This is a genomic window from Pseudomonas sp. NPDC078416, from assembly GCF_050268485.1.
Classification (GTDB): Bacteria; Pseudomonadota; Gammaproteobacteria; order Pseudomonadales; family Pseudomonadaceae; genus Aquipseudomonas.
The window spans coordinates 115,344-173,014 of sequence record NZ_JBNNGV010000003.1 but is presented as its reverse complement, the minus strand read 5'-3'; the positions used below and the strand labels follow the sequence as shown (position 1 = coordinate 173,014).

Sequence of the window (57,671 nt, the reverse complement as noted above, 5' to 3'; positions counted from 1 at the left end):
GGACACCCGCGGCGAGCTGAACCTCAACGATGGCCGCTACCGCGCTTACGGCCAGCGCCTGACCATTCGCAAGGCTCGCCTGTTGTTCGCCGGGCCGGTCGATCAGCCGTATCTGGACATCGAAGCCATTCGCCAGACCGACGACGTGATTGCCGGCATTCGCCTGAGCGGCAGCGCCGAGCAACCGACCACCACGGTGTTCTCCGAACCGGCCATGAGCCAGGAGCAAGCGCTGTCCTATCTGGTACTGGGCCGTCCGCTGAGCACCAACGGTGAAGACAGCAACATGGTCGCCCAGGCGGCGCTGGCATTGGGCCTGGCCGGCGGCTCGTCGACGGCGGGCAAGCTGGCGTCCGGGCTGGGGATTCAGGATTTCGATCTGGACACCTCGGGTAGCGGGGACAAGACAGCGGTGGTCGCCAGCGGCAAGATCACCGACAAGCTCAGCCTGCGTTATGGGGTGGGGGTGTTTGAACCGGCCAATACGCTGACCTTGCGCTATCTGTTGAGCAAGAAGGTGTATCTGGAGGTCGCGGGTGGCGTGGCGAGTTCGCTGGATATTTTCTACAAGCGGGATTTTTGATCAGACGAGGTCGACCGGCTTCCGGGAAGCCGGCTTGCTCGCGGCAGAGCGTTACCGCTAGCAAGCCGGTTCCAAGAAGTCACGCAACAGCCCCCATATGAGCGGCTGTCGAGCAACCTGCCTCAGCCGTTGACCAGCTTCATCGCCGCATCGGGGTAGCGGCCGCCCGCGACAGCGTTGACCGGGAACAAGTCTTTCAGCGCCTGCAACTCCGCCGCGTCGAGGGTCACATCCAGGGCGGCGACGTTCTCTTCCAGGTATTTGCGCTGCTTGGTGCCAGGAATCGGGATGACGTCATTGCCTTGGGCGAGTACCCAGGCCAGGGCCAACTGACCGGCGGTGATGCCTTTTTCCGCCGCCAATTGCTCGACCTTCTGCACCAGCAGCAGGTTTTTGGCAAAGTTCTCGCCCTGAAACCTCGGGCTGCTGCGGCGGTAGTCATCGGCGGCGAAGTCGTCCGGGCTTTTCAGGGCGCCCGTCAGAAAGCCTCGTCCCAAGGGGCTGTAAGGAACAAACGCAATGCCCAGACGGCGGCAGGTGTCGAGCACGCCGTTTTCTTCCGGATCGCGACTCCACAGGGAGTATTCGGTCTGCAACGCGGCAATGGGATGAACCTTGTAAGCGCGTTCGAGGGTGCTGGCCGACGCTTCGCTCAGGCCGAGAAAGCGCACCTTGCCGGCCTTGACCAGCTCGGCCATGGCGCCCACCGACTCTTCGATCGCCACGCCCGGATCGATGCGGTGCTGGTAATACAGATCCAGCGTGTCGATCTTCAACCGCTGCAGCGTGCCATCGATCGCGGCGCGGATGTATTCAGGACTGCCATTGACGCCACGCGCACCGGCATCGCCCGGCGTACGCACGATGCCGAACTTGCTGGCGATGAACGCCTGGTCACGCTTGCCGGCCAGCGCCTTGCCCAGCAGTTCTTCGTTGGTGTGGGGCCCGTACATATCAGCGGTGTCGAGCAGGGTGACGCCCAGCTCCAGCGCGCGGTGAAGGGTGGCGATGGCCTCATCGGGATTGCCGCCGGTGGTGTAGAAATCAGTCATGCCCATGCAGCCCAGGCCAAGTGCCGAGACTTGCGGTCCATTTTTGCCAAGTTGACGCGTTTGCATGATGGATGCCTTGTCGATCGAGAGGACCACCATTCTTGCGCCTCGACAGCGTCGGGATAAACCGGCTAAAAGTGCTTTCACTATTGGTAATTTCTAAACAATCCCTCGGCGGACCCGTGACGAACCATGGATAAATTCAATGCGATGCGCGCCTTCACGCGCATCGTCGAACTGGGCGGTTTTGCCAGGGCCGCCGACAGCCTGCACATGCCGCGCGCGTCGGTGACGATCTTGATCAAACACCTGGAGGCGCAACTCGGTGTGCAATTGTTGATGCGCACTACGCGGCAGGTGACGCCGACGGCGGACGGTCAAGCCTATTACCACCGTTGCGTCAACGTGCTGAACGCACTGGAAGCGGCCGAATCGGTGTTCTCTTCGGCGGCCAGGGAGCCGGAAGGGTTGCTGCGCATCGACATGCCGTCCGGCATCGGCCGGCTGATTATCATGCCGCTGTTGCCGGAGTTCACCGAACGTTACCCTCGGCTGGAAATGGAAGTAGGCATGAACGATCGGCCGGTGGACTTGATCCGGGAGGGCTACGACTGCGTGATCCGTGGCGGGCAGCCCCTCGATCATTCGCTGGTGGCGCGACCGCTCGCTCAGATGCGCCAGGTGGTGTGCGCCAGTCCGGGTTATCTGCAACGCAGGGGCACGCCGCAGTGTCTGGCCGATCTGCAGCACCACCGGATCATCGAATACTTTTCCTCGACCACGAATAAGCGCTACGGAATCGAGTTCGTCATCGATGGCCGGACCCAGGCCCCGGACCTGCCCAAGGCCCTGGCGACCAACAGCGCCGATGGCTACCTCGCCGCGTGCAGTGCAGGTTACGGTCTGGTGCAGACGCCGTACTACCACGTTGCCGATTTGTTGCGTCGTGGCGAGCTGATCGAAGTGCTGGGCGACGTCGAGCAACCGCTATTGCCCCTGACTGCGCTGTACCCGGCACACCGGCAGACGTCACGGCGGGTGAGGGTGTTCGTCGACTGGGTGGTGGACGTGTGCTCGCGTCCGGGACTGATGGACAAACCGGTAATGCACCGCGTTTCCCGAGAATAAAATCATTTCCGGCGGTAGGTTGCTGCGCTTTTTCATGGTTAACTTCCGCCTTTGCATGCCACTCAAACAAGGACTCAGCTCATGCCACAAGTGACTCGTAGAGGCTCCCCGGTACAGATCAGCGGCGAACTCCCAACCGTCGGCAGCAAGGCGCCAGCCTTCACGCTGGTGGCGGGCGATCTGTCCGACGCTACCCTTGAAACCTTCGCCGGCAAGCGCAAGGTGCTGAACATCTTCCCGAGCGTCGACACGCCAACCTGCGCCACCTCCGTGCGCAAATTCAACGCCCAGGCCAACGAGCTGAACAACGCCGTTGTGCTGTGCATCTCCGCCGACCTGCCGTTCGCCCAGGCGCGCTTCTGCGGCGCCGAAGGCCTGGAAAACGTGAAGAACTTGTCGACCATGCGCGGCGCGCAGTTCATGCAGGACTACGGCGTCGCCATCTCCGACGGTCCCATGAAGGGCCTGACCACGCGCGCCGTGGTTGTGCTGGACGAAAACGACACGGTCCTGCACAGCGAACTGGTACCGGAGATCGGCCAGGAGCCGAACTACGAAGCGGCTTTGGCCGTATTGAAGTAAGCTCGCAAAGGGCGTATTGCCATCATCGAACGGCAACACCCTGCAACACTAAGGCGGCCTGACTTCTTCAGGCCGTTTTTTATTGGTACGTCAGCACCTTATCCAAAGTAAGCACGAGGTAAATTGCCGGTAAAGGCCCTTTGCTTGGCCGGTATCTATGCTTATTGTTCAGCCTCCCGAAGACGCTCACGCGCACACTGGTTGATTTATTCATGCAATCGTCTGGCCCCCGTAATTCCCGTCGCTGGCTGATAAGCCTGCTGGTTTTGTTGATCGTCGCCGGCCTGTGCTGGCGCTTCTGGCCGGGTTCTGCGTCGCAACCGAACGCCACCGCGCAGAATGGCGATCAGGCCCAGACCAGCGCCAGCCGCAGCGGCGGCAACGGCAAGGCGGTGGCCAAGCGTCCCGGGTTCGGTGGCTCGACCGTTCCGGTGCCGGTGCGGGTGGCAGCCGCGACCACCGGCGACTTTCCCATCTACTACAAAGCCCTCGGCACCGTGACGGCGCTGAACACGATCAACGTGCGCAGCCGTGTGGCGGGCGAATTGATGAAGATCAATTTCCAGGAAGGCCAACAGGTCAAGGCCGGTGATCTGCTGGCGGTGATCGACCCGCGCAGCTATCAGATTGCCCTGCAACAGGCCGAAGGCACGCTGATGCAGAACCAGGCGCTGCTCAAGAATGCTCAACTCGACGTACAGCGTTATCGGGGCCTGTACAAAGAAGACAGCATCGCCAAGCAAACCCTGGACACGGCCGAATCCCTTGTGGGCCAGTATCAGGGCACGATCAAGACCAATCAGGCGGCCGTGGGTGACGCCAAGCTCAACCTGGAGTTCTCGCAGATCCGTGCACCGATATCGGGCCGCATTGGTCTGCGCCAGCTGGACGTCGGCAACCTGGTGGCCGCCAATGACACCAACCCGTTGGTCGTCATCACCCAGACCAAGCCGATCACCGTCAACTTCACGCTCCCGGAAAAAGACCTTGCCGAGGTGCTCAGCCGCTATCGCAGTGGCGGCAAGCTGCCGGTGGAGGCGTGGGATCGCGGAGACCTGAAGCTGCAGGCCACCGGCGTGCTTGCCAGCATCGACAACCAGATCGACATCACCACCGGCACGCTGAAATTCAAGGCGCGTTTCGATAACGACGACGAAGCGCTGTTTCCCAATCAGTTCGTCAACGCACGCCTGCTTGCCAACACCCTGAAAAACGTGGTGCTGGTGCCGTCGGCCTCGGTGCAGTTTGGCGTCAACGGTACCTTCGTGTACGTGATGGACGGCGACAAGACCGTGCGCATTCGCGCGCTCAAGACCGGGCCCAGCGACGAGAACGCCACGGTGATTACCGAAGGTCTGGTGGCCGGTGACCGTGTGGTGCTCGAAGGCACCGACCGCCTGAAAGACGGCAGCGCCGTGGACGTGGTTAACGACAGCAAGGATGTTCCGGCCACGCCTGGGCAGCAGTTGCAGGGCAAACCAGCCAAGGAGCCCGGTGAGTCGGCAGATGCCGAGACGGCGAAGAAAGGCAACGTATGAACCTGTCGCGCCTGTTCATCCTCAGGCCGGTCGCCACGACGCTGAGCATGCTGGCCATCGTGCTGGCCGGTCTGATCGCGTACACACTGCTGCCGGTGTCGGCGCTGCCGCAGGTGGATTACCCGACCATCCGGGTGATGACGCTGTACCCGGGCGCGAGTCCGCAAGTGATGACCAGTGCCGTAACCGCGCCCCTTGAACGCCAGTTCGGCCAGATGCCGGGCCTGACCCAGATGGCCTCGACCAGCTCCGGCGGCGCCTCGGTCATCACCCTGCGTTTCAGCCTCGACATCAACATGGACGTCGCCGAGCAGGAAGTGCAGGCGGCGATCAACGGCGCGACCAACCTGCTGCCGAACGACTTGCCGGCACCCCCGACGTACAACAAGGTCAACCCGGCCGACACGCCGGTGCTGACGCTGGCGATTACCTCGAAAACCATGCTGCTGCCCAAACTCAACGATCTGGTCGATACGCGCATGGCGCAGAAGATCGCGCAGATCAGCGGAGTGGGCATGGTCACCATCGCCGGCGGCCAGCGCCAGGCGGTGCGGATCAAGGTCAACGCCGAGGCACTGGCGGCCAACGGCCTCAATCTGGCGGACGTGCGCACGCTGGTCAGTGCTTCCAACGTCAACACGCCCAAAGGTAATTTCGACGGCCCGACGCGGGTGTCGATGCTCGACGCCAATGACCAGCTCAAGTCCCCCGAGGAGTACGCCAATCTGATTCTGGCGTACAACAATGGCGGCCCGTTGCGGCTCAAGGACGTCGCCGAGATCGTCGACGGTGCCGAAAACGATCGCCTTGCCGCCTGGGCCAACGAAAACCAGGCCGTGCTGCTGAACATCCAGCGTCAGCCGGGCGCCAACGTCATTGACGTGGTCGATCGGATCAAGGCGCTGCTGCCCAGCATCACCGAGAACCTGCCCGCCGGGCTGGATGTCACCGTGCTGACCGACCGCACGCAGACCATCCGCGCCTCGGTCAGCGATGTGCAACACGAGCTGATGATCTCCATCGTGCTGGTGGTGCTGGTGACCTTTCTGTTCCTGCGGCGCTTCAGCGCGACGATCATTCCCTCGGTGGCCGTGCCGCTGTCGCTGATCGGCACCTTCGGCGTGATGTACCTGGCCGGCTTCTCGGTCAACAACCTGACATTGATGGCGATGACCATTGCCACCGGCTTCGTGGTCGATGACGCCATCGTCATGCTGGAGAACATTTCCCGGCACCTGGAGGAGGGCGAGACGCCGTTGCAGGCGGCGCTCAAGGGCGCGCGGCAGATTGGTTTCACGCTGATCTCGCTGACCATCTCGCTGATTGCCGTGCTGATTCCTCTGTTGTTCATGGCCGATGTGGTCGGGCGCCTGTTCCGAGAGTTCGCCATAACCCTCGCGGTGGCGATCCTGATTTCCCTCGTCGTGTCCCTGACGCTGACGCCGATGATGTGCGCGCGCTTGCTCAAGCGTGAGCCGAAGGAAGAAGAGCAGGGCCGTTTTTACCGGGCCAGCGGCGCGTGGATCGACTGGCTGGTGGCCGCCTACGGGCGCAAGTTGCAGTGGGTGCTCAAGCATCAGCCGCTGACCCTGCTGGTCGCCGTCGCTACCCTTGGGATCACCGTGTTGCTGTATCTGGCCGTGCCCAAGGGCTTTTTTCCGGTACAGGACACCGGCGTGATCCAGGGCATTTCCGAAGCGCCGCAATCGGTGTCGTTCGCTTCCATGAGCCAGCGTCAGCAGGCCCTGGCTAAAATCATCCTCAAGGACCCTGCGGTCGCCAGTCTGTCGTCCTACATCGGCGTCGACGGCGACAACGCGACCCTCAACAGCGGCCGCATGCTGATCAATCTCAAGTCCCACGGCGAGCGGGATGTCACCGCGTCTGAAGTGATCCAGCGTCTGCAGCCTGAAGTCGATCAGTTGTCGGACATTCGCCTGTTCATGCAGCCGGTGCAGGACCTGACCATCGAAGACCGCGTCAGTCGCACCCAGTACCAGTTCAGCATGTCCTCGCCGGACGCCGACCTGCTCAACCTGTGGAGCGGCAAACTGGTGGAGGCGCTGGTTCAGCGTCCGGAACTTACCGATGTCGCCAGCGACCTGCAGGACAAGGGTTTGCAGGTGTTCCTCAATATCGACCGCGATGCCGCCAGCCGGCTGGGCGTGACCGTCGCCAACATCACCGACGCGCTGTATGACGCTTTCGGGCAGCGGCAGATTTCCACCATCTACACCCAGGCCAGCCAGTACCGCGTGGTATTGCAGGCGGACTCGCGCAGTGAACTGGGTCCCGAGGCGCTGGAGCAGATTCACGTCAAGACCACCGACGGCGGGCAGGTCAAGCTGTCCAGTCTGGCCCGGGTCGAACAGCGTCAGGCGCAGTTGGCGATTGCCCACATTGGCCAGTTTCCGGCGGTGATGATGTCGTTCAACCTGGCGCCCGGTGTCGCGTTGGGCAAGGCTGTAGAGGTCATCGAGCAGGTGCAGAAAGACATCGGCATGCCGATCGGCGTGCAGACGGAATTCCAGGGCGCGGCCGAAGCCTTCCAGGCCTCGCTGTCCAGCACATTGCTGTTGGTGCTGGCGGCGGTGATCACCATGTACATCGTGCTGGGCGTGCTCTATGAGAGTTACATCCACCCGATCACCATTCTGTCGACCCTGCCGTCGGCGGCCATCGGTGCGCTGCTGGCGCTGATCATCAGCGGCAATGATCTGGGCATGATCGCCATCATCGGCATCATCCTGCTGATCGGCATCGTCAAGAAGAACGCGATCATGATGATCGACTTCGCCCTCGACGCCGAACGCAACCGCGGCATCGATCCGCAGACCGCCATCTACGAGGCGGCACTGCTGCGTTTCCGGCCCATCCTCATGACTACGCTGGCGGCACTGTTCGGCGCGATCCCGCTGATGTTCGCCTCAGGCTCAGGCGCCGAGCTGCGCCAGCCCCTGGGTCTGGTGATGGTCGGTGGGCTGCTGGTCAGCCAGGTCCTGACGCTGTTCACCACGCCGGTCATCTATTTGTACTTTGATCGGTTGGGGCGTCGTTTCCGTCGTACGGACAAGACCGAGGTGGTGGCATGACCGGCAGCGACACGCTTCAAGCCGCAAGCTACAAGAGGGGAGTTCGCCGCTGTTTCGCCTGCAGCTTGAAGCTTGCCGCTTGGAGCTCCCGCCCATGAATCTGTCCGGGCCCTTCATCAAACGCCCCGTGGCGACCATGCTCCTGAGTCTGGCGATCATGCTACTGGGCGGGATGAGCTTCGGTCTGTTGCCGGTGTCGCCGCTGCCGAACATGGATTTTCCGGTGATCGTGGTCAGCGCCTCGTTGCCTGGCGCCAGCCCGGAAATCATGGCATCGAGCGTGGCGACGCCGCTGGAGCGCTCCCTCGGGGTGATCGCCGGGGTCAACACCATGAGCAGCCGTTCGAGTCAGGGCTCGACGCGGATCATTCTGCAGTTCGACATGGACCGCGACATCAACGGTGCTGCGCGGGAAGTGCAGGCGGCCATCAACGCCGCGCGCAACCTGCTGCCCAGCGGGATGCGCAGCATGCCGACCTACAAGAAGGTCAACCCGTCCCAGGCGCCGATCATGGTGCTGTCGCTGACCTCCGACGTGCTGGAGAAGGGCGAACTCTACGACATGGCGTCGACGATTCTGTCCCAGAGCCTGTCCCAGGTGAACGGCGTCGGCGAGGTGCAGATCGGCGGCAGTTCGCTGCCTGCCGTGCGCGTCGAGCTGGAGCCCAAACTGCTGTCGCAGTACGGCGTGTCGCTGGATGAAGTGCGCACCACCATTTCCAATGCCAACGTGCGCCGGCCGAAAGGCTCGGTGGAGAACAGCGAGCACAACTGGCAGGTGCAGGCCAACGACCAGTTGGAAAAGGCCAAGGATTACGAATCGCTGATCATCCACTACGCCAACGGCGCGGCGTTGCGGCTCAAGGATGTGGCCAAGGTCAAGGATTCGGTGGAGGACCGCTACAACAGCGGCTTCTTCAATGACAAGGCCGCGGTGCTGCTGGTGATCAACCGTCAGGCGGGCGCCAACATCATCGAAACCGTGGCGGCGATCAAGGCGCAGTTGCCGGCGTTGCAGGCGGTGCTGCCGGCCAGCGTCAAACTCGACCTGGCCATGGACCGCTCGCCGGTGATCAAGGCCACCCTGCACGAAGCCGAGATGACCCTGCTGATTGCCGTGGTGCTGGTGATTCTGGTGGTGTTCCTGTTTCTGGGGAATTTCCGCGCCTCGCTGATTCCGACCCTGGCGGTGCCGGTGTCGCTGGTGGGCACCTTCGCGATCATGTACCTGTACGGCTTCTCCCTGAACAACCTGTCCCTGATGGCGTTGATTCTCGCCACCGGGCTGGTGGTCGACGATGCCATCGTGGTGCTGGAGAACATTTCCCGGCACATCGACCAAGGCGTGCCGCCCATGGAAGCGGCGTACCTGGGTGCCAGGGAAGTCGGCTTCACCCTGCTGTCGATGAACGTGTCGCTGGTGGCGGTGTTCGTCTCGATCCTGTTCATGGGCGGCCTGGTGGAGAGCCTGTTCCGCGAGTTTTCCATCACCTTGTCGGTGTCCATCGTCGTTTCGCTGGTGGTGTCGCTGACCCTGACGCCGATGCTTTGCGCGCGCTGGCTCAAGCCCCACGTGCCAGGCACGGAAAACCGCCTGCAGCGCTGGAGCCAGCGGGTCAATGATCGCATGGTCGCCGGTTACGACCGCAGCCTGCGCTGGGTGCTTCGCCATCGGCGCCTGACCCTGCTGACGCTGCTGTTGACCATCGTCGGCAACGTCGCGCTGTACGTTGTGGTGCCTAAAACCTTCCTGCCGCAGCAGGACACCGGCCAGTTGATGGGTTTTGTCCGGGGCGATGACGGCCTGTCGTTCTCGGTGATGCAGCCGAAGATGGACACGTTCCGCTCGGCGATCCTCAAGGACCCGGCGGTGGAGAGCGTCGCGGGGTTCATCGGCGGCAACGGCGGCACCGGCAACGCGTTCATCATCGTGCGCCTGAAGCCGATCAAGGAGCGCAACATCGGCGCCATGGAAGTGGTCGAGCGCCTGCGCAAGGAAATGCCCCTGGTGCCGGGCGGACGACTGTTCCTGCAACCCGATCAGGACCTGCAACTGGGCGGCGGCCGCGAGCAGACCACCTCGCAATATCAGTACATCCTGCAAAGCGGCGACCTGGAAACCCTGCGCCTGTGGTATCCGAAGATCGTCGCGGCACTGAAGTCGCTCAAGGAATTAACCGCCATCGATGCCAACGACGGCGGCGGCACCCAACAGGTGACCCTGATCGTCGACCGTGATGCGGCCAAGCGCCTGGGCATCGACATGAACATGGTCACCACCGTGCTGAACAACGCCTACAGCCAGCGCCAGGTGTCGACCATCTATGACCCGCTGAACCAGTATCAGGTGGTCATGGAGGTCAACCCGAAATACGCCCTCGATCCGACCACGCTGGAGCAGGTCCAGGTGATCACGGCCGATGGCGCGCGGGTGCCGCTGTCGACCATCGCCCGTTACGAGCGCAGCCTGGAAGACGACCGGGTCAGCCACGACGGCCAGTTCGCCTCGGAAAACATCTCCTTCGACCTGGCCGATGGCGTCACCCTCGACCAGGCCAACGCGGCCATCGAACGCGCCGTCGCGGCGGTGGGCCTGCCCGAGGACGTGATCGCCAAGATGGCCGGGACCTCCGACGCCTTCGCCGCCACCCAGAAGAGCCAGCCGTGGATGATTCTCGGTGCGCTGGTGGCGGTGTACCTGGTGCTGGGCATTCTCTACGAAAGCTACATTCACCCGCTGACCATCCTCTCGACGCTGCCGTCGGCGGGGGTCGGCGCGCTGTTGAGCATCTACCTCACGGGCGGGCAGTTCAGCCTGATCTCGTTGCTGGGGCTGTTCCTGCTGATCGGCGTGGTGAAGAAGAACGCGATTCTGATGATCGACCTCGCCTTGCAGCTCGAGCGTCAGGGCGGCATGACCCCGGTGGAATCCATTCGCAACGCCTGCCTGCAACGGCTGCGGCCGATTCTGATGACCACGCTGGCGGCGATCCTCGGCGCCGTGCCGTTGCTGCTCAGCAGCGCCGAAGGTGCCGAAATGCGTCGGCCGCTGGGCCTGACCATCATCGGCGGCCTGATCCTCAGTCAGATCCTCACGCTGTACACCACGCCCGTGGTTTACCTTTATCTCGACCGTCTGCGCCATCGTTTCAACAAGTGGCGCGGTGTGCAGACGGATGCTGCCCTGGACACTCCGCTATGAACGACTCGATGAAAGCGCCTGGCCCACAGCGGACGTTGCCGTTTCACAAAAGCTTTGGCGTCGCCTTATGCGCGCTGCTGCTCAGTGCCTGCGCCGTCGGCCCGGATTACAAGACGCCGGACATGCCGACCCCGGCGCACTTCAAGCAGGCCGAAGGCTGGACCCAGGCCAACCCGAGTGACGCGATGGCCCGCGGCGCGTGGTGGGAAATTTATGGCGATGCCCAGCTCAACTCGCTGGTGGAGAAACTCAACACGTCCAACCAGACCGTGGCGCAGTACGAGGCGCAGTACCGCCAGGCCGCCGCGTTGGTGCGCAGTGCGCGGGGCGCGTTCTTCCCGACACTGGACCTGACCACCAGCAAAAACCGTTCGAGCCAGGGCACCGGCAGCAGCAGTTCGAGCCTGAGCAGTTCCAGCAGCGGCATTCGTGATACCTACAACGCGCAATTGGGCGTCAGTTGGGAAGCCGACGTGTGGGGCAAGTTGCGCCGCGGGCTGGAGGCCGACAAGGCCAGCGCCCAGGCCAGCCTCGCCGATCTCGCGTCGATGCGCCTGAGCCTGCAATCGCAGCTGGTACAGAACTACCTGCAACTGCGGGTGATCGACGAGCAGAAGCGCCTGCTCGAAGCGACCGTCGATGCCTATCAGCGCTCGCTGACCATGACCCAGAACCAGTACCGCGCCGGGATTTCCGGTCGCGATGCCACCGCCCAGGCGCAGACCCAACTCAAGAGCACCCAGGCTGACCTGATCGATCTGCAGTGGCAGCGCGCCCAGTTCGAAAACGCGATTGCCGTGCTGATGGGCCAGGCGCCGGCGGATTTCAGCCTCGCGGCGACCACGTCGATTCCGGCGGTGCCGCAGATCCCGGCCCAACTGCCGTCGCAATTGCTCGAACGCCGCCCGGACATCGCCGCCGCCGAGCGATCGGTGATGACCGCCAACGCCAATATCGGCGTGGCCAAGGCCGCCTATTACCCGGACCTGACCCTGAGCATGAGCGGCGGTTACAGCAGCAGCACCGTCAGCAACTGGATTTCGCTGCCCAATCGCTTCTGGTCGGTCGGCCCGCAACTGGCGATGACCCTGTTCGACGGCGGCCAGCGCGCTGCCGAAGTGGACCGCACCGAAGCGGTCTACGACCAGACCGTTGCGCAGTACCGCCAGACCGTGCTCGACGGTTTCAAGGAAGTGGAGGACTACATGGCCCAGTTGCGCGTGTATGAGCAAGAGGCCGGGGTGCGCGACGAAGCGCTGCAATCGGCCCGTGATTCCCTGCGCCTCACCAACAACCAGTACAAAGCCGGCTTGATCGGCTACCTGGACGTGGTCAACGTGCAGACCACGGCATTGAGCAACGAACGCAGTGTGCTGAACGTGCTGGAAAGCCGATTGGTCGCCAGCGCCCAGTTGATTGCGGCATTGGGCGGCGGTTGGGACGCCGCGACCGGACTGACAGCGGGCACCGAAGTCTCCGACCGATAGCGCCCTAACTAGCGATGTGCCATCTTTGCGACGGAGTGACGGGACTTTCACGGGAATTTCGGTACAATCGCCGCCGAATTGATCAGGGCTGAAAGGCCGTAATCCGTTGAGCTTAGAGCCAGCCCATGTTGATCGGCCATTACACCTATTCGCTGGTTTTGATTTCGTTCCTGGTCGCGATACTCGCGTCCTATACAACCCTTGATCTGGCCGGGCGCATTGCCTCGGCCAGCGGGCGGGCGCGTGGCCTGTGGATGGGCGGTGGCGCGTTGTCCATGGGCGTGGGCATCTGGTCCATGCACTTCATCGGCATGCTGGCGTTCAACCTGCCGATCCAGCTGGCGTACGACATCCCGCTGACGGCGCTCTCGCTGGTCATCGCGATCTTTTCCTCAGGCTTCGCCCTGTGGTTGGTCAGTCACGAGCGCGTGCCGCTGCTGCACCTGCTGTTGGGTGCCGTGGTCATGGGGCTCGGCACCAGCGCCATGCACTACACCGGCATGGCGGCAATGCGCATGCAGCCGGGCATCGATTACGACCCCGCGCTGTTCGGCCTCTCGCTGTTGATCGCCGTCAGTGCTTCGGCCGTAGCGCTGGCCATTGCGGTGCGGTTGCGCCGCCAGACGCCTTACGTTCGGCTGGCCCGCGCGGGTGCGGCGGTGATCATGGGGTTCGCCATTCTCGGCATGCATTTCACCGGCATGAGCGCGGCAAACTTCGCTGATGGCAGCTTTTGCGGCGCCACGCTCAACGGCCTGCACACCAACGGCCTGGACAAACTGGTGCTGGTCACCAGTCTCGCCGTGCTCGGCATCACGCTGCTGACCTCCGTGCTCGACGCTCGCCTGGAGTCGCGTACCGCTCAGTTGTCGCTGTCGCTGAAGGAGGCCAATCGCGAGCTGACCCAACTGGCCCTGCACGACAACCTCACAGGGCTGCCAAACCGCATTCTGCTGGCGGATCGCATCGATCAGGCCATGCGCAAGGCCGATGCCCAGGGCAGCGCGTTCGCCCTGATGTTTCTGGATCTGGACGGTTTCAAACCGGTGAACGACGCGTTCGGTCACCACGTCGGTGACCAGCTCCTGCGTGCAGTGGCCGTGCGTATGCGCGAGAACTTCCATCGCCATGACACCCTGGCGCGCATCGGCGGTGACGAGTTCGTCCTGCTGGTCGAGCTGGAGGACGCCGAAGAGGCGGTCAGCGTCGCCTCTCGCCAGGTGTCGCTGGTGAGCCAGCCGTTCAGCGTGCAGGAACATGATCTGCAGGTGACGGTGAGCATTGGCATCAGCCTGTACCCCGGCAACGGCCGCACCCAGCAGGAATTGCTGATGAACGCCGACGCCGCGATGTACCACGCCAAGAACGCCGGCAAGAACGGCTACAGCTTTTTCGATGCCTCGATGAACACCAACGCGCGCAATCAGCTGCAGCTGTTGCAGGACCTGCGCCTTGCGCTGCGCGAAGGGCAGTTCTGTCTGCATTACCAGCCGAAGTTCTCTGCGGGCACCCACCTGCCGGTCGGCGCCGAAGCGCTGGTGCGCTGGAATCACCCGCAGCACGGGCTGCTGATGCCGGACAAATTCATTGCCCTGGCGGAAAAAACCGGCCTGATCATCCCCATCGGTGAGTGGGTGTTGCACGAGGCCTGCCGGCAGATGAAGCGCTGGTACGACAGCGGCTTTACCGATTGGCGCATCGCGGTGAACCTGTCGGCGTTGCAGTTCAGCCATGTCGGGCTGGTCGATACGGTTGCGGACGCGCTGGCGACCCACGGTCTGCCGGCCAACTGCCTGACCCTGGAGATCACCGAAACCACTGCCATGAGCGACGCCGATGCGAGCATGACCGTGCTGCGGAAGCTCTCGGACATGCACGTCGACCTGTCCATCGACGACTTCGGCACCGGCTACTCCAGCCTCATGTACCTCAAACGGCTGCCCGCCAACGAATTGAAAATCGACCGCGGTTTCGTCCGCGACCTTGAGCACGACAGCGATGACGCGGCCATTGTCTCGGCCATCGTGGCGCTGGGCCAGGCGTTGAACCTGCGCATTGTCGCCGAAGGTGTCGAGACCGCCAGCCAGCAGAGTTTCCTGACCCGGCTGGGCTGCGACTCGTTGCAGGGTTACCTGCTGGGTTATCCGCTGCCGGCCGAACGGTTCATGGCAGACATCGAGGCCGCGCGGCATCAAGTCAGTGCAGTTGCCGATTGAGTGTTAATGCCCATCCCACCTCCACGCATTGATCGACTGGGAACATTTATGGATAAAAATCTCCTCATCACGGGCGGCTCCCGGGGTATCGGGGCCGCCACGGCGGTTCTGGCCGCAGCGCAGGGTTATCGCGTGTGCATCAACTACCTGTCCGATCACGCCTCGGCGGAGCGGCTGTGCGGGAAGATTCGCGAATCGGGCGGGCAGGCCATCGCGGTGCAGGCTGATGTCAGCAACGAAGACGAGATCATCCGTCTGTTTGCCCGGGTCGATGCCGAGATGGGGCGGATCACCGCGCTGGTGAACAACGCCGGTACGGTGGGCGAGGCATCGCGGCTGGACACGATGTCCGAGTTTCGTCTGCTGAAGATCATGATGAGCAACGTCGTCGGGCCGATGCTGTGCAGCAAGCACGCGCTGCTGCGGATGTTGCCCCGCCACGGTGGGCGCGGCGGCAGCATCGTCAATGTGTCGTCGGTCGCCGCACGGCTCGGATCCCCCGGCGAGTACGTCGACTATGCGGCGTCCAAGGGCGCACTGGACACCTTCACTGTCGGGCTGGCCAAGGAAGTGGCGGGCGAGGGCGTTCGGGTCAACGCCGTGCGCCCTGGCTACATCTTCACCGAATTCCACGCCCTGAGCGGCGACCCCCAGCGCGTCAGCAAGCTGGAACCGACCATTCCCATGGGCCGTGGCGGACTGGCCGAGGAAGTGGCGGAAGCGATTCTGTGGCTGTTGTCGGACAAGGCGTCGTATTCGACGGGGTCGTTCATTGATCTGGGCGGCGGCCGCTGACAGCCCGGTCTCGCTGACCCGTGCATTTTCCGGATCGAGAAACGATCTGTAGGAGCGTGGCTTGTCCCGCGATCTGGCGCGCAGCGGCAGCGAACCCATTGAACGCGGCCTATCAGGAGGATCTGTTGCGCTCCGCGGGCAACGGCTGCTGCGCAGCCGATCGCGGGACAAGCCACGCTCCTACGGCCTTCGGCCAGAATCAGAAGCCATCAGCGCTGCCTGCCCGAATCAAAAACCATCACCGCGGCGCCATCACGTTTCTGCCCTGACCCCGTTTCGATACTGCCAGGCATGTTTTAGCCAGCCATCATCGACCGAATGATCTTACCCAGCGTCTCCATTGCCCGTTCCGACGTTTCTCCCCATGGGCTGCCGTAGTTCAGGCGGATGAAGGGCTTGAAACGTCGCGTCGGCGAGAACATTGGCCCGGGCGCGATGCTGATGCCCTGGGCGAGGGCAGCCTGAAACACTTTCAGCGAGTCGATCTGGTCCGGCAGTTCAACCCAGAGAAAGTACCCGCCGGTAGGCTGGCTGACGCGGGTCTGCGCGGGGAAATACCGGGCGATGGCGCCGAGCATGGCGCGCTGCTGATCTTCCAGGCTATGGCGCAGCTTGCGCAGGTGCCGGTCATAACCGCCGTGTTGCAGGTAATCGGCGATGGCGGCCTGGGCCGGCATGGAGGCGCACAGCGAAGTCATGATTTTCAGCCGCTCGACCTTCTGCGCATATCGCCCGGCAGCGACCCAGCCCACCCGATAACCCGGCGCGAGGCTCTTGGCGAACGAGCCGCAATGCAGGACCAGGCCTTCGGTGTCGAACGCCTTCGCCGGTTTCGGCGCGTGCTGCCCGTAGTACAGCTCGGCGTATACGTCATCCTCGATCAGCGGCACCTCGTGCTTGCGCAGCAACTCCACCAGTTCCCGTTTGCGCGCCTCAGGCACCGTTGCGCCGGTGGGGTTCTGGAAACTGGTCATGCTCCAGCAGGCCTTGATCGGGTATCGCTCAAGCGCCTGTTCAAGCACCGCCAGGTCAATGCCGTGTTGCGGGTGGACCGGGATTTCCACCGCCTTGAGCTTCAGCCGTTCAAGCACCTGCAGGCAGGCGTAAAACGCCGGCGCCTCGATGGCCACCAGATCGCCGGGCTCGGTCACCGCTTGCAGGCACAGATTCAAGGCTTCAAGGGCGCCGTTGGTGATCAGCAGTTCGTCCATGGGCAACATCTGCCCGGCGACCATGTAGCGCAGCGCGATTTGCCGGCGCAGGGCCGGATTGCCCGGCGACAGGTCGCTGACCACCATGCGCGGGTCCATGTCGCGGGTGGCGCTGGCGAGGGAGCGGGCCAGGCGCTGCAAGGGGAACAGCCCGGCGCTGGGGAAGGCTGAGCCGAATGACACGATGTTGGGGTCCTTGATCGATTCCAGCACCGAGAACACGAGGTCGCTGACGTCCACTTCGGTGGATTCGCTCAGTTGGGGGGCGGGACCCGCATCCCGCGCTGTCGCGTCGTCACTCAGGCCTTGCAGGCGGATGCTGTCGTTGACGAAGTAGCCGGAACGCGGCCGCGCCCGGATCAGGCCTCGACGTTCCAGCAGGTAGTACGCCTGGAATACTGTGGAGGGACTGATGCCGTGGGTCTGGCTGGCGTAGCGCACCGACGGCACACGCTGCCCCGCCGCCAGCACCCCGGTGCGAATCAGTTCGGCAATGTCATCGGCAAACTTTTCATAACGCTTCATGGTGGACTCGCGGTGAGTGGCTCCCGGGGTACAGCAGCCATGGGGTGCCGGCCGGCGGGAAGGGCGGAGGGTCCGGCTGCAGGGTCGGAATATGCCCGCTGCCTGCGGATTAGTACAGATGCAGATGGGCAGCCAACTACCGGATCAGCCGCTGATTCTCGATGCGGGCCTCCCGCACTCTCGGCCCCCGGTGCGGTCCATACCGCACTGACGCACATTGAGGGGAATGCACTGATGAATGCCTGGTGGGAAGAAGTCGTGGACACACTGCAGGCCGAGTTCTCTGATATCACCGATGCCGGGCAGATCACCCGCGTGACCATACGCCTGGTCATCGCGGCGCTTCTGGGCGGCATTCTGGGGTTCGAGCGGGAACACAAGGGCAAGGCCGCCGGGGTTCGAACGCACATGCTGGTGTGCATGGGCGCTGCACTGTTTGTGCTGGTACCGCGCATGGCCGGTGCCGACGACGCTGCACTGAGTCGAGTGGTGCAGGGCATTGTGGCGGGGATCGGCTTTCTCGGCGCCGGGACCATTCTCAAGGGTGACGCGCTCAATGCCACTCAGGTGAAGGGGCTGACCACGGCGGCGGGTTTGTGGATGACCGCGGCCATTGGCATCGCGGCCGGGATGGGCAGGGAGATGACGGCGGTGCTGAGTACGGTGCTGGCGCTGGGCATCTTCAGCCTGATGCCGATGATCGTCAGCCGCGTCGAATCGGCGGAAGAACGTGCACATGACCCGGCCCGCAAGACGGGTGGCGATGCGCAGGAGCCGTAAACCGGCGGTCATTCTGGGGTATTGAGGGTGCCGCTGCTGACGCCTTCCCGGCTGAAGCCGGTCCCACCAAACACCGTTGCGTCATTGGGACGGGTCCCGCTGTCGCTGAACGCACGCGATTAAAGGGTAGGACCGGCTTTAGCCGGGAAGCGGCCACTTGGCGCACCCTCAAAATCGCGCCTAGCCATCTCAAAGCTTCCCGGCTAAAGCCGGTCCCACCGATAACTGCGTTACTCAGGAAACGTGTCATCCAGAATCGCCGGGGGTTCACCGCTCGGCGGATCACCCACCGGCGGTTCGATCACCGGGGGCATGAGCGGGGAAGGTGGCTCCTCGGGCTTGGGCACCGGCAATTCAGGATCGTCTATATTCGGGTCGGGCGTTTCTGCGGGAACGGGAATGCTCATGGTCTTCGCTTCCTTGGGTTCGTCGAGAGGGGCGTGTCAGGTGACGCGGCATCACACCCGCCATCACGCAAACATGTCGACCGCAGCGCCGTGACAATGATTCACTCAATCCGCCTGGACAGAGCGTTACGCCGCGGCACCTGGCCTGCCATTATCCGCGCGGCGACTTGACCAAACGTCATGCAAGCTGTTTGAACTTTTGCCTGAGGCTGGCGTTCGGAACCTATGCTGCCACGTCCGGATGCGTTGATCCCGTGGCTCTCTCTTATGTTATGGACAAAGACGCTGAAGCAATGGGCGCCCCGCAGCGGGCGTCCCTGGGCGTGAGGAGTGATGCTCGATGAATGATACTGCTGATCAGCCGTACGGCCCGGATTCCCTGGCCAACGATGTTCTCCACTCTATCCACCCTATCCCCCTGACCCAAGCCTTGCAGCTGCCGCGGATCGTGATCGAGGACACCCAGCCGGTGATCGATAACGGTCAGCTGGCCGCCAAGGCCGTTGTCGGTCAGCCGGTCACGGTCACCAGCAAAATCTACGCAGACGGCCACGACAAGATGACGGTGCGCATTGTCTACCGCTCCGTTGATGAAGACCAATGGCAATCCGTGCCCATGCGCGAGCTGGGCAACGACAGCTGGGTCGGCGAATTCACCCCGCCGACCTTTACCCGCTACATCTACCGCCTTGAAGCCTGGATCGATCAGTTCGGCAGCTACCGCTACGAGCTGGAAAAGAAATACGCCGCCGGCGTGACCATTGATCTGGAGCTGGAAGAAGGGCGCCTGCACCTGGTGCATGCCGCCGAGCGCAGCACCTTGGAATTGCGCGGCCAGCTCGACAGCCTGATCAAGCGCTTAGGCGAGGCGACTGATAACGAAGCCAAGGTCGCACTGCTATTGAGTAGCGACGCGGCCAGCGTCATGGCCAGGGCCGACAACCACGCATTCCTCAGCCGCAGCCTGGAATTCCCGCTGGACGTCGAACGTGAACTCGCCCAGTTCGCCAGCTGGTACGAGCTGTTCCCACGCTCGATCACCGACGACAAAAAGCGCCACGGCACGTTCAAGGATGTTCACACGCGCCTGCCGATGATCCGCGACATGGGCTTCGACGTGCTGTACTTCCCGCCGATCCACCCGATCGGCCGCGCCCACCGCAAAGGCCCGAACAACTCCCTCACCGCTGGCCCGGATGACGTGGGCAGCCCGTACGCCATCGGCAGCGCAGAAGGCGGGCATGACGCGATTCACCCGCAACTGGGCACCCGCGAGGACTTCCGTGAACTGGTGGCCGCTGCAGCCGAGCACGGCCTGGAAATCGCCCTGGATTTCGCCATTCAGTGCTCCCAGGATCACCTGTGGCTCAAGGAGCACCCGGGCTGGTTCTCGTGGCGTCCGGACGGCACCATCCGTTATGCGGAAAACCCGCCGAAGAAATACCAGGACATCGTCAACGTCGATTTTTATGCGCCGGATGCGGTTCCAGGCCTGTGGATCGAGCTGCGCGACGTGATCCTCGGCTGGGTGAAGGAGGGCGTGAAGATCTTCCGCGTCGACAACCCGCACACCAAACCGCTGCCGTTCTGGCAGTGGATGATTGCGGATGTGCGCAGCCAGCACCCGGAAGTCATGTTCCTGGCCGAGGCCTTCACCAAGCCGGCGATGATGGCGCGTCTGGGCAAGGTCGGTTATTCCCAGAGCTACACCTACTTCACCTGGCGCAACACCAAGGCCGAGCTGAGCGAGTATTTCACCCAGCTCAACGAGTCGCCGTGGCGTGAATGCTACCGGCCGAACTTCTTCGTCAACACGCCGGACATCAACCCGCCGTTCCTGCATGACTCAGGTCGTCCGGGCTTCCTGATCCGGGCCGCGCTGGCGACCATGGGTTCGGGCTTGTGGGGCATGTACTCGGGCTTCGAGCTGTGTGAAGCGGCGCCGGTACCGGGCAAAGAGGAATACCTGGACTCGGAGAAGTACGAGATCCGTCCTCGCGACTTCACGGCGCCCGGCAACATCATCGCCGAGATCGCTCAGCTCAACCGCATCCGTCGTCAGAACCCGGCGCTGCAGACCCACCTGGGCCTGAAGATCTACACCGCGTACAACGACAACATCCTGTACTTCGGCAAGCGTACGGCAGATGGCAGCAACTTCATCCTGGTCGCCGTGAACCTCGATCCGCGCAACGTGCAGGAAGCGACGTTCGAACTGCCGCTGTGGGAAATGGGCCTGCCGGACGACGCCGCCACCCTGGGCGAAGACTTGATGACCGGTCATTCCTGGACCTGGTACGGCAAGTACCAGTTCATGCGTCTGGACCCGGCCTATCAGCCGTTCGGCATCTGGCGCATCAAAGCCACAAACCAATAATTCAAAGGATGTGGTCATGGCAAAGAAACCCCGCAACGCTGCCTTTATCGAAGACCCGCTCTGGTACAAGGATGCGGTGATTTACCAGGTCCACGTGAAGTCGTTTTTCGATTCCAACGACGATGGCATCGGTGACTTTCCCGGTCTGATCGCCAAGCTCGACTACATTGCCGACCTGGGCGTCAACACCATCTGGCTGCTGCCGTTCTACCCGTCGCCGCGTCGCGACGATGGCTATGACATCTCGGAGTACCGTGGCGTGCACAGCGACTACGGCACCATGGCCGATGCGAAGAAGTTCATCGCCGAGGCGCACAAGCGCGGCTTGCGCGTGATTACCGAGCTGGTCATCAACCACACCTCGGACCAGCACGCGTGGTTCCAGCGAGCGCGGCATGCCAAGAAAGGCTCCAAGGCTCGGGATTTCTACGTCTGGTCCGATGACCCGCAGAAATACGACGGCACCCGGATCATCTTTCTCGACACCGAGAAGTCCAACTGGACCTGGGATCCGGTCGCCGAGCAGTACTTCTGGCACCGTTTCTATTCCCACCAGCCGGACCTGAACTTCGACAATCCGCAAGTCATGAAAGCGGTGATCGAGGTGATGCGCTACTGGCTGGACATGGGCATCGACGGCCTGCGTCTGGACGCGATTCCGTACCTGATCGAGCGCGACGGCACCAACAACGAAAACCTGCCGGAGACCCATCAGGTCCTCAAGCAGATCCGTGCCGAAATCGACGCCAACTACCCCGACCGCATGCTGCTGGCCGAAGCCAACCAGTGGCCGGAAGACACCCAGCTGTATTTCGGCGATCGCAAGGGCAAGGACGGCGACGAATGCCACATGGCGTTTCACTTCCCGCTGATGCCGCGCATGTACATGGCGGTGGCCCAGGAAGACCGTTTCCCGATCACCGACATCCTGCGCCAGACCCCGGAAATTCCGGAGAACTGTCAGTGGGCGATCTTCCTGCGCAACCACGATGAACTGACGCTGGAAATGGTCACCGACCGCGAGCGTGATTACCTGTGGAATTACTACGCCTCGGACCGCCGCGCGCGGATCAACCTGGGCATTCGTCGTCGCCTGGCGCCGCTGCTGGAACGTGACCGCCGCCGCGTCGAGCTGCTGAACAGCATGCTGCTGTCCATGCCCGGCACGCCGACCCTGTATTACGGCGACGAAATCGGCATGGGCGACAACATCTACCTCGGCGACCGCGACGGTGTGCGCACGCCGATGCAGTGGTCGATCGACCGCAACGGCGGCTTTTCCCGCGCCAACCCGGCGAGCCTGGTGCTGCCGCCGATCATGGACCCGCTGTACGGGTATCAATCGGTCAACGTCGAAGCGCAGGATCACGACCCGCATTCGCTGCTGAACTGGACCCGGCGCATGCTCGCCGTGCGCAGGCAGCAGAAAGCCTTTGGCCGCGGCACCCTGAAAATGCTCTCGCCGAGCAACCGCCGCATCCTGGCCTATACCCGCGAGTACACCGGCCCGGACGGCAAGACCGAAATCATCCTCTGCGTCGCCAACGTCTCGGCCGCCTCCCAGGCCGCCGAGCTTGAACTGGCGCCGTACGCCGGGACCGTTCCGGTCGAGATGCTCGGTGGCAGCGCCTTTCCACCTATTGGCCAGCTCAATTACCTGCTGACGTTGCCGCCGTATGGCTTCTACTGGTTCTTGCTGGCCGCGGAGAATCAAATGCCCAGCTGGCACGTTGAACCGGCCCAGAGCATGCCGGACTTCCCGACCCTGGTGCTCAAGCAGCGCCTGGAAGAATTGCTCGAAGAACCCCTGCGCCAGACCATGGAGCAGCAGTCGCTGTCGGTCTATCTGCCGAAACGCCGCTGGTTCGCCGGCAAGGGCACGGCCATCGACAGCATTCACATCGCCTACGCCGTGCGCTTCGGCTCCACGGTGCGGCCGGCGTTGCTGAGCGAAATCGAAGTCACCTCCGGTGGCGAAACGGTGCGCTACCAGTTGCCGTTTGGCCTGCTGCCGGAAGACGACATCAGCAGCGCCTTGCCGCAACAACTGGCTCTGTCCCGCGTGCGTCGTGGCCGCCAGGTCGGCTTGATCACCGATGCATTCACCCTCGAGCCGTTCATTCGCAACGTCATCAAAGGCATGCAGGACAACACCGTGCTGGCGACGCCGGACGGCGAGCTGCAGTTCCAGAGCACCTCGCAGCTGGCGCCGTTGGGCTTGAACGAAGACGCCGAGGTGCGTTACCTCTCGGCCGAGCAGTCCAACAGCTCGGTGGTGGTCGGCAAAAAACTCGTGCTGAAGATGATCCGCCGTGTTGCGGCAGGCACCCACCCGGAACTGGAAATGGGTGCGTACCTCACCGAAGCCGGCTATCCGCACATCTCGCCGCTGTTGGGCGCAGTCGTGCGCGTCGACGGGCAGGGCGAGAAAAACCTGCTGATGATCGCCCAGGGTTACCTGAGCAATCAGGGCGATGCGTGGGAATGGACGCAGAACAACCTCGAACGTGCCGTGCGTGATCACATGGCCCATGGTCAGTCGCCGCTGGAGCAGCAAGCCAATGCGCTGATCGAGCTGAAAGACTTCGCCGGCCTGCTCGGCCAGCGTCTGGGCGAGATGCACGTGATCCTCGGCGCGCCGACGGACAACCCGGACTTCAAGACCGAAGTCACCAGCGTTAAGGACAGCGAGGCTTCGGCCAAGAGCGTTTCGGCGCAGATCGAGCGCGCGTTGCAGCTGCTTGAGCAGCACCGCGACTCCCTGGAAGCTCAGGACCAGCAGCTCGTCACTGAACTGCTGGGCAAACGCAAGGCGCTGCTGGCCCAGGTCAAAACCCTAGCCAGACAATCGGTCGGCGGCCTCAGAATGCGCGTTCACGGCGATTTGCACCTTGGCCAAATGCTGGTGGTGAAAGGCGATGCCTACCTGATCGACTTCGAAGGCGAACCGGCGCGTCCGCTGCAGGAACGTCGGGCCAAATACAGCCCGTTCAAGGATGTCAGCGGCGTGCTGCGCTCATTCGACTACGCTGCGGCGATGGCCATGCGCAACGCGCAGAGTGCTGACACCTCGGTGCAGGCCGAAACGGCGCGCAAGCAAGTGGCCGAGACGTATTTGCTGCAGGCGCGGGAAGCCTTCCTCGACAGTTACCGCAAGGCCACCGTCGAAGTGGGTCACGACTGGAAAGATGCCAAAGGTGAGGCGGCCTCGCTGGCGCTGTTCACACTGGAAAAAGCCGCTTATGAAGTGGCCTACGAGGCCGAGAATCGGCCGACATGGTTGTCGGTTCCGCTTCAAGGCTTGCGCGGGCTTCTGGACCTGTCTGATGGAGAATCAAAATGAGTGCCTCTGACCCATTCGGTAACGGCAATCACGCAATAGTGCCCAGCGCCGTCGACCTGGACGCGTTGATCCGTGCGGAGCACCGCGACCCGTTCTCGATGCTCGGCCCCCACAGCGATGGCGCTGAAGGCCAGGTGATCCGCGCCTATCTGCCCAATGCACTGGCGGTGCGCGTGCTCTCTCGCGACGGCGAGCGTGACCTCGGCGAGCTGAGCATGACCGACAAGCCGGGCTTCTTTGCCGGGCAGTTTGCGGTGCGCGAACCCTATCTACTGAAAATCTCCTGGGCCACCGGTGAGCAAATCACCGAGGATCCGTATAGCTTCGGCGAGCAGCTCGGCGAAATGGATCTGTATCTGTTCGCCGAGGGCAACCACCGCGACCTGAGCAGCGCCTTGGGCGCACAGGTCAAGAATGTCGACGGCGTCGACGGCGTGCGTTTCTCGGTGTGGGCACCGAATGCCCGCCGTGTCTCGGTCGTCGGCGACTTCAACAGCTGGGACGGCCGCCGTCACCCGATGCGCCTGCGCCACCCGACCGGGGTGTGGGAAATCTTTATTCCTCGCATCGGCCCGGGCGAGGCGTACAAGTACGAGATCCTCGGCCAGCACGGCGTTCTGCCGCTGAAAGCCGACCCGATGGCCCTGGCGACCCAACTGCCGCCTGCCACGGCGTCGAAAGTCGCGGCGCCGCTTGCCTTTGACTGGCAGGACAATGACTGGATGCAGTCCCGGGGCGACAAGCACGACATCCACCAGCCGCTGTCGATCTACGAACTGCACGCCGGGTCGTGGAAGTGGCATCACGGTGGGGATGACGAGCCCGATCGTCCGTACAACTGGCGCGAGCTGGCCGATCATCTCATTCCTTACATCAAGGAACTGGGCTTCACCCACATCGAATTGATGCCGATCATGGAACACCCGTTCGGCGGGTCGTGGGGGTATCAGGTGCTGTCGCAATTCGCGCCAAGTGCGCGTTACGGCAAACCGGAAGACTTCGCCGCCTTTGTTGATGCCTGCCACCGCAACGACATCGGCGTGATTCTTGACTGGGTGCCTGCGCACTTCCCGACGGATGCACATGGTCTGGCCCAATTCGACGGCACTGCACTGTACGAATACGCCAACCCCCATGAAGGTTTCCATCAAGACTGGAACACGCTGATCTACAACCTGGGTCGCACCGAAGTTCATGGGTTCATGATCGCGTCCGGGTTGCATTGGCTGAAGCACTTCCACGTCGATGCGTTGCGCGTGGACGCGGTGGCTTCCATGCTGTATCGCGACTATTCCCGCAATGCCGGCGAATGGGTGCCGAACCGTTACGGCGGCCGCGAAAACCTGGAAGCCATCGACTTCCTGCGTCACCTCAATGACGTGGTGGCGATCGAAGCGCCTGGCGCGCTGGTCATCGCCGAGGAGTCGACCTCGTGGCCGGGCGTTTCCCAGCCGACCCAACAGGGCGGTCTGGGCTTCTCGTACAAATGGAACATGGGCTGGATGCACGACACGCTCAAGTACGTCGAGCAGGACCCGATCCATCGCCAGCATCACCATTCCCAGCTCAGTTTCGGTCTGGTGTATGCCTGGTCCGAGCGCTTCGTGCTGCCGATTTCCCATGACGAAGTGGTCCACGGCAAGCACTCGCTGATCGACAAGATGCCCGGCGACCGCTGGCAGAAATTTGCCAACCTGCGCGCCTACCTGTCGTTCATGTGGACGCACCCGGGCAAGAAGCTGCTGTTCATGGGCTGCGAGTTCGGCCAGTGGCGGGAATGGAACCACGACACCGAACTGGACTGGCATTTCCTCCAGTACGCCGATCACAAGGGCGTGCACACGCTGGTCAGCGACCTCAACCGGCTGTACCGCACGGAGAAGGCGCTGCACGAGCAGGACTGTCAGCCACAGGGTTTCCAGTGGGTCATCGGTGACGATGCCGGCAACAGCGTTTACGCCTACCTGCGCTGGAGCAAGGAGGGCGAGCCATTGCTGGTGGTCGCCAACCTGACGCCAGTGCCGCGTGAAGCCTATCGTGTCGGCGTGCCGTTCAGTGGCAAGTGGGCCGAGCTGTTCAACAGCGATGCCGACGTGTATGCCGGCTCCAACTTCGGCAACCATGGCGGCGTGCGCACCGAGGAGATCAAGAGTCACGGCCAGGCGTTCTCGCTGCCCTTGAATCTGCCGCCACTGGGTGTGGTGATCTTCAAACCGACCGTGGAGCAGTTGCAGCAGGAGGATTGACGCAGCTTTGCACTCCGTCGGGGTTTGTCTCGACGCTGTGCAAGAGCTGAGTAACCGCTAAGTAGAAAACCTGTGGGAGCGAGCCTGCTCGCGAATAGCGTTCTATCAGTCGACTTGATTGCCTGATGAAGCATTCGCCAGCGAACTCGCTCCCACAGTCGTTTCAGGCCTTCCGACAAGCCCCGTGGGATGTTTCCCGGACGAATGTCATCCTTCGGCACTGAACCTGACATCTTTTGAATGGTCTGTTGACCACTGCGCGCGCAGTACGCCCGGGTCATGATCATGGGCGTCGGCTGAATTCCGCCCGCGCCAGATGCCTGTTCCCGCCGTTACAGCGCGTTGTTCATCGCTGTCCCGATCAGGCGTTATTCCCTTGCATGCGGCCCGTCCATCGGCCTTCTTTTCAATTTGTCGAAGATTATCCATGCCTATTTCTCCCTCCGATGCCTCCCTTTGCTTGACCCCTGTGCCGGGCGTTCGACGCCGTTTGCTCAATGCCGGCCTGCTGACTTCGCTGTTGACCGCTGCCGTTGCCAGCCCGCTGGCCCTTGCCGAGACGACAAGCAAGGACCGCTGGGTCAGTGACACCCTCAGCACCTACGTGCGCAGCGGCCCCACCGACGGGTATCGCATCGTTGGCACCCTGAAGTCCGGGCAGAAAGTCGAGCTGATCAATACCCAGGGTGACTACAGCCAGGTGCGCGGCAGCGCCGGCGACAACGTGTGGATTCCCACCGCTGACCTGCAGGAAGTGCCGGGGCAGGCCGAGCGCTTGCCGCAACTGACGCAAAAAGCTGCTGACCTCAGCGCACAACTGAAGACCATCGACGACGACTGGAAAACCAAGGTTCAGGGCATGCAGGAAACCCTGGAGTCGCGCAAGAAGCTGGTCGACGAGCTCGAAGCCCGAACCAAGGATCTGAACGCGCAGTTGGCCAGCGCCCAGTCGGACCTGCGCACCACCCAGGCGAAACTCGGTGACGAGAACAATCAGGTGTTGATGCGTTACATGGTCTACGGCGGCAGCATCGCCGGCGCCGGTCTGCTGCTGGGCCTGATCCTCCCGTCCCTGACCAAGGGCCGCAAGCGTAACGATCGGTGGTTCTGAACCGAACCGCCCGTGCCACTTGCGGGCTGAACAGGCTTCTACTGTAGGAGCGCGCTTGCCCGCGAAGACGAAGTTACATTCACCATGTTTTCGCCTGACACACCGCGCCCACTGCAGGAGCCGGCTTGCTGGCGAACACAGTGAGTCAGTTGTCCACGCGCCGCCTGACATACCGTATTCGCCAGCAAGCCGGCTCCTACGGATTTCGATAGGGCATACAATTTTTAGCGTGCTTCCGTTCCTGGGAGCCGGCTTGCTGGCGAATGCATTCTTTCAGATCAAGGTGTGCAAAATGGCACACCGCCTTCGCGGGCAAGCGCGCTCCTACGCCCTCTGTGCAGAATCCAAATCTCAACCTGACACCCAACCCATCCCGTATCTCCGCAAAACCTGTAGGAGCGCGCTTGCCCGCGAACGCGATCTTCCAGATGACGCAGCGCAGGATGACCCACCGCATTCGCCGGCAAGCCGATATCTGCACTGCTAAATCTCAGGGAAACGCACCTTGGGCCCGGTGTTCATCTGACCGGGAGTCCCGGCAATCACTGGCAACTTTCCCCGCATGCGCTATTTTAGTGCGGGCACCTTCTGCCCACCGTTTTCCCCATCACAAGAAAAAGAGAATCCCGCCCATGAAGTTCGAACCATTCGCCCAGTCGCTCGTTGCGACGGCGCTTATCCTTGGTCTGTCCTGCGCTCACGCCGCTTCCGTGGCGCCGGCCGCCGCTGAAAACGGCATGGTCGTGACCGCCCAGCACCTGGCCACCCACGTCGGCGTGGACGTGCTCAAGTCCGGCGGTAACGCGGTGGACGCGGCCGTCGCCGTGGGCTACGCCTTGGCGGTTGTCTATCCCGCCGCCGGCAACCTGGGCGGGGGCGGCTTCATGACCATCCAGCTGGCGGACGGGCGCAAGACTTTCCTCGACTTCCGCGAAAAAGCGCCGCTGGCCGCGACTGCCAACATGTACCTGGACAAGGACGGCAACGTCGTGCCGGACCTGAGTTCCAAGGGGCACCTGGCCGTCGGCGTACCCGGCACTGTGTCCGGGATGGAAATGGCGCTCAGCAAATACGGCACCAAAAAACGCGCCGAGGTCATTGCGCCGGCGATCAAGCTCGCTGAAAACGGCTTCGCCCTGGAGCAAGGGGATGTCGACCTGCTCGGCACCGCCACCGATGAGTTCAAGGCCGACGCCAAGGACCTGGGCACGATCTTTCTGAACAAGGGCCAACCGCTGCAAGTCGGCGACACCCTCGTGCAGAAAGACCTCGCCAAAACCCTCAAGGAAATCTCCGCCAAAGGCAGCGACGGCTTCTACAAGGGCTGGGTCGCCAAGGCCATCGTCGATTCCAGCCAGGCAGGGAAGGGCATCATCACCCAGGCGGATCTGGACAAATACGCGACCCGCGAACTGGCGCCGATCGAGTGTGATTACCGCGGCTACCACGTCGTGTCGGCGCCGCCACCGAGCTCCGGTGGCGTGGTCATCTGCGAGATCATGAACATCCTCGAAGGCTATCCGATGCAGGAGCTGGGCTATCACTCCGCCCAGGGGCTGCATTATCAGATCGAGGCCATGCGTCATGCCTACGTCGACCGCAACAGCTACCTGGGTGACCCGGACTTCGTCAAGAATCCGATCAGCCATCTGCTCGACCGCGACTACGCCGCCAAGCTGCGCGCCGCCATCGAACCGCAGAAAGCCGGCATCTCCCAGAACATCAAACCCGGCGTCGCGCCCCACGAAGGCAACAACACCACGCACTATTCCATCGTCGACAAATGGGGCAACGCGGTGTCCGTCACCTACACCCTCAACGACTGGTTCGGCGCAGGGGTGATGGCGAGCAAAACTGGCGTGATCCTCAACGACGAGATGGATGACTTCACCTCCAAGGTCGGTGTGCCGAACATGTACGGCCTGATTCAGGGCGAAGCCAACGCCATCGCGCCGGGCAAGTCGCCGTTGTCATCGATGAGCCCGACCATTGTCACCAAGGACGGCAAGACCGTGATGGTCGTTGGCACGCCGGGCGGCAGCCGCATTATCACCGCCACTCTGCTGACCATGCTCAACGTCATCGACTACGGCATGAACATTCAGGAGGCGGTCGATGCGCCACGCTTCCACCAGCAGTGGATGCCGGAAACCACCAACCTGGAAACCTTCGCTGTCAGCCCTGACACCCAGAAGATCCTCGAAAGCTGGGGCCATAAGTTTGCAGGTCCCCAGGACGCCAACCACCTGGCCGCCATCCTCGTCGGCGCGCCGTCCCTGGGTGGGAAGCCAGTGGGTAACAACCGCTTTTACGGGGCCAACGATCCACGGCGCAGCACCGGTTTGTCGCTGGGCTATTGATCCAGACGGGAAACGCTTCACCGGACGGGGCAGGGTGCTCGCGTCCGGTGAGGTGTGCTGCGGTGCTTCTCAGACAGGACCCTGCGCGCGATGTTGATTGCGCGTAGGCCGCTCCGAAGTGTTATGTTATAACTCGCTTTTGCAGGCCGTCCACAGGCCTGTCGGTTATCGCGCTTCGAGAGTTCACCGCGTATGCAAACCCTGTCTGTCCCCTTGCAATCTCCCGCCACGTCTATCGCCCATCCCGGCCGCCTGCAATCGATCGATGCCCTGCGTGGGCTGATCATCATCTTCATGCTGCTGGATCACGTGCGCGAGACCTTCTTTCTGCACCATCAGGTCAGCGACCCGATGGACGTCGCTCACACCAGCGTCGATCTGTTCATCAGCCGCACCCTCGCGCATTTCTGCGCGCCGCTGTTCGTGTTTCTCACCGGGCTTTCGGCCTGGCTGTATGGCGAGCGGCACGCGGGCAAAGGCGCGGTGGCAGGCTTTCTGTTCAAGCGCGGGCTGGTGTTGATCGCCCTGGAACTGACGCTGGTGAACTTCGCCTGGACGTTCCAGTTTCCGCCGACGGTGATCTACCTGCAGGTCATTTGGGCGATTGGCCTGAGCATGATTGCGCTGTCAGCGATGGTGGTATTGCCGCGCGGTGTGCTGGCGGCGCTTGGGCTGGGGATCATCGCCGGGCATAACCTGCTGGACGACGTGCATTTTGCCGCGGGCTCGGCGATGCACATTCCGTGGGCGATTCTCCATGACCGCGGCTGGATCGAGGTCGGCGACAGCTTGCGCTTGCGCACCTCGTACCCGCTGCTGCCGTGGATCGGCGTGATTGCCGTGGGTTACGCCGCCGGGCCGTGGTTTGGCCGCGACGCAAATGCAGAAAAGCGCGAGATCAACCTGATTGCCTGGGGGTTTGGCGCCCTCACACTGTTTCTTGCATTGCGCGGCATCAATGGCTATGGCGAGAAGCCGTGGGTGGAGGGTGACACCACGGCGCAGACCCTCATGAGCGTACTCAACGTCACCAAATACCCGCCGTCGTTGCTGTTCATCAGCCTGACCCTGGGCGTCGGCTTGCTGGTGCTGGCCTGGCTTGAGCGTCAACAGGGCCGGGCATGGCTGCGACCGCTGGTGACTTTTGGCGCGGCGCCGATGTTTTTCTATCTGCTGCACTTGTATGTGCTGAAGCTGCTGTATGTCGGCGCGGTCGCGATCTGGGGCACCACCCAAGGCCAGTACTTCGGGTTCACCTCGGTACTGGGCCTGTGGGGCTGCGCCGCTGTGCTGACCGTCGTGCTATGGCCGGCGGTGAACTGGTTCGCGGCGCTCAAGGCGCGACGCCGGGACATCGCCTGGCTGAAGTACTTCTGAGCACGGCCATGCAGGACCGGCTTTGGCCGGGAAGGCGTCAGGCGAGGCGCAGGCTGCGTTCCATACGCGCCAGGCCTTCTTCCAGCATCGGCCGCGGGCAGCCGAAGTTCAGGCGCACGAACTGGCCGCAGTCGTCGCCGAATTCCAGGCCGTCGCTGAGCGCGACTTTGGCGTGTTCGAGGAAGAACTGCTGTGGGTTTTCCAGCCCCAGGCCGGAGCAATCCAGCCACGCCAGATAGGTGCTCTGGGGCAGGTGCATCGTGATCCCCGGGAAACGGTTTTTGATGGCCACGGCCAGGTAATCGCGGTTGTCCTGCAGATACGCCACGACCTGTTCCAGCCAGGGAGCGCCTTCGCGATAGGCTACTTCGGTGGCCTCCAGGCCCAGGGCGTTGACGCTGTCCACCAGCCCCAGCCGTCCGGCATTGAACCGCTGGCGCAGTTCGGCGTTCTGCACAACGGCAAACGCGGTTTTCAGACCGGCGATGTTCCAGGCTTTGCTCGCCGACATCAGCGTCACGCTGCGCGCCGCGATCTCCGGGCTCAGGGAAGCAATCGGCGTGTGCTGGCGACCGTCGAACAGCAGGTCGGCGTGGATTTCATCGGAAATGATCAGCGCCTTGCGCCGCACACAGGCCTCCCCGATGGCGAGCAATTCGTCGCGTTCGAACACCTTGCCCAGCGGGTTGTGGGGATTGCTCAGCAACAGCGCGCCATGGTCGGGCAAGGCGCGTTCCAGCGCCGCAATGTCGGTGGGGTATTCACCCTGGGCGTTGGCATGGAAGGGCAGATCGATGCGCGGCAGCTTCCAGTTGGCCGGCGCATGCAGAAGCGGCGAGTAGTTGGGCGTCTGCACCAGCACCGCACTGGACGGCGAGACCAGTGCATGCAGCGCCATGTTCACGCCGGGCTCGACCCCGGGGAGAAACACCAGATCCTGCGCTTCGATCTGCCAGCCGTAGCGCTCGGCCAGATGCTTGACCAGGGTCTCGCGCAGCGCCTGCTGGGGCACGGAATAGCCCAGCAGCGGGTGCTCCAGCCGGTTCTTCAGCGCCTGCACAATGGGCGCGGCCACAGGGAAATCCATGTCCGCCACCCACATCGGCAGCACGTCTTCAGGGTACTGGCTCCACTTTTTGCTGCCCGTGTTCAAGCGCTGAAAAACGTTGTTCAGATCCATGGTCTGGCCTGTCCTGGTCGAAAAAAAGGGGGATTGTGCCAGAGATTGGCGGGTTGAGTTTGATGCCGATTTTGAGCTTGTAGGATTAGTCCGTAAATGCCGCTGGAACCGTCTCCTTCGTGTCTCCCCCTCTGGAGTCACACTTTGAAATGCCTCATCTTCGCCCGCCTCAGCCCTCTCTCATGGACGAGTTGATCCGGTCTTCTGCAGACCGCTCAGGGGCGCTTTCTCCTGCCAGGGACGCTCATTCATGATCACCGCATTGCCGCCTTTCTTCGATCACAGTCGCCACACACTGGTTATTCATCGTCTGCCCTTTGCACACATAACCCATCGACTACTCACAGCCATCGAAACTGATCGGGAGCCGCCACTTGATGCACAGGCCGAGATCAAGCTCTTCGAGGAACAGATGACAAAGCATGGCAGCACCTCGCCGAAAGATGAATATGAGCGGAATGACCTGTTTCTTAAAATGCATAAGCAAATAGATGCGGCATTGGAGGCGACAGTTCAGGCGGAGGGTGGGATTGAAGCGTTGCAGCGGCTTGACATTGTTGTTAGTGCGTCGAGAGTCTAGTATGAGTAGAGAAGGTTTGGGTTTGAAAGTATTGCTGCCTAGTGTTGCTACGGTTCTCCTCCATCAGTGGTTGTGCGAAAGACTATAGCATGGCGCCGTCACCTGGCGGCGAGCAAGTCAAGACTGCTATTAAGGTCTCCCAGGAATTAGAACTAACCCCCCTGAGGGTGATGTATAGATCAGCGATCTGCGAACGTGTCACCCATGACGGAGATGGACGACCCGAGAAGCTCGAAGGTTACAACTCGACTGATGTGAAATTGTCCCCCCAAAACAACGGTAGACTCTATGAGGCAAATTTATTGATAAACGGCGGTGGGCCCTGTGAGTGGCGTTTAAGCAATGTTTTATTTGAGGTGAGCTATCGCGGGCCTAACCGTTTTGGAGAAAACGTGGGCTCAGGAGGGGGCGGTGGAGTAATTGTGATATTTGACCACAACGATGCACAGCGTCGGACATCTGGTTTGGTGAAAGTTAAAGGAACAGACCTTACTATCATCAAGGACTATTACCCTTGGGTGAAAGATAGTTACTCGGGCGGGTATATCAAGCGAGCGGGTCTGGCAGGCGAGGCGAGAAGTCATCTAACCTACGAGGCCCGTGAAGCCCGGAGCGTGTATTTCGAGGCGGTGTTACATTCTGACTATGTGGTGTCATCGACAGCACCAGAAAAACACAAGGTTGGTGAATTTATTACGTTTAAATACCCGGACGGAACAGTAGAGTCAGATCGGAGTTCAGAGCCCAACTTTAAAAAAAATGCAGGAAATTCGTCTGAAGGCGGAAGCAAAGAAATGAAGAGGTTTACTGGAAACAGGCGCCGGGCGGAGTCGTGATCGTGTGGGCGGGAGAAGCGTGTTTGGACTTCCGGGAAATCGGCCGCTTTCAGGGCGACATCGAACCTCGCGGCCCTTATCTGAACGATAAAGGGCTTTACTAAAGAGCTCCCAATCCAGAAGCGCAAACCTGGATAGACCAACACGGCATTCCTTATGGAAGTTGGTAATTCGATTGTCAACGTTCCAAGGGCGCCGCTTGCGAGTTAAATCGTCCACACCGTCAAACGCCGCCACGATCGCGTTGGCTGATACAACGTATTCGCCAGCAAGCCGGCTCCTACAGTCAGGGGCACTTCGAAACAGTTGGCAGTGCCGAGCAGCTTATAACCCATCACTGTAGACAGATAATTACTTAATCAAACTGACCGAGCGTGTTCACAACTATGAAAGACATCATCCGCCTAGGCGACCTCACCACCCACGGCGGCGTCGTGCTTCAGGCCTTCCCGCACACCGACCTCAACGCCAAGCCCATCGCGGGGGTAGGCCACAGCGTGAGCTGCCCCTTATGCAAAGGTATTTTCCCCATCGCCGAGGGCAGCGGCACCTATACCGTGGACGGAATCCCGGTTGCCCTGGACGGTATGAAGACCGCGTGTGGTGCGGCCCTTATCGCCAGCGGGCCGAAGGGCGCCGTCATACGTTGATGACACCTGCGCCGGCCCACTAGCGGCCCGCAGAATCTCGTCGTGACAATCGACGGCGCAATGCCGTCGATGCAAGTCCAGATATGGCTTCATTCAGATAGCTTACGGTCGAGAAATTGAATTCGTCTGGCTGTGGATGAAAACAACAGACCGCCTGTCGGGACACGCGCCGCCATTATTAAACTTCCAGCATTAAACCATTGGTCGGATCCAATCTTGCTTTCCTGAATTACAGCTTCAGGGCTCTCTCTTTAACTCTGTGCGTTCTGCTTAGTTGACCGATCGCCGCACTAAAACGCTGAACTTGTCGTTAACGATCCTGATATCAAATTAGCCTGAGAAGGGAGTAACACTATGTTCCTGCACAACAAACGTCTTCAATACACGGTTCGCGTCGCCGAGCCTAATCCGGGTCTGGCCAATCTGCTTCTGGAGCAGTTTGGTGGCGCCCAGGGCGAGCTGGCTGCGGCCACTCGTTACTTTACCCAGGCACTGGCTGAAGAAGATCCAGGTCGCAAGGACCTGTTGCTGGACATCGCCACCGAGGAGCTGAGCCACCTTGAGATCATCGGCTCGATCATCGTGATGCTCAACAAGGGTGCCAAAGGCAAACTGGCTGAAGGCGTTCAAGCCGAAGGCGAGCTGTACCGTGACATCAACGGTGCCGGCAATGATTCGCATATCACCAGCCTGCTGTACGGCGGTGGTGCACCGCTGGTCAACTCCGCTGGCGTGCCATGGACGGCGGCCTACATCGACACCATCGGAGAGCCGACGGCAGACTTCCGTTCGAACATCGCTGCCGAAGCACGGGCAAAGATCGTCTATGAGCGGCTGATGAACGTGACCACCGATCCAGGCATCAAGGACGCGCTGGGCTTCCTGATGACCCGTGAAATCGCGCATCAGATTTCCTTCGAGAAAGCCCTGCATTCGATTCAGCCGAACTTCCCGCAAGGCAAGTTGCCAGGCATGCCAGAGTTCTCCCGGACTTACTTCAGCATGTCCAACGGCGAGCCGAATGTGCGCGGGCCGTGGAACAGCGACGCGGAGTTCGAATACGTTGAAAATCCAAAGCCGGCGTTGGATGGCGGTGACGGTACCGCTTCGGTCACGCTGAGCGAGGACGATTCGGTGACGTTGACCATGATGAAAGAGCGGCTAAAGTCTGATCTGGAAGCCGACCCCATGACCGGTGCCGACCTCGGGTCGGGTCTGGCCCAGGGCAAGGCTGAGTAAACCCATAGGGGTAGGGCCGGTACGTAGCTGGCCCTGCCGACCGTGTGAACCATACGCCGTACGGCATGGAGATTTGTAATGAACACGTTATTGGAAGATTCGGCCCTCGATGAAGCCAGCGTATTGTTGAACGACGACGCGCAGCTGGATTTCACTTCATGCTTGACGCGCTTCGAAGCAGAAGCGGCAACACTGGGGCGTGGTTTCAGAACGGCGTTGTTTGTTCAGCAATTCAAAGCCGGACTGTTGCCCAAATCGGTAAAGGGAGTTGAGAGACTCCATTAAGACTTAGGGTATTAGTGGGCGGGCCACACGCGCTTCAGCGCAGCCGGATTGTTTCATCACGCTATTGCCTCATCGATTTTGCCCGCTAACGCGGGCTTTTTTTTGCCTCTGCGCAGGGTCCGGTATTGGATCCCTGTGCAGCAGCCACACGGCCCGAAATTCGCAACGTTGCGAGGCGCTGGACTGATCCGCGATTACCCGCCAATGTATTGGCATTCGCGCGTGAGCAATGCGTAATTTCAGGCCTGATGCACATCAGGAGAGGGAGCAGATTTGAATCAGCTAAAACGCCTTGAAAGCGGGATCAAGGGCTTCGACGCACTGCTCAAAGGAGGCCTTGTTGCGGGAGCGTCATACATCATTCAAGGGCGGCCGGGGTCGGGCAAGACGATCCTCGCCAACCAGCTGGGGTTCAACCACGTCCGGCAAAACGGCCGCGTGCTGTTCGCGACATTGCTCGCCGAACCTCACGACCGTCTGTTTCATTTCCTCTCGACCCTGGACTTCTTCGATCGCGGGGCAGTGGGCAAGAGCATCCAGTTCGTCAGTGCGTTCGACACCCTCGAAAACGACGGCCTTGACGAAGTCGTGAAGCTGCTGCGCCGTGAGATCAGCCGCCAGCACTCCAGCCTGCTGATACTGGACGGCCTGCTCAACGCGCGCTCCAGGGCAGAATCCCCTCTGGACACCAAACAGTTCATCTCCGAGCTGCAGGGGCATGCCGCCTTCGCCGGCTGCACGGTGCTGTTCCTCACCAGTTCGCAACTCGACGATGGCAGTCCCGAGCACACCATGGTCGATGGCGTTATCGAGATGGGCGAAGACATGGTTGGCTCGCGTACGGTGCGCCGGATCAAGATGCGCAAGACCCGGGGCAGCGGCGCAATTCCGGGCGCCCACGAGTTCGAGATCAACGAACAGGGCATTTCCATCTACCCGCGTCTGGAATGCATGCTGACCCGCACCGGTGCCATGCCCGAACCACCCGGCGCCATGTTGAGCAGTGGCATTGACGGGCTGGACGCGCACATCGGTGGCGGTCTTGTGCGGTCGTCGGTGACCCTGATCATGGGCCCTTCAGGCGCCGGGAAGACCTCGCTGGGCATTCAGTTTCTGAGCGGCTGCTCTGCGCAGGAGCCCGGGCTGTACTTCGGCTTTCATGAGTCGCCGCAACGGGCGACGAGCAAAGCGCGCTCTCTCGGAAAAGACTTCGCGGGGCTGCAGGCGTCGGGCGCGCTCCACATCGCCTGGACACCGGCCTCGGCAGGCCTGATTGACCGGGTCTGTTACGACTTGCTCGACAGGGTCGAGCGGCTGCAGATCAAGCGCGTGTTCATCGACAGTCTTAACGCGCTGAGCCGGGCGGCCGCTGATCAGAGTCGGGTCCTGGACGTTCTCGACACCTTGCTCGGCGAACTTCGCGCCCGGGGCGTTACGGTCATGGCGGCATGGGAGGCGCATCGGTTATTCGATGAGCGCGCGAGCATCCCGACACCGGAGGTCTCCGGCGTGGTGGATAACCTGCTGCTCGTCCAGTTCGTACAGCATCGGACTGAACTTCAACGGCAGGTTTCGATTCTGAAGATCAGAGACAATGCCTACGATCCCTCGCCACTTGAAGTCGTGATGAGCAACGCTGGAATCACCATGAAGAAGGTCTGAGATATGCGATTCGCAACGTGGGGGTGGCCAGAGCCAGTGAGTTGCCTGATCAGGCGGCCGACCTTCGCGACATCGTGGGAAGTGCCCCAGTGATGCCGACCATTCTGATCATTGATGATGAATACCTGATTGCCGATATCCTCAGCTTCGCGCTGGAGGATGAGGGCTTCCAGACGGTGGTGGCCGGTAGCGGCCGCAAGGCGCTTGAGATTCTCGATCGCGAGCGCCCCGACCTGATCATCACCGATTTCATGATGCCCGGCATGACCGGTCTGGAGCTCGCCGAGACGATCAGGTCACGCGAGGCACACAGGTCGACGCCCATCATGCTCATGAGTGGCGCGCAGGCCTATATGGGGGCCGAGCGGCCGGATCTTTTTGATGAAGTGATCGAGAAGCCCTTCGATATCGACAAAGTCATCGACAAAATTCACGCTCTGTTTCAAGCCCGCCAATCAGCCCGCCTGTAAGGTTATCCCGGTCCACCGCTATTGCCGTTGAACGAATCGATTCAGCCTGGGGTCGATACTGATAACGCTTACGAGATGGGCAGTGCAATGAATACCTGGTACAGCAAATCGTTGGGCGAAGGCACCGTTGTCTATCGCCGCCTGCGGGCATTGAACGAACTTCGTCATCAAGTGTGTCCCGACGCGTCCTGTCCCTATTCGCTCTACATGGACGCCGTCAGCGCGGAGACGATCGTGCTGTTTGACCCTGAGCAGGTCGTGCTGGCCAGCGCCTTTGGCGCCTTGCCCTGCGGGCAGCCCCAAGTCAACGGCGTTCGCTTGATCGATCTTGAGTACAGCCCGCTGCCTGTCACTTTTCAAAGTGCGCATATCTTCAGCGCTCCACGTCGCCACACTCAACCCGGGTTCTACGCTGAATACCGTGCGTCATGAACCGTGACCTGGGCTATTAAAGTTGATAAGCGATTGAGCAGGTTTCAAAGTAAGCCGCTCAGTGGGTCGTCAGTATTGCTCACAGGAGAATCATAATGGCCGTGGCCGTCGTCAGACTGGAAGGTGAAGACATCCCCCTCGAACATCGGCAGTCGGGCGCAACTGTCCTCTTCCGAATCAAGAACGATGAGGGTGCCGTACTGTATTTCGAAGATGAAGTTGAAGCGGCGAAGTCGGCCGTTGAACTGAGCAACGCCGAGCAATCCTGAATAACCTGGATCACGAGCCGGGTTTACCGGTGTTTAGTGGTGGTTGAGCAGGCTTATTATCGCGTCGGCAAACTCTGTCGGTGCCTCTTGCGGCACGTTGTGGCCCACGCCCTTTATCACCTGCCGCCGTACCTGGCCTGCAAAGCCGCTCACTGCCGCATTGCCATCGCGTTTTGATGAGACGCCATCGTCCGCTCCCGCCAGAATGACCGTCGGCACTGTGACCGATGGCTTATGCGCAAGCCGCTCCTGAATAACGGCATAGGCGGGATCGCCCGCCACCAGCCCGAAGCGATGGCGGTACGAGTGCGTGACCACGTCGACGAAGTCAGGATTCTCGAACGCCTGCGCCGTGTCAGCGAATGTGGACTCTTCGAATGGCCACGTCGGCGACCAAAGCTTCCAGAGCAAACGGCAAAACTCACCTCGATTGGCCGCAAGGCCCGCGCGACCGCGCTCACCGTGAAGGTAATACTGGTACCACAGGCGTCGCTCCGTTTCGGGCGAAGCCGGGGTATTAGCAGCAGTGATGTCCTGAACGTTGTAGCCAGGGTCGCAACTGACCAGCCCTGTCACTCGCTCTGGCCAAAGCGCAGCCACCACACACGCGGCGCGTCCGCCCCAGTCGTAACCGGCGAGAATGGCTTGGGAAATATTCAACGCATCCAGCAGTGCCAGCAGGTCAGCGCCGAGTGCCGCCTGTTCGCCCGAGCGGGGCGTGGCTGAATCAACAAAACGGGTAGGGCCGTACCCCCTCAGGTAAGGCACGATGCAACGGCAGCCAGCCTGGACAAGTCGCGCCGACACGTCGTCATAGGCGTGGATGTCATAAGGAAATCCGTGGAGCAATACGACAACAGGGCCGTCGGCCGGGCCCACGTCGCGATAGGAAACATTCAGCACGCCAGCAACTATGTTCTTCACGGGAGGACTCCGACAGACAAAGAGAAGCGAAGCCCTGAGAAATGCCGGCCTGACGTGTGGCGGTAGGGCTGTTAACAGACTGAAATGCGGTGCGGGCCATTGCAACCCTGCAAGGGAACATCGATCGAGTCACCGATGCAGCGCAGCGGGCGCGTGCATCGGGAGGTCGACAATGGGGCGGTGCTTAATGACCCATCCCCATTGACTGGCGGATCAGGAAACCCAGGATTCGACGGTGTCGGAACCGTGTTCGGCTTTCCATTCTTTCAAGGTTTTGTGATTGCCGCCTTTGGTTTCGACGACTTCACCGGTGTGCGGGTTTTTGTAGACTTTGACGGCACGGGCTTTGCGAGTGGTCTTCTCGGGGGCGCTGGCGTTCTTGCCCTGTTTGGATCCGGTAGGGTGATCCAGAATCGAAATAATATCTTTAAGGCTCTTATTGTATTCGCCAAGCAACGTACGCAATTTTCCTTCGAATTCGATTTCCTGTTCCAGGCCTTTATCGCCTTTCATGGCCTCAAGGGCAGCGAGCTGATCGGCAAGGTGACGTTCGAGTTGGCGGTATTCAGCAAGTTTGGACATTGGAACTCCATGTTTCGGTTTGTTGATACTGACGTGCGGCGTTAGCACTGGCGAACATTGGAGCGCACGGTGATTACTGGTGTAACCGTGGACACTGTAGTGCGAGTAGGTGCATGGATGCCAGTACTAACAGCAAACTTTTCTGCCTTGCGGGCAAGGCTGACCGTTTATACGACGCCGGCCGCTTTAAACTTGCGCGGCGGTCAGGTTTCGGTCAGCGCCGCAGGCTGTAGGGCCGGGTTCAACGCAGGTTTCAATGCCAGGCCGCCAAACGAGGTGGTCGGGTCTACATAACGCAGCGCCGATTTAATGTCTTTCCAGCCGACGTAATTCATCAGGCTTTTAATATCCCAACCGTTGCCGGACGCCCAAGTTGCAAATCCTCGGCGCATTGAGTGACTGCTGTACAGGTCATCAGGCAACCCGGCGTCTTTAAAGATGCGTCGCAACATCGGCACCAGGCTGTGGGAGTTGATGGCTTCCATGGACAGGTTGCCCCAGCGGTCTATTCGGCGAAACACCGGTCCGTGGGTCAGGCCGGCCACAGTGATCCAGTTGATGTAGGCGTTGACCGGGCAGAGCGTCTTCAGCGCCGGCGTGCGAAACGTGGCGCCCTCATGCTGGCGGTCGCCTTTGGTGTATGGCAGATAAAAGCTGATGCCTTCGCCGGCCTGTGCCTGGGTGTTGCCGATGTCCAGTCTTGCCAGCTCGTCGCCACGGAACCCGCGCCAGAAGCCGATCAGCACCAGAGCGATCGAGCGTCGGTGACGCATCAATGTCTTGTGGTCGCCGCGCTGCCAGGCGGCATTGGCTTCGTTCTCCAGCCACGCCACGGCTTGCTCGAGATGACGCAGGAGCAACGGCGCCGCCTGTTTGGCCTGCGCCGGGTGGACGACGCGAATGCCCTTGAGCAGTTGCCGCACGGTGGGCGTTTTCGTCGGGTCCGGAAACCCTTGGGTCACATGCCACTGGGCCAGGGCTGCCAGACGCTGCTTCAGCGTACTGATGGCGTGCTTGTCAGCGTACTCGGCGAGGTAGCGCACGATGCCGTCGCCCGTCGTGGGCAAGTAACCTCCCCAGACCACTTCGAAATGCTCGATCGCGGCCCGGTAGCTGCGGCGCGTATTGGCGCGGGTGCCTGCTGACAGGTACCGATCTGCCTTCTCCATACCTACCTCAATCAACGTGACACAGGCGCTTTGCAGGCTTTGATGGCCGCTCACCCGTCTGAAAAGCGATAAAGCACTATTATCGGCTGCTGGCAGAAACATTTCCATACAAGGTTTTAGCTGTTAACGTAGCCTGTAATAACGTGTTACGTAACACAGTACGAAATCGTAGGAGCGGACATGGCACGTGGAGGCATCAACAAGGCGGTGGTAGAGCGCGCGCGACAGGCGTTGCTGAGCAAGGGCGCTTACCCGAGCATCGACGCGGTGCGCGTCGAACTGGGCAATACCGGTTCGAAAACCACCATCGCCCGGTACCTGAAAGAGCTGGACGCCCAGGCGCCGGCCGAAGCGTCGTCGCGGGAGCGCATGGGTGAAGAGCTCAAGGCATTGGTTGAGGGTTTGCTTGATCGGCTGACGGAGGAGGGCGCAGCGGTCGTCGCCCAGGCGCAAGCTGACTTCGATCGCCAGCGGGAAGCCTGGGAAGCTCGGGTGGAAGCCCTTGAGTCGGAGCTGAAATCAGCCCGGCACCAGTGCGAATCCCAGCACGCCGCGCTCACCGAACAGAGCGCCAGGCTGCAAACCACCCACTCCTCGTGGCAGTCGGAACTGACGCGCAATGCCGGTTTGAGCCAGCAGTGCCAGGACCTTGAGCTGCGCGTGCAGGACAAGGACCTGCAAATCCAGTCCCTCGAAGAAAAGCATGTGCACGCCCGCGCGGCGCTGGAGCATTACCGTGAGGCCATCAAGGAGCAGCGCGAGCAGGATCAGCGTCGCCACGAAGCCCAGCTTCAGCAGATCCAGCTCGAGCAGCGAAAACTGCAGGAGACGCTGGTCATCAAGCAGGATGAATCTACGCGCCTGAACCGCGACAACGAACGCTTGCTGGGCGAGATGCGCCAGCAGGCCCGGGCGCTGGCAGATCAGCAAGACCAGACCCAGCGCCTCGCCACAGAGCTTCGCACCGCGCAGATGGCCACCGCCAAAGTCGATGGCGCCCGTGAGCAGTTGCAAGAGCAACTGGCGGCTGTAAAAGCGGAAAGCAAGTCCCTGGCGAAAGCGGTGGCATTGGCCCATGAGCAACTGACGCAAGCCAATCAGCGCGTCGCTGTGTTGAGCGAAGACAACGACAGCCTGCGTGCTCAGGTGCAGCTCAACATTGCAACAGCGCCGCCGATAGAGACGTAAGCGACCTACCGGTCTTCAGCTTGCGGAACGCCATGTCAAATCAGCCCATCCCCGACGTCATCAAACCCGCCAGCCCCACGACCGTCGCCCTGGCGCGGGGCTCGCTGTTCAAGTTCGTGTTCCTGCTGGCAGGCGTTTTTCTCCTGGCGGCTTACCTGTTGGCATTCCTCGCCCATGACCTGGATCACAACGAAGAGCTTGAAAGCGCGTTCTACACCGAAAAGGCGGTGCGCTCCCTGCAAAAAACGCTGACCGTTACGGCCAGGGATTATGCGTTCTGGGGCGATGCCTACCGCTATCTGCATCTGACGGTTGACCCTGATTGGGCGTTCGTTCGCCAGAACATAGGGCCGACGCTGTACAGCGATTTTGGATTCCAAGGGGTGTTTGTCATCGATGACGCCGGCCTCACGGTGTATTCCGTGGTCGAAGGACGACTGGAAAAGGTCGATGCCGACCCGTGGCTGGGGCAGGCCAGGGACCTGCTGCTGGCCAGGGCCCGGAAAGGCGCCGAGACAGAAACCCCGATCACAACATTCATTGACTTGAGCGGCACACCCGCGCTGGTCGCCGCAGCCGCCATCACCCCCGGCACCGATCCAAGCGTCACCGCAGATGGCCGGGTGCCCTCGGTGCTGATCTTCGTCGACGTGCTCGACGACGCCAAATTGGCCGTCCTGGGCAAAGAGTACGGCGTCGATGGTCTGCACGTCGCCACGCCCGACGAGCGCGATCTGGTATCAATCTTTCCACTGGGCGAGGGCGGTGCTGCCGGGGCCTTGCACTGGACGCCCCCCAAACCGGGGCTGCGTTTGCTGACCCTCGGCCTGCCACTGATCGGTCTGGCCGCCCTGCTGGTGTGCCTGATGACCTGGGCCATACTGCGTCGCACCACCGCCGCCGCGCGCTCCCTCGATGACAGTTATGCGTCCCTGCAGAAAAGCGAAAGCGCGCTCGCCACCAGCGAGGCGCGGTTTCGCGACGTGGTCGAAGCCAGCTCGGACTGGGTCTGGGAAATCGACAGCGAAGGGCGTTTCACCTACCTCTCTGACCGCTTCGAAATCGTGACCGGTCTGGACCGCGGGCAGTGGATCGGTGCCTTGATGGACGACCTGCTGCAAACCGAGCTTGGCCAGGTGTCGCAGTGGCTGGCGATCCCCAACCGTCGCCCCGACATCACCATTCAGTGCCGCTACCTGGAGACCTGCGGTCGCGAGCGCATCAGTCGCCTCTCCGCGCGTTCGATGGCGGCAGGCGGATTCCGTGGCACGGCCACCGATGTCACCGAAGAAGTGGAAGCCCGTCGGCGCATCGAGTTTCTCTCCCAGCACGACGCCCTGACCGGGCTGCCCAACCGGGTCCGCTTGCAGGAGTTCCTGGACGGCAAACTGAAAGCGCTGCCCACCCTCGACCAGCCGCTGGTGATGCTGAGCATCGATCTGGACCGCTTCAAGCCGGTGAATGACCTGCTCGGCCACGCCGCCGGCGACCGCGTACTCAATGACGTATCCAGTCGTCTGTCCGATTGCGTGCGCCATGGCGACCTGGTCGCGCGGGTAGGCGGCGACGAATTCGTGCTGATCCTCAGCGACACCCCGAACCAGGACGAAGTCGAGGCGTTGTGCCGGCGGCTGATCGAGTCCATCGAGCGCCCGGTGCAGATTGACGATCAGGAAATATTCGTCAGCGCCAGCATTGGCATCGCCATGGCGCCCACCGATGCGCGCGAGGCCGCCGAACTGCTGCGCTACGCCGACATTGCGCTGTACGAGGCCAAGGCCAGCGGTCGCGGCACCTGGCGGTTTTACGCAGGCGACATGAACGCCAGAATCATCGAGCGCCGGCGGCTGGAGAGTGACCTGCGCTATGCGATCAAACACAACGAGCTGCGCCTGCATTTCCAGCCGCGCTTTCGTTTGTCCGACGGCCAAATGGTCGGCGCCGAAGCGCTGGTGCGTTGGCAGCATCCCCAGCGCGGCCTGATTCCCCCGGACACCTTCATTCCCATCGCTGAAGAAAGTGGTCTGATCATCCCCCTCAGCGACTGGGTCATGAACCAGGCGTGCAGAGAAGCCGCGCGCTGGCCGACACACCTGTTCGTCTCCATCAACCTGTCGCCTGCCGAATTCAAGCGCGGCAATTTGCCCGCGCGTGTTCAAGCGGCCCTCAAGGCCACCGGCATCGAACCGTCGCGGGTCGAACTGGAAATCACCGAAGGCGTGGTGATCGAAGATGCTGTCGGCGCGCTGGACGTCATGCGGACGCTGAAGCAGTTGGGGGTGCGCATCGCCATGGACGACTTCGGCACCGGGTATTCGTCGTTGAGTTACCTGCGCACGTTCCCCTTCGACGGATTGAAGATCGACCGCAGCTTCCTGACCCGCCTCAGCGAAAGCGAAGGTGATCGCTCCATCGTGCAGGCCATCGTCGGGCTGGGGCGGGCGCTGTCACTCACGGTTACGGCCGAGGGCATCGAAACCGCCGAGCATCTGCAATTGCTCAAGTCAGTGCAGTGCGATGAGGGTCAGGGCTATTTCTTGAGTCTTCCGCTGACCACCTCGGACTTTCACGCGCTGTTGGCGGCGAGAAATACGGCGGCGGTGGGCACAAACGTATAAAGTGCGCGCGCTGTTCCGGCAGCGCTTTTTCCATCACACCTGCTGCCACACCCGGCCACTGTTTATTTCTGGAGTGTTCATGAATCACCCGCGCGCTGTTTTCACCGAAGGCTCGGTGGCCCGGCACGTGTTGGTGATGTCGAGCACCAGTGCGTTGAGCCTGCTGGCGGTGTTTCTGGTGGACATCTTCACGCTGCTCTACGTCTCGATGCTTCACGATCCGTTGCTGCTCGCGGCGACAGGGGTGGCGAAGGTGCTGATCTTCCTCAACAGTGCCGTCTCCAGCGGGCTGATCATCGCCGCCGCCACGGTATTGTCCGAGCGGATCGGCCATCGCGCCTCGAAGGCGTCCTCGCGGCTGGTGACGCACTTGATGCTGATGGTGGTCCTCGCGTCCGGCGCTGCCGCGGCGTTGCAACTGGCGCTATTGGTGCCGCTCACTCGCTGGCTCGGCGCGGACGCCAGCACCTACGAAGCCGCGCGAATTTTCATCTGGCTGACCCTGCCGTTCAGCGTGCTGCAGTCGGCCATGCAGATGGCGGCGCAGATCCTGCGAACCGCCGGCGACAGCCGCCGCGCCCTGTGGGTCGTACTGTCAGGTGCGGCGACCCTGGCGCTGGCCGACCCCTTGTTCATCTTCGGTTTTGGCCTCGGGCTTGAAGGCGCGGGAATTTCCTATGCGCTGTCGGCGCTGGTGTCCCTGGGTCTGGGCATTTACTGGCTGCGGGTGCGGCTGGCGATGCCTTTCTCCATCCGTTGGCGACTGCTGCGCCTGCACACACGCAAGGTCATGCAGGTCGGCTTGCCCGCCATGGTCGGCAACCTGGCGACGCCGGTGGGCCTGACCTATCTGGTCTCGTCGATCGGCGCCTATGGCACGTCGGCGCTGGCGGCCATGGCGGTGATGGACCGCGTCATGCAGTTTGCCTACTGCGTGTTCTTTTCCCTGCCCAGCGCCCTCGCGCCGGTGCTGGGGCAGAACATCGGCGCCCATCGCCACGCCCGCGTCGCCTCAGCCATCGTGTTCAGCCGCAAACTGGTGATCATCTATGGCCTGCTGGTCTGGGCCGTGCTGCTCCTGGCGGCCAATCCGCTGGCTGACACCTACGAACTTGAAGGCACCGGGCGGGCGATCTTTCTTGCGTTCTGCCACGTCGGCGGCGGGCTGTGGGCGCTGATCGGGCTGGATTTTGTTGCGATCTCGATGTTCGTCACCTTGGGCCGACCCTGGCTGGTGGCGCTGTTCGCCTGGCTGCGGGCAACGCTGGGGACCGTGCCGTTCGTGCTGGGCGGGATTCACCTGTTCGGTGCGGCCGGTGCGTTCCCGGCCATGCTTACGGGTAACGCATTGATTGCCGTGACTTCGATTACAATCGCTTCCCTCACGGCCCGGCGGTTTTTTCAGCGCCGCAGCGATGCGCAGGCGCTTGCTTGAGCAGGCCGTGGCCGTGCTCGGTCAGGCTTCATTCGAATCAACGAGACAAGGGTTTATGACAGACGACGAATCAGGGAATGACTCGCCCGACGCGGGATCGCCGAAACGGCGGCGTGCACCGAAAGGGGAAATGCGTCGTGCCGCTTTGCTCGATGCGGCAACAGTGATCTTCGCCCGCAATGGTTACTCCAGTGCGTCAATGAAGGACGTCGCGCAGCTCGCCGGCATCACCACGGTTGGCCTGCTGCATCACTTTCCGAACAAGGAAGCGCTGCTCAATGCGCTGCTGGAGCGCCGGGATCAGCGGGTGGTGTCGCGGTTCAGCGAACTGACCATGGAGATGACGCTGGAGGGGTTCGTGCGTTTTCTGAAGCAAAGCATGAGCTTCAGTGTGGAGAGTGCTGCGGAGTGCCAGGCGGCGATGGTGCTGAACACGGAGAGTCTTTCGAATCTGCATCCGGCGTTCAATTGGTACAAGGAGCGCTTTCACATCACCCATCATCACGCCCAGGGCCACCTGAAAGCGCTGATTGAGGCGAAGGAGATTCGTGAGGACATTCAGACGAGCGCGTTGGCTCAGGAGATCTTTTCCGTGATGGATGGCTTGCAGATCCAGTGGCTGCGGGCACCCGATGAAGTCGATGTGATGGCGGTATTCGATGTTTATCTACAGCGGCTAAAGGCGGATATTCAAGCTCGTCCCTGAGCTTGAATCCTGCGGCTTAGTAGGTCTGTGCGGCGCTGACCTGTACTGCTTTGCGCAGTGGAGACGGCAGCGGGTTGCTGTCGCGGGTGGTCAGGTGTTCCGGGAAGAGCGTGATCAAGGTGCGATCCAGCGGCAGGTCTTCGGAATCAGGCCCTACGAGGATCTTGAACTTGCCGGCGTCCACATCCCAGCTGTCGGTCTTCTCGACGTAGTACGCCAGGGAGCGCGAATCGATCGGAATGCTCACCGTCTTGCTTTCGCCCGGTTGCAGGTAAACCTTGGTGAAGCCCTTCAACTCCTTCTCAGGACGGTCAACCGCAGGGTTTGCAGGGTGAACGTACAGCTGCGCGACCTCGAAACCGGCCTGGGAGCCGCTGTTGGTGACGGTGAATTTCACGTCAACCGTGCTGCCCGGCGCCATCACGTTGGTCGACAGCTTCAGGTCGCTGTAGTCGAACGTGGTGTAGGACAGGCCATAGCCGAACGGATACAGCGGCTTGGCGTGCTTCTTGTCATAACCGCGATAGCCCAGGTAGATGCCTTCGCTGTAGTTCATTTCGGTCAGCGCGTTGTCACCCAGGTACTGCTTGGGATCGGAGTACGACGGGTAGCTCGGGTTGTCCTCGATCTTCTTGTCGATGGTGATCGGCAATTTGCCCGACGGGTTGACCTTGCCGTACAGAATCTCGGCCAAGGCCTGACCGCCTTGCTGACCCGGGAACCAGGCGTGCAGGCTGGCGCCTACCTTGTTCGCCCACGGCTGCATGTCCAGCGCGCCGCCGCTGTGCAAGACCACCACGGTGTTGGGGTTGGCCTTGGTGGCGTAGGTGATCAGGTCGGACTGATACTCGGGCAGTGCGTAGTCGTGGTCGTTGGACTCGCCTTCGTACTCGAAATTGGTACCGGCGGCGATGACCACGGCATCGTACTTCGAGAGATCCTTCGGCGGACGCAACGACGCCCAGCTCATCTGAACACCTGCCATGCCGCCCAGTACCGGCGTGAAGTTGCCTTGCAGGCGACGGTATTCCAGCTTGACCGTGTATTCCTTTCCGGCTTGCAACTTCGCGGTTTTGCCGGAAGTGACCAGTGCGTTGATCAGGTCGAAGGACTTCTCGGTGCCGTCGTTTTCCAGCACCAGCTCGTCGTTGACCCAAACCTTGAACGCACCGTCGGCACGCACTTTGAAGACCTGCTCACCGGAAATGGTTGGCTTGATTTTCGAAGTGAAGCGTGCGGAGAACGCGCCTGGCGTGGTGTTGAAGCCAGACACCGCAGTGACGCCGCTATCGGTGGTGTTGGTGTTGGTGGTCCAGCTCAGATTGACGCCCGGTTCGACGCGGGTCGTGGCAGGAGAACCGGCCAGCTCGGTGTTGGAGAAGTACTCGGCCTTCACACCCGTGTTGCTGATGCCGTTCTGCCCGGTGCTCGGCTGATACCAGACGGACGCCTTGGGATTGAGGCTCATCTCTCGCAGGTATTCGACGTTCGCGCCGTTCGAAGCCAGCTGCTGCAGACCGCTGAGTTCGGTGACGTAGGTGTTCGGCGGCGAGTTAGGCGTGCCGAATGGCGAAGTCGGCGGCTGCAGGGCCAGGTCGCCGATCACAGCAATCTTCGCATCGCGTGCCAGCGGCAGCAGGGGCTTGCCCGCCGAGGTCTTCTCGTTGCGCAGCAGGACAATGGATTCCCGCGCCATGTTCAGCGCTGCGCGTTGGCCGTATTCAGGGTGATCAAGGGTTTGCGCCTTGTTCAGTTGCTTGTCGAAGCCGTAGCTCACCAGCGCGCGCAGGTTGCGCTTGACCTTGTCGTCGATGACGTTCTGGGTCAGCTGACCGCTCCAGAGGTAAGGCAGCAGCTTGGCTTCGGTGAATTGCAGGCCTGACGGCATGTCGATGTCAGTACCGGCCCAGGCGCCTTTGAACGCATCCTGCACCGAGTTGAAGTCGCTCATAACGTTGCCTTGATAGCCCCATTCACCCTTGAGCACTTCGGTCAGGAAATGATGGTTTTCACAGGCGTAATCGCCGTTGATCTTGTTGTAGCCACACATGATCGAGGCGACGTTGGCGTTCTTCACCAGCGATTCGAAACCCGGCAGATACAGCTCACGCAAGGTGCGCTCGTCGGCCTTGATGTTGACGTAGTGACGGTTGGCTTCCTGCTCGTTGGCCAGGAAATGCTTGCCCGCTGCCTGAATGCCCTGGGCCTGGATGCCGTTGGCGATGGCCGGGCCCATGACGGCGCCGAGGAACGGGTCTTCGCCGCTGACGTATTCGGCGGAGCGACCGCCAAACGGTGTGCGGTACAGGTTGACGCCCGGGGAGAGCATTTGCTGACCGCCGGAGATCCGCGTTTCGTAACCGATCGCCAGACCGAATTCCTTCGCGCGGTTGATGCTCCAGGTCGCGGCCAGGGCAGACTGCGCCGGGTATTGCGCGCCGAACGTGGCGTTGTTGACGTGCACGCCCATCGAGGAGTCGTAAGCGATGGTGCCTTCCATGCCCCACTTGGGCAGGCGAGGAATCATGTGGCCGTCGTCAACCCGGGTGAAGTTGATCTTCTCCGAGATGTTCATGTTGTCCAGCACCGCGCCAACGCGGGCTTCAACGTCGTTGCCGGTCATCGGCGTGGCGGCGTGAACGAGGGTGGCCTGGGCGACGCTGATGGCCAGCAGGCTCAACGCCATGGTCTGTTTGAAAGCTGACAAGGGCAACGTCCTCGTGGGCGGGTGGCAGTTCGTGATGTCGTGGCGGTCGGTCATGGCTTTTGCACCAGTACCGGCGCATCACCGGTGTCGACGGGAGCATCAAGCACCGCAGAGGAGGTCTTGGTGGTCGGCACGGCTACCTTGTCGACGCCAGAAAGCTGGTCGCGCTGTTTTTCAACCTGGGCGCGAACGGTTTCTGCAGAAGTTGCGTTTTGACTGGACGTAGAGTCCGCCGCAACAGCAGCAAAACTGCAGGCGCCGAAAAGCAAGACGCTGCAAACAGACAGCATGGGTCTATTCATCGATGGTTTCTCGATTGATGGGGTGTGGAAAATAAGTGAACGCGCAAACCCGTCCAACTGGGAACAGGACGAACGTTAAGTCCGGGGAATCTACTGATTAGTTCAGCGTTTGCAAGATTATTTTTTAATTAGACGAGCGGTGATCGGAAAGGCCCCTTCGACAGGGTGTTAAAAGGCAGAGTTCCGCTACGAGCCAAACAGAAAACCGGCTTCAAGCGCAATTTATCACCATATTAATTTGGTTAATCAGCGATTAATTGCCCATTGCGACTAATATACGTTAATTTCCTTGCGGTGTAGAAAACCTAATTGCTATTAGGTTTAGCTTGCTGGTAAGCTCTCTCCGCGCTGAGTAATCCTCGAACAATCAGACGACTGCATAGCCGCCTTAGTTGTCGACATTTCTATTCGCCAACGTTGGCGGTTAATAGCATTCGGCGGGGGAGTTGATAACTCCCGACAGTACTCAAAATACATATTCACTGAAAGCCGCTGGATGAATGCTCCGCGGCTTATAACGCGTGGCCGCAAATAAGCAGTCCTGGTTATGTGTCAGTTAGTTATTTGTCAGTTAATCGGTACGCCACACGCTGTTATCCACCCAGGCCTTCGATCACCATGCCACTAAACCCGCTCGACGCCAGACAGTTGCAGATTCCGGACCCCGAGCAGGTCTGCGCCTGGCTGTCGGCGAACGCCGGGCTTAAGACGCTCGATCTGGAGCGGGCGCGGCGCTTGATGGCCGAGTCCGAAGGCGCCGGGCTGCTGGCGTTACTGACCCGGCTGGGGTTGGTCTCGGAAACCGAGATGGCCCGGGCCTGGGCGGCGCTGCTGCAAACGCCACTGCTGGCCCTCGACGAAGCGGCCGACATGCTGGATCCCTTGCCGGCGCTGACCGAGCGCTTCATGCGGCATTTCCAGGTCGTGCCTTTGGCGTGGCGCGAAGACGGTCTGCACGTGGTCTCGGCCAACCCGTGCGAGCGCTACGCCTTCGAAGCCATTGGCTATTGCTGTCAGGTCCCGGTATGGCTGTCGATCGGTTCGCGTAACGACGTCGACACCCTGATTGAGCGCTATTACGGCCAGGGGCGCAGTGCCATCGGCACCCTTATTGAATCCCTTGATGATCACAACGGCTCGCCGGAAGACATCGAACACCTGAAGGATCTGGCCTCGGAAGCACCGGTGATCCGGCTGGTCAACCTGATCCTGCAGCGCGCCGTCGAGCAGCGGGCCTCGGACATCCACATCGAGCCCTTCGAGAGCCAGTTGAAAGTGCGTTACCGCATCGACGGCGTGCTCCACGAAGCTGAAGCGCCGCCGTCCAGCTCGTCCGCCGCGGTGATCTCCCGCCTGAAAATCATGGCGCGCCTCGACATCGCCGAACGGCGCTTGCCCCAGGACGGCCGCATCATGCTGCGGATTCAGGGCAAGGAGCTGGACCTGCGGGTGAGCACCGTCCCCACCAGTTTTGGCGAATCGGTGGTGATGCGCCTACTCGACCGGCAGACCATCAATTTTGATTTCCCCAGCCTCGGGTTCGACGGCGAGCGGCTCGACGCCTTTCTGGCGGTGCTCGAACGGCCCCACGGCATTCTGCTGGTGACCGGGCCGACCGGTTCGGGCAAGACCACCACGCTGTACACCGCGCTGTCGCGGCTCAACACCGCCGAACGCAAGATCATCACCGTCGAAGACCCGGTGGAATACCAGCTCGAAGGAATCAACCAGATTCAGGTCAAGCCGGCCATTGGCCTGGACTTCGCCGGCGCGCTGCGCTCCATCGTGCGGCAGGACCCGGACGTGATCATGATCGGTGAAATGCGCGATCTGGAAACCTGCCGCATCGCCATTCAATCCTCGCTGACCGGCCACCTCGTGCTGTCGACGCTGCACACCAACAGCGCGGCGGCGAGTATCACGCGCTTGCTGGACATGGGCGTCGAGAGCTACCTGATTGCTTCGACGGTCAACGGCATTCTCGCCCAGCGCCTGGTGCGACGCCTTGATCCGCTCACCCGCGAAGCCTTCGAAGCACCCCAGGCGCTGATCGACGAACACGAACTGGAGCGCTTCACCGACGAGCGTCCGATTCTTCTTTACAGGCCACGCAGCGAGGCGCCCGGTGGCGGTTATCGCGGTCGCAGTGCAATCACTGAACTGCTGGTGATGAACGAAGAACTGCGCAGCCTGCTGATGAGCCGCGCCGATGCCTCGACCCTTGAGCACGCCGCGCGCCGTGCCGGGTTGCGCACCCTGCATGAGGAAGGCTTGCGTCAGGCGGTGGCGGGGATTACTTCGCTGGAAGAAGTCCTGCGCGTGACCCGAGGCGAATGACATGACGCCGTTCAAATACCGCGCGCTGGACGCCCAGGGCGCTGAGCACAATGGCCTGCTGGACGCCGCCGACCGCGACACGGCCATCGCCCTGCTGCACAAGCGCGGCTTGATGGTGTTGCAGGTCGATCCGTCGAGCCTGGGCGGGCTGCGCCAGGCCCTCGGTCGCGGCACCCTGAACGGCGCCGCGCTGATGAGCTTCACCCAGCAACTGGCGACCCTGCTCGGTGCCGGCCAACCGCTGGAACGTTCTCTGACCATTCTGCTGCGCCAACCCGGCCGGTCCCGGAATCAGATTCAGACCCGCGCGCTGATCGAGCGCATTCGCGAACAGGTCAAGGCCGGCAAACCACTCTCTGTAGCGCTGGAAGAAGAGGGCCGGCAGTTTTCGCCGCTGTACATCAGCATGGTCCGCGCTGGCGAAGCCGGCGGCGCGCTGGAAAACACCCTGCGCCAGCTCAGCGAGTATCTGGAACGCAGCCAGTTGCTGCGCGGCGAGGTGATCAACGCGCTGATCTACCCGGCGTTTCTGGTGGTCGGCGTGCTCGGTTCACTGGCGCTGCTGCTGGCGTACGTCGTGCCGCAATTCGTGCCGATCTTCCGCGACCTCGGCGTGCCGATTCCCTTCATCACCCAAGCGATTCTCTGGCTTGGGCAGTTTCTCAGCGACGACGGGCTGATGCTGCTGGCTGGCAGCATTGCACTGATCTGGATCCTCGCCCTGCGCGCCCGCGATCCACAACGGCGCTTGCGACGTGACCGGCGTCTGTTGCGCATGCGCGTGATTGGCCCGTTGCTGCAGCGCATCGAAGCAGCGCGGCTGGCGCGCACCCTGGGCACGTTGCTGAGCAATGGCGTGGCGTTGTTGCAGGCGCTGGTCATCGCCCGGCAGGTTTGCAGCAATCGGGCGCTGCAGCAGCAGGTCGAGCAGGCCAGTGAGTCGGTGAAGGGCGGCGGCACGCTGGCCAGTGCGTTCGGCGAGCAGCCGCTGCTGCCGGACCTGGCCCTGCAAATGATCGAAGTCGGCGAACAGGCCGGCGAACTGGACACCATGTTGCTGAAGGTGGCCGACGTGTTCGACGTCGAGGCCAAACGCGGCATCGACCGCATGCTCGCCGCGCTGGTGCCGACGCTGACCGTGGTCATGGCGGTGCTGGTGGCGGTGATCATGCTGGCCATCATGCTGCCGCTGATGAGCCTGACCAGCAATATTTGAACCCCGAACCCTTTCAATCCGAGAACCAGACCGATGCGCCGCACGCCGTTTACCGCTGCAACCCGCCGCCAGCGCGGCTTCACCCTGCTGGAAATGCTCGCGGTCATCGTGCTGCTGGGCATTGTCGCGACCATCGTCGTGCGCCAGGTCGGCGGCAACGTCGACAAGGGCAAATACGGTGCCGGCAAGGCGCAACTGGCGAGCCTGAGCATGAAGATCGAAAGCTACGGCCTGGACCTGGGTTCGCCGCCGAAAACCTTGCAGCAACTGGTCGAAAGGCCGGCCAACGCTTCAGGCTGGGCCGGGCCGTACGCCAAACCGTCGGACCTGAAGGACCCGTTCGGTCACGCCTTCGGCTATCGCTTCCCGGGTCAGCACGGCGCGTTCGACCTGATTTTTTACGGTCAGGACGGTCAGCCCGGCGGCGAAGGCTACAACGCTGACCTGGGCAACTGGGAGTAACCGGCGAGCATGAGCGCGCCTGGGCCAAGCCGTGGTTTTACCCTGCTGGAGATGCTGGTGGTCATCGTCTTGATGAGCATCGGCATCGGCGTGGTCGGGTTCGGCTTGCACAAGGGTTTGCAGCAGGCCGCGGATCGCCAGTTGCTTGGGCAAATGGTTCAGGCCCTTCGAACGACCCGCAGCGCGGCGATCATCAGCGGCCAGACTCGCGAGACCTCATTCGATCTCGACCGCCGCACCTTCAAGGCCCCCGGCAAACGGCCGCAACAATGGCCCGCCGAGGTCGGCGTGCAGCTGAGCACGGCCGCGGATCTAGGGGAGGTCGGGGGCGCAGCGTTCGCGTTCTACCCGGATGGCAGTTCCAGCGGCGGCAATCTGCTGGTGTTCCAGGGCGATCGGCGTTGGCGCATCGACGTTGGCTGGCTGACCGGCAGCGTCAAGAGCCGTGCTTTGCCATGAAGGCTCGCAACGGTCAGGCCGGTTTCACGCTGCTGGAAATGCTCGCCGCACTGGTGGTCATGGCCCTGTGCAGTGGCGTGCTGCTGATGGCGTTCGGGCAAAGCGCTCGCTCGTTGCAGCAGGTTGATCGCGCGGACCGGCTCAGCCAGGCGGCGCGTTCGGTGCTCGATGATCAGGCCGTCGGCGTGTTGCAGCCGGGGCAGAGCAGCGGCGTGACAGACGGCGGCATCCGTTGGGCCATGGGCGTCTCGGCGTTGCCTGCCAACGCTGGCCAGCCACGCCTGTTGCGGATGGAGCTGACGGTCAGCCAAGGGCGGCGTGAGGCACACTTCAGCACGCTGCGGCTGGTGAATCCAGCGAAGGCGGGCGCCCAGTGAACAATCAACAACGCGGCTTCACCCTGCTGGAAATCATGATCGTGCTGAGCCTGCTGGCGGTGCTGCTGACCCTGGTCGGCGGCGCGCTGGTGGGTGCCAACCGCGCGGTGGTCAAGGCCGATCACTACACCTCACGCCTGGATGAGCGGCGGGCTGCCCAAAGCTTTTTGCGTCAGGCCATCAGCCAGGCGCTGCCGCTGGATTTGGCGGAAAACGCCCCTTCCGGTGCGGGGCTGTTCGTGGGCTCGGCGCAGCGCGTGCAGTTTGCCGCGACCTTGCCGGGCAACCTGGGGGGCGGCATTCAGTTGCACACCCTGGAAGTGTCCGGCCCGGCAGCGGACCGTCGTTTGCAGATCGCTTTCGCCCAGGTTGAGGACAACGTGTTGCGCGCGTGGGGTGACCCGCAGGTGTTGCTTCACGGCGTAAGGGACTTGACGTTGCGCTATCGCGGCGTAACGCCAAAAGGTGAGCCGACCGGCTGGCTGGACGAGTGGCCGTGGCCCAACCGTTTGCCCCGCGCCGTGCGCGTCGAGGTGCAGATGGACGGCCCGGTGACCTGGCCGAGCGAAATCATCGCCTTGCGCCTTGATCTGTCGGGCGGGTCTGCCGGTGCTGCGTCGTCGGCGGGAGACACGCAATGAATCGGCAGCGCGGCGTGGCCCTGTTGCTGGTGCTCTGGGCAGTGGCGACGCTGAGCCTGTTGCTCGGCGGTCTGGCCGGCTGGGTACAGCTCGAAACGCGCCAGGCGTTGTGGCAGCGGCAGCACACCCAGGCGCTGCTGGCCGCCCAGGCCGGGATGAACCTGGCGTTGCAGGCGTTGCTGGACGCGAATCACCGACCGCGCTGGATCGCCGACGGCCGCGCCGTGCCGCTGGCATTCGACGACGCGCGGATGGTGGTCAGCGTCAGCAGCGAGCGCGGCAAGCTCGATCTGAATGCGGCCAGCAACGAGGACATCACCCGCGTGGCTCAAGCCTGCGGCGCCGATCGCGACGAGGCGACCCGACTGGGCCGTGCCTTAGAGGCACGTCGCGATGGCCGCGCCGCGCCGTTGCGGGTTATCGAAGAACTGCGTCAGGTCCCGGGCATGACCCAACGCCTGTACCAGCGCATGGCGCCGGAAGTGACGCTGTGGAGCGGGCTGGCGCGGCCGGACGCTGCATTCGCCTCGCCATTGCTGCGAACCGCCTTGAACCTGCCGCAACAGACAGCCACGGGCACCGACCCCGGCAGCGTGCTGAGCATCGACAGCCAGGCACAACTGCCGGATGGCGTCATCGCCCGGTTTCAGACCACCGTTCTACTGTCCCCATCGGAGGGTAACGCTCACCCGTATCGGGTGCTGCGTTGGCAAGAATGAATTCACTCCTATCAGTCCCTGCGCCGCTTCAGGCGTACCTGGCTAATGTTGAACGGCGCTGGCAGGGCAGCGTGGCGCAAGGTGTCTGGCAGCGCTGGCTGGCCGAATTGCGCGGTTGCGTGCCGGCGCGGTGGCGTCATCGGCTCAGGCCCCAGATAACCGTGCAGTCCCATCGCTGGCCGATCGTGACGCCCACGTCTGAAATCCAGGCCAGCGCCCGCCAAGTGCTGATGCTGCCGACCGCTGTGGTGATGATCCATCGCCTGCAATTGCCGACAGCGGCCGCGCGGGATCTCGCTGCTGTGGTTGGCTATGAACTGGACAAATACACGCCGTATCCCCGCGATCAATTGCTCTATGTCGTGCGCCAGGACGGCCGCAGCGCGGGCGGGTTGCAGATCACCCTGATCGCCATTCTCCGCGAGCGCATGCAGGCGATTCTGGCGGAGTGCGCCGCCCAAGGCCTGACGCCGCAACGGGTGGACGTCTGCTCAGAGGACGGCACGCCGCTGGGGATCGATCTGCTGCCCGAGTCCGCGCGACCGGTAAACCACCGCGGGGGCGTGGAGCAGCGTCGTGTGCTTGTCGGCTTTTGCGCCGTGCTGCTCGTCACGCTGATGGGCGTGTGGTTGCACGATCGTCAGCAACGCCTGGAAGGCATGCGCGCGACGGTGCAGTCGCTGAAAGGCCAGGCGGCCCAGGTTCAGCAGCTTCGTCAGCAACTGACCAACACCCTCGGCGCCGCCGATTACCTGACCCGGCACAAGGCCGCGCGCCCGACCATGGCTGCGCTGATGAGTGAATTGACCGCCTG

Annotated in this window: 47 protein-coding genes (2 of these 47 cut by a window edge); 37 read left to right on the top strand and 10 right to left on the bottom strand. The window is 61.9% G+C overall.

Translation table 11 applies throughout. The features are described from left to right. Positions 1–583 carry the 3' end of a translocation/assembly module TamB domain-containing protein gene (locus ACQKEN_RS06275; RefSeq protein ID WP_427684594.1) on the top strand. It extends 3,071 nt beyond the left edge of the window, so only the last 583 of its 3,654 coding nucleotides appear in the window; its start codon lies off the left edge, out of view; the stop codon is at positions 581–583. A 122-nt stretch (positions 584–705) separates the two neighbouring features. On the opposite strand, the gene ACQKEN_RS06270 is transcribed toward ACQKEN_RS06275, so the two are convergent. Next, complete coding sequence (locus tag ACQKEN_RS06270) at positions 706–1,701, bottom strand: aldo/keto reductase (protein WP_427684462.1); 996 nt, start codon at positions 1,699–1,701, stop codon at positions 706–708. A 126-nt stretch (positions 1,702–1,827) separates the two neighbouring features. On the opposite strand from ACQKEN_RS06270, the gene ACQKEN_RS06265 reads away from it, so the two are divergent. From ACQKEN_RS06265 to ACQKEN_RS06230, 8 genes are all read left to right on the top strand, one after another. Further along, complete coding sequence (locus ACQKEN_RS06265) at positions 1,828–2,763, top strand: LysR family transcriptional regulator (RefSeq protein WP_427684461.1); 936 nt, start codon at positions 1,828–1,830, stop codon at positions 2,761–2,763. A gap of 81 nt (positions 2,764–2,844) precedes the next feature. Next, entirely contained in the window at positions 2,845–3,345 is a 501-nt protein-coding gene (tpx, locus tag ACQKEN_RS06260; protein ID WP_427684459.1) for a thiol peroxidase, read from the top strand. A 197-nt stretch (positions 3,346–3,542) separates the two neighbouring features. Then, the gene (locus ACQKEN_RS06255) at positions 3,543–4,883 is read left to right on the top strand and encodes an MdtA/MuxA family multidrug efflux RND transporter periplasmic adaptor subunit (protein WP_427684592.1); all 1,341 of its coding nucleotides are present in this window, start codon (positions 3,543–3,545) and stop codon (positions 4,881–4,883) included. Further along, entirely contained in the window at positions 4,880–7,975 is a 3,096-nt protein-coding gene (locus tag ACQKEN_RS06250) for an MdtB/MuxB family multidrug efflux RND transporter permease subunit (RefSeq protein WP_427684457.1), read from the top strand. Before ACQKEN_RS06255 ends, ACQKEN_RS06250 begins: the two co-directional genes overlap by 4 nt. 94 nt (positions 7,976–8,069) lie before the next feature. Further along, positions 8,070–11,177 carry an efflux RND transporter permease subunit gene (locus ACQKEN_RS06245; RefSeq protein ID WP_427684455.1) on the top strand — a complete coding sequence of 1,036 codons (3,108 nt, stop codon included), beginning with the start codon at positions 8,070–8,072 and terminating at the stop codon, positions 11,175–11,177. 8 nt (positions 11,178–11,185) lie between these two features. Further along, positions 11,186–12,664, top strand: coding sequence for an efflux transporter outer membrane subunit (locus ACQKEN_RS06240; RefSeq protein WP_427684590.1), 1,479 nt, complete (start codon positions 11,186–11,188; stop codon positions 12,662–12,664). 125 nt (positions 12,665–12,789) lie between these two features. Continuing rightward, the gene (locus ACQKEN_RS06235) at positions 12,790–14,880 is read left to right on the top strand and encodes a putative bifunctional diguanylate cyclase/phosphodiesterase (protein ID WP_427684453.1); all 2,091 of its coding nucleotides are present in this window, start codon (positions 12,790–12,792) and stop codon (positions 14,878–14,880) included. Positions 14,881–14,928: 48 nt separating this feature from the next. After that, the gene (locus ACQKEN_RS06230) at positions 14,929–15,675 is read left to right on the top strand and encodes an SDR family oxidoreductase (protein ID WP_427684451.1); all 747 of its coding nucleotides are present in this window, start codon (positions 14,929–14,931) and stop codon (positions 15,673–15,675) included. Between the two features lie 296 nt (positions 15,676–15,971). On the opposite strand, the gene mapR is transcribed toward ACQKEN_RS06230, so the two are convergent. Continuing rightward, positions 15,972–17,411, bottom strand: a complete 1,440-nt coding sequence (gene mapR, locus ACQKEN_RS06225; RefSeq protein ID WP_427684449.1) for a GntR family transcriptional regulator MpaR — start codon at positions 17,409–17,411, stop codon at positions 15,972–15,974. 234 nt (positions 17,412–17,645) lie between these two features. On the opposite strand from mapR, the gene ACQKEN_RS06220 reads away from it, so the two are divergent. Beyond that, entirely contained in the window at positions 17,646–18,191 is a 546-nt protein-coding gene (locus ACQKEN_RS06220; protein WP_427684447.1) for an MgtC/SapB family protein, read from the top strand. A gap of 230 nt (positions 18,192–18,421) precedes the next feature. Here ACQKEN_RS06220 and ACQKEN_RS06215 read toward each other — a convergent pair whose 3' ends face one another. After that, positions 18,422–18,598, bottom strand: coding sequence for a hypothetical protein (locus tag ACQKEN_RS06215; protein ID WP_163022162.1), 177 nt, complete (start codon positions 18,596–18,598; stop codon positions 18,422–18,424). A gap of 340 nt (positions 18,599–18,938) precedes the next feature. On the opposite strand from ACQKEN_RS06215, the gene ACQKEN_RS06210 reads away from it, so the two are divergent. The 3 genes from ACQKEN_RS06210 to glgB are packed head-to-tail and all read left to right on the top strand — an operon-like array spanning position 18,939 to position 26,564. Next, the gene (locus ACQKEN_RS06210) at positions 18,939–20,975 is read left to right on the top strand and encodes an alpha-1,4-glucan--maltose-1-phosphate maltosyltransferase (RefSeq protein ID WP_427684445.1); all 2,037 of its coding nucleotides are present in this window, start codon (positions 18,939–18,941) and stop codon (positions 20,973–20,975) included. Between the two features lie 16 nt (positions 20,976–20,991). Further along, entirely contained in the window at positions 20,992–24,318 is a 3,327-nt protein-coding gene (gene treS, locus ACQKEN_RS06205; RefSeq protein WP_427684443.1) for a maltose alpha-D-glucosyltransferase, read from the top strand. Then, positions 24,315–26,564: a 1,4-alpha-glucan branching protein GlgB gene (gene glgB, locus ACQKEN_RS06200; RefSeq protein WP_427684441.1), complete on the top strand. Its 2,250-nt coding sequence runs from the start codon at positions 24,315–24,317 to the stop codon at positions 26,562–26,564. The genes treS and glgB overlap by 4 nt, the downstream gene beginning before the upstream one ends. 207 nt (positions 26,565–26,771) lie before the next feature. Here the strand turns inward: glgB and ACQKEN_RS06195 are convergent, their stop codons facing one another. Then, positions 26,772–26,993 (bottom strand): hypothetical protein, encoded by a 222-nt coding sequence (locus tag ACQKEN_RS06195; protein WP_427684439.1) that lies wholly within the window; start codon positions 26,991–26,993, stop codon positions 26,772–26,774. Between ACQKEN_RS06195 and ACQKEN_RS06190 the strand changes: the two genes are divergently transcribed. The 3 genes from ACQKEN_RS06190 (at position 26,992) to ACQKEN_RS06180 (ending at position 31,412) form a co-directional block, all read left to right on the top strand. Beyond that, positions 26,992–27,675: a TIGR04211 family SH3 domain-containing protein gene (locus tag ACQKEN_RS06190; protein WP_427684438.1), complete on the top strand. Its 684-nt coding sequence runs from the start codon at positions 26,992–26,994 to the stop codon at positions 27,673–27,675. The genes ACQKEN_RS06195 and ACQKEN_RS06190 overlap by 2 nt on opposite strands. Before the next feature lie 632 nt (positions 27,676–28,307). Beyond that, on the top strand, positions 28,308–30,035 hold the full coding sequence (ggt, locus tag ACQKEN_RS06185; protein ID WP_427684436.1) for a gamma-glutamyltransferase: 1,728 nt from the start codon (positions 28,308–28,310) through the stop codon (positions 30,033–30,035). Between the two features lie 192 nt (positions 30,036–30,227). Continuing rightward, positions 30,228–31,412 (top strand): DUF1624 domain-containing protein, encoded by a 1,185-nt coding sequence (locus ACQKEN_RS06180; protein WP_427684434.1) that lies wholly within the window; start codon positions 30,228–30,230, stop codon positions 31,410–31,412. Between the two features lie 37 nt (positions 31,413–31,449). On the opposite strand, the gene ACQKEN_RS06175 is transcribed toward ACQKEN_RS06180, so the two are convergent. Next, the gene (locus tag ACQKEN_RS06175; RefSeq protein ID WP_427684433.1) at positions 31,450–32,592 is read right to left on the bottom strand and encodes a MalY/PatB family protein; all 1,143 of its coding nucleotides are present in this window, start codon (positions 32,590–32,592) and stop codon (positions 31,450–31,452) included. 250 nt (positions 32,593–32,842) lie between these two features. Here ACQKEN_RS06175 and ACQKEN_RS06170 point away from each other — a divergent pair, with 250 nt between their 5' ends. The 9 genes from ACQKEN_RS06170 to ACQKEN_RS06130 all read left to right on the top strand — a co-directional run bounded on the left by ACQKEN_RS06170 (position 32,843) and on the right by ACQKEN_RS06130 (position 39,015). Next, positions 32,843–33,172 (top strand): hypothetical protein, encoded by a 330-nt coding sequence (locus ACQKEN_RS06170; RefSeq protein WP_427684431.1) that lies wholly within the window; start codon positions 32,843–32,845, stop codon positions 33,170–33,172. Between the two features lie 89 nt (positions 33,173–33,261). Beyond that, positions 33,262–34,008 carry a hypothetical protein gene (locus ACQKEN_RS06165; RefSeq protein ID WP_427684430.1) on the top strand — a complete coding sequence of 249 codons (747 nt, stop codon included), beginning with the start codon at positions 33,262–33,264 and terminating at the stop codon, positions 34,006–34,008. A 386-nt stretch (positions 34,009–34,394) separates the two neighbouring features. Then, positions 34,395–34,658 (top strand): PAAR domain-containing protein, encoded by a 264-nt coding sequence (locus tag ACQKEN_RS06160; protein ID WP_427684588.1) that lies wholly within the window; start codon positions 34,395–34,397, stop codon positions 34,656–34,658. Positions 34,659–35,012: 354 nt separating this feature from the next. After that, positions 35,013–35,897 carry a manganese catalase family protein gene (locus ACQKEN_RS06155; RefSeq protein ID WP_427684428.1) on the top strand — a complete coding sequence of 295 codons (885 nt, stop codon included), beginning with the start codon at positions 35,013–35,015 and terminating at the stop codon, positions 35,895–35,897. Between the two features lie 78 nt (positions 35,898–35,975). After that, a complete protein-coding gene (locus tag ACQKEN_RS06150) occupies positions 35,976–36,182 on the top strand; it encodes a hypothetical protein (RefSeq protein ID WP_427684427.1) in 207 nt (68 codons plus the stop codon). A 273-nt stretch (positions 36,183–36,455) separates the two neighbouring features. Next, entirely contained in the window at positions 36,456–37,844 is a 1,389-nt protein-coding gene (locus ACQKEN_RS06145; RefSeq protein ID WP_427684425.1) for an ATPase domain-containing protein, read from the top strand. Between the two features lie 92 nt (positions 37,845–37,936). Then, positions 37,937–38,314 (top strand): response regulator, encoded by a 378-nt coding sequence (locus ACQKEN_RS06140; RefSeq protein ID WP_427684424.1) that lies wholly within the window; start codon positions 37,937–37,939, stop codon positions 38,312–38,314. A 27-nt stretch (positions 38,315–38,341) separates the two neighbouring features. Beyond that, positions 38,342–38,746 (top strand): hypothetical protein, encoded by a 405-nt coding sequence (locus tag ACQKEN_RS06135; RefSeq protein WP_427684422.1) that lies wholly within the window; start codon positions 38,342–38,344, stop codon positions 38,744–38,746. Positions 38,747–38,841: 95 nt separating this feature from the next. Next, the gene (locus tag ACQKEN_RS06130; RefSeq protein ID WP_427684420.1) at positions 38,842–39,015 is read left to right on the top strand and encodes a hypothetical protein; all 174 of its coding nucleotides are present in this window, start codon (positions 38,842–38,844) and stop codon (positions 39,013–39,015) included. Between the two features lie 33 nt (positions 39,016–39,048). Here ACQKEN_RS06130 and ACQKEN_RS06125 read toward each other — a convergent pair whose 3' ends face one another. The 3 genes from ACQKEN_RS06125 to ACQKEN_RS06115 form a co-directional block, all read right to left on the bottom strand. After that, entirely contained in the window at positions 39,049–39,918 is an 870-nt protein-coding gene (locus tag ACQKEN_RS06125) for an alpha/beta fold hydrolase (protein WP_427684418.1), read from the bottom strand. A gap of 234 nt (positions 39,919–40,152) precedes the next feature. Then, positions 40,153–40,521, bottom strand: coding sequence for a histone-like nucleoid-structuring protein, MvaT/MvaU family (locus ACQKEN_RS06120; RefSeq protein ID WP_065990779.1), 369 nt, complete (start codon positions 40,519–40,521; stop codon positions 40,153–40,155). A 203-nt stretch (positions 40,522–40,724) separates the two neighbouring features. After that, entirely contained in the window at positions 40,725–41,690 is a 966-nt protein-coding gene (locus ACQKEN_RS06115; RefSeq protein WP_427684417.1) for a tyrosine-type recombinase/integrase, read from the bottom strand. A gap of 180 nt (positions 41,691–41,870) precedes the next feature. Between ACQKEN_RS06115 and ACQKEN_RS06110 the strand changes: the two genes are divergently transcribed. From ACQKEN_RS06110 to ACQKEN_RS06095, 4 genes are all read left to right on the top strand, one after another. After that, the gene (locus ACQKEN_RS06110; protein ID WP_427684415.1) at positions 41,871–42,878 is read left to right on the top strand and encodes a DNA-binding protein; all 1,008 of its coding nucleotides are present in this window, start codon (positions 41,871–41,873) and stop codon (positions 42,876–42,878) included. A gap of 32 nt (positions 42,879–42,910) precedes the next feature. Continuing rightward, positions 42,911–45,496 carry a bifunctional diguanylate cyclase/phosphodiesterase gene (locus ACQKEN_RS06105; RefSeq protein ID WP_427684413.1) on the top strand — a complete coding sequence of 862 codons (2,586 nt, stop codon included), beginning with the start codon at positions 42,911–42,913 and terminating at the stop codon, positions 45,494–45,496. 79 nt (positions 45,497–45,575) lie between these two features. Further along, the gene (locus ACQKEN_RS06100; RefSeq protein ID WP_427684411.1) at positions 45,576–46,931 is read left to right on the top strand and encodes an MATE family efflux transporter; all 1,356 of its coding nucleotides are present in this window, start codon (positions 45,576–45,578) and stop codon (positions 46,929–46,931) included. A 55-nt stretch (positions 46,932–46,986) separates the two neighbouring features. Further along, entirely contained in the window at positions 46,987–47,637 is a 651-nt protein-coding gene (locus ACQKEN_RS06095; RefSeq protein ID WP_427684409.1) for a TetR/AcrR family transcriptional regulator, read from the top strand. 16 nt (positions 47,638–47,653) lie between these two features. Here the strand turns inward: ACQKEN_RS06095 and ACQKEN_RS06090 are convergent, their stop codons facing one another. Beyond that, positions 47,654–50,323, bottom strand: coding sequence for a glycoside hydrolase family 3 protein (locus ACQKEN_RS06090; protein ID WP_427684586.1), 2,670 nt, complete (start codon positions 50,321–50,323; stop codon positions 47,654–47,656). A 71-nt stretch (positions 50,324–50,394) separates the two neighbouring features. Beyond that, positions 50,395–50,646 (bottom strand): hypothetical protein, encoded by a 252-nt coding sequence (locus ACQKEN_RS06085; protein WP_427684408.1) that lies wholly within the window; start codon positions 50,644–50,646, stop codon positions 50,395–50,397. A gap of 618 nt (positions 50,647–51,264) precedes the next feature. On the opposite strand from ACQKEN_RS06085, the gene gspE reads away from it, so the two are divergent. The 8 genes in view from gspE to ACQKEN_RS06045 are tightly spaced (at most 33 nt apart) and all read left to right on the top strand, a layout consistent with a single transcriptional unit that may run on beyond the window. After that, positions 51,265–52,983, top strand: coding sequence for a type II secretion system ATPase GspE (gene gspE / locus ACQKEN_RS06080; RefSeq protein ID WP_427684406.1), 1,719 nt, complete (start codon positions 51,265–51,267; stop codon positions 52,981–52,983). A gap of 1 nt (position 52,984) precedes the next feature. Next, positions 52,985–54,199: a type II secretion system inner membrane protein GspF gene (gene gspF / locus ACQKEN_RS06075; RefSeq protein WP_427684404.1), complete on the top strand. Its 1,215-nt coding sequence runs from the start codon at positions 52,985–52,987 to the stop codon at positions 54,197–54,199. A gap of 33 nt (positions 54,200–54,232) precedes the next feature. After that, entirely contained in the window at positions 54,233–54,661 is a 429-nt protein-coding gene (gene gspG / locus ACQKEN_RS06070; RefSeq protein WP_133775164.1) for a type II secretion system major pseudopilin GspG, read from the top strand. A 9-nt stretch (positions 54,662–54,670) separates the two neighbouring features. Beyond that, on the top strand, positions 54,671–55,120 hold the full coding sequence (locus ACQKEN_RS06065) for a pilus assembly FimT family protein (RefSeq protein WP_427684402.1): 450 nt from the start codon (positions 54,671–54,673) through the stop codon (positions 55,118–55,120). After that, the gene (locus ACQKEN_RS06060) at positions 55,117–55,497 is read left to right on the top strand and encodes a type II secretion system protein (RefSeq protein WP_427684400.1); all 381 of its coding nucleotides are present in this window, start codon (positions 55,117–55,119) and stop codon (positions 55,495–55,497) included. Before ACQKEN_RS06065 ends, ACQKEN_RS06060 begins: the two co-directional genes overlap by 4 nt. After that, positions 55,494–56,138, top strand: coding sequence for a prepilin-type N-terminal cleavage/methylation domain-containing protein (locus ACQKEN_RS06055; RefSeq protein WP_427684398.1), 645 nt, complete (start codon positions 55,494–55,496; stop codon positions 56,136–56,138). Before ACQKEN_RS06060 ends, ACQKEN_RS06055 begins: the two co-directional genes overlap by 4 nt. After that, entirely contained in the window at positions 56,135–56,857 is a 723-nt protein-coding gene (locus ACQKEN_RS06050) for a general secretion pathway protein GspK (protein WP_427684397.1), read from the top strand. The genes ACQKEN_RS06055 and ACQKEN_RS06050 overlap by 4 nt, the downstream gene beginning before the upstream one ends. Continuing rightward, positions 56,854–57,671, top strand: partial view of a type II secretion system protein GspL gene (locus ACQKEN_RS06045; RefSeq protein WP_427684395.1) — the 5' portion only. It continues 238 nt past the right edge of the window; only the first 818 of its 1,056 coding nucleotides appear in the window; it begins with the start codon at positions 56,854–56,856; the stop codon falls past the right edge of the window. Before ACQKEN_RS06050 ends, ACQKEN_RS06045 begins: the two co-directional genes overlap by 4 nt.

What these genes read in the sequence shown, in the direction of transcription:
- gspG (WP_133775164.1), top strand. Translation starts at nt 54,233, where the DNA reads ATGCGCCGCACGCCGTTTACCGCTGCAACCCGCCGCCAGCGCGGCTTC.
- ACQKEN_RS06130 (WP_427684420.1), top strand. Translation starts at nt 38,842, where the DNA reads ATGGCCGTGGCCGTCGTCAGACTGGAAGGTGAAGACATCCCCCTCGAA.
- ggt (WP_427684436.1), top strand. Translation starts at nt 28,308, where the DNA reads ATGAAGTTCGAACCATTCGCCCAGTCGCTCGTTGCGACGGCGCTTATC.
- ACQKEN_RS06060 (WP_427684400.1), top strand. Translation starts at nt 55,117, where the DNA reads ATGAAGGCTCGCAACGGTCAGGCCGGTTTCACGCTGCTGGAAATGCTC.
- ACQKEN_RS06265 (WP_427684461.1), top strand. Translation starts at nt 1,828, where the DNA reads ATGGATAAATTCAATGCGATGCGCGCCTTCACGCGCATCGTCGAACTG.
- ACQKEN_RS06170 (WP_427684431.1), top strand. Translation starts at nt 32,843, where the DNA reads ATGATCACCGCATTGCCGCCTTTCTTCGATCACAGTCGCCACACACTG.
- ACQKEN_RS06245 (WP_427684455.1), top strand. Translation starts at nt 8,070, where the DNA reads ATGAATCTGTCCGGGCCCTTCATCAAACGCCCCGTGGCGACCATGCTC.
- ACQKEN_RS06180 (WP_427684434.1), top strand. Translation starts at nt 30,228, where the DNA reads ATGCAAACCCTGTCTGTCCCCTTGCAATCTCCCGCCACGTCTATCGCC.
- ACQKEN_RS06105 (WP_427684413.1), top strand. Translation starts at nt 42,911, where the DNA reads ATGTCAAATCAGCCCATCCCCGACGTCATCAAACCCGCCAGCCCCACG.
- ACQKEN_RS06270 (WP_427684462.1), bottom strand. Translation starts at nt 1,701, where the DNA reads ATGCAAACGCGTCAACTTGGCAAAAATGGACCGCAAGTCTCGGCACTT.
- gspE (WP_427684406.1), top strand. Translation starts at nt 51,265, where the DNA reads ATGCCACTAAACCCGCTCGACGCCAGACAGTTGCAGATTCCGGACCCC.
- ACQKEN_RS06050 (WP_427684397.1), top strand. Translation starts at nt 56,135, where the DNA reads ATGAATCGGCAGCGCGGCGTGGCCCTGTTGCTGGTGCTCTGGGCAGTG.
- gspF (WP_427684404.1), top strand. Translation starts at nt 52,985, where the DNA reads ATGACGCCGTTCAAATACCGCGCGCTGGACGCCCAGGGCGCTGAGCAC.
- ACQKEN_RS06165 (WP_427684430.1), top strand. Translation starts at nt 33,262, where the DNA reads ATGGCGCCGTCACCTGGCGGCGAGCAAGTCAAGACTGCTATTAAGGTC.
- ACQKEN_RS06100 (WP_427684411.1), top strand. Translation starts at nt 45,576, where the DNA reads ATGAATCACCCGCGCGCTGTTTTCACCGAAGGCTCGGTGGCCCGGCAC.
- ACQKEN_RS06120 (WP_065990779.1), bottom strand. Translation starts at nt 40,521, where the DNA reads ATGTCCAAACTTGCTGAATACCGCCAACTCGAACGTCACCTTGCCGAT.
- mapR (WP_427684449.1), bottom strand. Translation starts at nt 17,411, where the DNA reads ATGAAGCGTTATGAAAAGTTTGCCGATGACATTGCCGAACTGATTCGC.
- ACQKEN_RS06210 (WP_427684445.1), top strand. Translation starts at nt 18,939, where the DNA reads ATGAATGATACTGCTGATCAGCCGTACGGCCCGGATTCCCTGGCCAAC.
- ACQKEN_RS06230 (WP_427684451.1), top strand. Translation starts at nt 14,929, where the DNA reads ATGGATAAAAATCTCCTCATCACGGGCGGCTCCCGGGGTATCGGGGCC.
- ACQKEN_RS06250 (WP_427684457.1), top strand. Translation starts at nt 4,880, where the DNA reads ATGAACCTGTCGCGCCTGTTCATCCTCAGGCCGGTCGCCACGACGCTG.
- treS (WP_427684443.1), top strand. Translation starts at nt 20,992, where the DNA reads ATGGCAAAGAAACCCCGCAACGCTGCCTTTATCGAAGACCCGCTCTGG.
- ACQKEN_RS06235 (WP_427684453.1), top strand. Translation starts at nt 12,790, where the DNA reads ATGTTGATCGGCCATTACACCTATTCGCTGGTTTTGATTTCGTTCCTG.
- ACQKEN_RS06220 (WP_427684447.1), top strand. Translation starts at nt 17,646, where the DNA reads ATGAATGCCTGGTGGGAAGAAGTCGTGGACACACTGCAGGCCGAGTTC.
- ACQKEN_RS06160 (WP_427684588.1), top strand. Translation starts at nt 34,395, where the DNA reads ATGAAAGACATCATCCGCCTAGGCGACCTCACCACCCACGGCGGCGTC.
- ACQKEN_RS06150 (WP_427684427.1), top strand. Translation starts at nt 35,976, where the DNA reads ATGAACACGTTATTGGAAGATTCGGCCCTCGATGAAGCCAGCGTATTG.
- ACQKEN_RS06095 (WP_427684409.1), top strand. Translation starts at nt 46,987, where the DNA reads ATGACAGACGACGAATCAGGGAATGACTCGCCCGACGCGGGATCGCCG.
- ACQKEN_RS06215 (WP_163022162.1), bottom strand. Translation starts at nt 18,598, where the DNA reads ATGAGCATTCCCGTTCCCGCAGAAACGCCCGACCCGAATATAGACGAT.
- ACQKEN_RS06110 (WP_427684415.1), top strand. Translation starts at nt 41,871, where the DNA reads ATGGCACGTGGAGGCATCAACAAGGCGGTGGTAGAGCGCGCGCGACAG.
- ACQKEN_RS06175 (WP_427684433.1), bottom strand. Translation starts at nt 32,592, where the DNA reads ATGGATCTGAACAACGTTTTTCAGCGCTTGAACACGGGCAGCAAAAAG.
- ACQKEN_RS06240 (WP_427684590.1), top strand. Translation starts at nt 11,186, where the DNA reads ATGAAAGCGCCTGGCCCACAGCGGACGTTGCCGTTTCACAAAAGCTTT.
- ACQKEN_RS06115 (WP_427684417.1), bottom strand. Translation starts at nt 41,690, where the DNA reads ATGGAGAAGGCAGATCGGTACCTGTCAGCAGGCACCCGCGCCAATACG.
- ACQKEN_RS06155 (WP_427684428.1), top strand. Translation starts at nt 35,013, where the DNA reads ATGTTCCTGCACAACAAACGTCTTCAATACACGGTTCGCGTCGCCGAG.
- ACQKEN_RS06090 (WP_427684586.1), bottom strand. Translation starts at nt 50,323, where the DNA reads ATGGCGTTGAGCCTGCTGGCCATCAGCGTCGCCCAGGCCACCCTCGTT.
- ACQKEN_RS06140 (WP_427684424.1), top strand. Translation starts at nt 37,937, where the DNA reads ATGCCGACCATTCTGATCATTGATGATGAATACCTGATTGCCGATATC.
- ACQKEN_RS06195 (WP_427684439.1), bottom strand. Translation starts at nt 26,993, where the DNA reads ATGGATAATCTTCGACAAATTGAAAAGAAGGCCGATGGACGGGCCGCA.
- ACQKEN_RS06190 (WP_427684438.1), top strand. Translation starts at nt 26,992, where the DNA reads ATGCCTATTTCTCCCTCCGATGCCTCCCTTTGCTTGACCCCTGTGCCG.
- glgB (WP_427684441.1), top strand. Translation starts at nt 24,315, where the DNA reads ATGAGTGCCTCTGACCCATTCGGTAACGGCAATCACGCAATAGTGCCC.
- tpx (WP_427684459.1), top strand. Translation starts at nt 2,845, where the DNA reads ATGCCACAAGTGACTCGTAGAGGCTCCCCGGTACAGATCAGCGGCGAA.
- ACQKEN_RS06065 (WP_427684402.1), top strand. Translation starts at nt 54,671, where the DNA reads ATGAGCGCGCCTGGGCCAAGCCGTGGTTTTACCCTGCTGGAGATGCTG.
- ACQKEN_RS06085 (WP_427684408.1), bottom strand. Translation starts at nt 50,646, where the DNA reads ATGAATAGACCCATGCTGTCTGTTTGCAGCGTCTTGCTTTTCGGCGCC.